The organism is Bacillus sp. CPT56D-587-MTF (assembly GCF_058792335.1).
Genome location: NZ_JBYTEF010000001.1, coordinates 1 through 57,671 on the forward strand (window position 1 = coordinate 1; position 57,671 = coordinate 57,671).

Sequence of the window (57,671 nt, forward strand, 5' to 3'; positions counted from 1 at the left end):
ATGATCAGACAATGGATGTTGGACTACTGTGATGATGTACTGAACGATGAAGTTGTTGCTTGTCAGAAGCATAAACAGGCTTGTAAACGATTTTTAAGAGATATTGAACGTGAAGGATCTGAAGATTTTCCCTATGTTTTTAAGGAAGAAAAGGCACTTCGTTTCTTAAAATGGATGTCTCTTTTTAAACATACAAAAGGAAAATTAGCAGGTCAGAGAATTGAACCCCATTCGATACAAATTTTTGTATTTAGCAATATTTACGGATGGGTTCATCGTAATACAGGATTAAGGCGGTTTAAAAAGGCGTATTGGCAAGTCGGACGTAAAAACGCAAAGTCTCAATCTTTAGCTTGTGTAGGTTCTTATGAAGCGATGGCATTTGGTGAAAATATGTCAGAAGTATACATTGGCGCTACGAAAACGGAACAAAGTAAAATTGTTTGGAATGAAATCAAAGCACAAATGAATGGGTGTGACGATTTAAAAGAAAAGTTCAATATTGCGTATGGGAAAATTGAGCATCTTAAAACCGATTCTTTTATTTCAGCGCTATCAAAAGATGCTGGGAAATCGGGTGATGGACTGAATGTCCAGTGCGGAATTATCGATGAATATCATGCACATCCTACTTCTGAAATTTATGATGTTCTGGTGTCAGGTTCGGGCGCCCGTCCGAATCCAATCATGATGATTATAACGACAGCTGGTTTCAATTTGAGCCATCCTTGCTATCGTGTGGAATATCAATACGTTTCTAAGATTTTGGACTCTAATATTGATATTGAAAACGAAGAATACTTTGTCATGGTTAATGAGTTAGATAAAGATGATGAGATTACGAATCCAGAAGTGTGGGAGAAAGCAAATCCAATCCTATGTAGTTATGAAGAAGGGCGTTCTTTTTTAAAAGGAGAACTTCAATCAGCTCTTGATGTACCTGAGAAAATGCGTAATTATCTCACGAAAAACATGAATAGATGGGTGGATATGAAAGAAAATGGATACATGGATATGCAAAAATGGAAGGATTGCAAGGAAACGGTGGAATTATCCGAATTAAAAGGGTTGGAATGTACAGTAGGTGTCGATTTATCAGCCAAAATTGATTTAACCAGTATCTCATTTGAGTTTAAAAAGGATGATATATACATCGTCTTGAGTCATAGTTTTATGCCAGAAGATACATTAGCTGAAAAACGAAAAACGGATAAAGTCCCTTATGATCTATGGGTACAACAAAAATGGATTACAACAATACCTGGTGCAGTAGTGGATTACGAATATATTAAAACACATATTAGAAATATGGAAAAAGATCATAAATTTAAGATTAAAGAAATATGTGCGGATCCATGGAACGCAACGCAATTTATGCAAGACATGGAGACGGAAGGGTATACCATGGTAGAAATACGCCAAGGTATGGCAACTTTATCAGGCCCTACAAAAGATTTTCGTGAGCAAGTGTATTTAAAGAAAGTCATCCACAATAACAATCCTGTATTAAATTGGGCAACGAGTAATGCCATAACAAAACAGGATGCGAACGAAAACATCATGTTGGACAAGTCAAAAGCAACAGAAAGAATCGATCCGATTGCGGCTGTCATTAACTCACATGTTCGTTGTATGCTGGGTTCTGGTGAGGTGGATTTAAATTCCTATATTTTAAGTCAAGATTTCTCATTCTAGGAGGAATGACATGCGGTTTTTATTATTTTTCATCAGTATTTTAGAAGATATTCTATTGATTTCGGGGTTGGCCATTATTGTTGGGACGACTTTTTTTGTTAATCCAATTTACGGTTGGTATCTGTTAGGGGTTATTCTCACAATGTTGGGGGTGGTAATGATAAGAAGATACAAGGGAGGTGAGGACGATTAAAGACGTATTTACTATTAAAAATCAAACAGAATCGTCAGCGGATCTATTTATCTATGGTGATATTGTAAATAATACTGGCTGGAAGTGGGATGATTCGGATGTTATGCCGGATGATGTGAAAACTATCTTAGGGCAATTGGATGATAAAAGTAACCTTAATATCTATGTAAATAGTGGTGGTGGTTCTGTATTTGCTGGTTTAGCTATTTATAATATGTTAAAGCGCAATAAGGCCCAAAAAACTGTTTATGTAGATGGTGTTGCAGCTTCAATTGCTTCCGTAATCGCCCTAGCTGGGGATCGCGTTGTTGTTCCTTCTAATGCATTTTTAATGATTCATAAACCATGGACTGTTAGTAGAGGGAATGCAAATGTCCTTCGTAAAATGGCAGAGGACTTGGATAACCTTGAGTCTGGAATTATGAATGTATACAAGGAAAACTTGAAAGAAGGCATTGAAATTGAAGAGATCCAGCAATTAGTAGATGCTGAGACTTGGTTAAGTGGTGAAGAAGCCGAGAAATACTTTAATATTGAAGTTGTGGAAGCAAAAGAAGTCGCAGCTTGTAGTAGTGATTACTTTGATAAGTACCAAAAAACCCCTAACAAAGTAGTAGCAAAAGTTCCTTCTATTCCAAAGAAGGATAATAACGAACAATTAAAAATACAAAATGCACTAGACCTGTTAGAGCTATAGGTCTATTTTTTGTGCCAAAACAAGGAGGAAATATCGAATGGATAAACGTGAACAAGAATTAAGACAAAAAGTTGCTGATTTAAAAGCGAAAGCAGAAGAATTTAACAATAGCGGTAAATATGAGGATGCAAAGGCAAAAATTGAGGAAGCGAAAAATGCGAAAAATGAATTGGATAACTATCTAGCAATGATGCAAATTCAAGTTTCTGACCCTGTAAATTCACAAGCAAAAGTCTTGCCTCCATTATCAGTTAAAAATGAAGATCCATCGTACAAAGAAGTATTTATGAAAGCTATTCGTGGTCAAAAGTTAAGTCATGAAGAAGCAAGCGTTATGCAGGAATATAAAGCGGCCTTATCAGAGAATTCAGGTAAAGATGGCGGTTATATTGTTCCGGAAGATATTACGACAACTATCAATCAATTAAAACAAACGGTTGATAGTTTAGAACAATACGTAAATGTACAACCTGTTTCAACAAATAAGGGAGCTCGTACACTAGAAAAACGTGCAGCATCTACACCTTTTGCGCCATTATCTGAGTACGGTAAACCAAATGCAATGCAAGAAATTGCTTCTCCTGAATTCGATCGTTTATCTTATGCAATTGAGGATTATGCAGGTTTTTTACCAGTACCAAATGATTTATTAGATGATACAGATCAAGCTTTAGAAAGTTATTTACGTCAATGGATTGCGAAAAAATCTATTGCAACTCGTAATTATTTAATTTTACAAGAAATCAACAAATTAACAAAAATTGATTTAAAAGATTATAAAGGCATTAAAACAGCATTACATGTTACATTAGATCCAGCTTTCTCGGCTGTAGCAAACATTATTACAAACCAAGATGGATTCAATTACTTAGATCAGTTAGAAGATAAAAATGGACGCCCACTACTTCAACCAGATCCAACAAATCCAACTCGTAAGCTGTTCGCTGGTAAACCCGTTATTGTGTTGTCTAATAAAACAATTGCGACAGATAAAGACGGAAAAGCACCTTTCATTGTTGGTGACTTAAAAGAGGCAGTTATTCTTTGGGATAGAAAACAATTATCTATTGATATGACGAAAGAAGGCGGAAATGCCTGGAGAACAAACACTTCTGAGTTCCGTGCAATTGAACGTGAAGACGTGACATTATGGGATGCAGAAGCGGTTGTATATGGACAGATTGTGGTTACACCGAAAGCAGGGGCGTAATCCGGTAGGAGGTGTCCTTCTTGGTACTAACATTGGAGGAAGTGAAAAAGTATCTTCGTGTGGATGGTGATGAAGAGGACGATCTCATTACATCTTTCGTAATCGCAGCTGAAATGTATATTAAAAATGCTACAAGTAAAAATGTAGATTTGAAGAGCGAGCGTGCTAAATTAGCAGCTCGTATTTTAATCTCTCATTGGCATGAAAACCGTGAAGCGGTTGGGAAGGCTGAACAATTGGCATTTAGTTTGCAATCGATATTAGTTCAGTTGCAATATTGTGGTGGTGATTCAAGTGAATCCAGGTAAATTAGATAAACGTCTTACCTTTCAAGTGAAAGACGATGAAGCAAAAAGCCCAGATGGTGATCCAATAGAAAGTTATAAGGATTCTTTTACTGTATGGGGCTCTTTTATTTTTTTAAAAGGAAGAAAATACTTTGAAGCAGCCGCAGCTAATAGCGAAATCCAAGGTGAAACAGAAATCCGATATCGTGCTGATGTGAATGCTGATATGAAGATTAAGTATAAGAACGTAATGTATGACATTGTTTCAGTTATTCCAACTGAAAAACATACCTTATCAATCATGTGGAAGCGTGGTGGAACGAATGGGTGATGGTGTTGATTTTTTAGGTTTTGATCGCTTGATATCTGAATTAGAACAAATGGGTTTACGTGGAGAAAAGATGGAAGATAAAGTCCTTGCAGCTGGTGGTGAGCAAATTCGAAAAGCCATTGCAGAAAGAAGTGAACCAAGAAGTTCAAGTCCTAAGAAACCATCAAAAAGTGAACCTTGGCGTACAGGTCAACACTTGCTTGATAATATACGAGTTACAAAGGCACGAATGGAAGATGGTGTGAAAACGATCAAGATTGGAATAGATAAAGCGGATCGTTCTCCATATTTCTATGGAAAGTTTTTAGAGTGGGGTACTTCTAAAATGCCAGCACATCGATTTATAGAACCAGGTTTTAATGCTTCTAAAGCGGATGCGGTACGTGCTATGACAGATATTTTGAAGAATGAAATGAGGTTGAATCTATGATAAATTTACGACCCGAAATTGTACAAGCTCTTGAAAATAATCAGGGGCTTGTTTCTTTATTAGGTGGAAAACGTGTTTATTATCGTAAAGCCAAAAACGCTGAAGAGTTTCCGCGTATTACGTTTTTTGAATTAGACAATAGGCCAGATAGTTTTGCAGATAACGAGGAAAGTGAAAGTGAAATTACATTCCAAATCGATATTTGGTCGAAAGGCAGTACAACAGCAATCCATAAAAAAGTGAATGAAATCATGAAAAGTATTGGTTTTTCACGCTATGCGGTTGCTGATTTATATGAAGATGATACACAAATTTTTCATTACGCGATGCGATTCGCAAAAGGAGTGGAGTTATAGATGGCCGGAGAAGTGATTAAAATTAGTTCAACTGTCGGTGTAGATAGCCTTGTTTACGCAAAGTTATTAAAAGATGATGCAACAGGTGTTGATTATAGTGCGGTGAAAGAAATGGAAGGCGCTGTAAAGATTAAAACATCTAAAAAGGTAGCTTCGGAGATTATGTGGAGCGATAACAAAAAATCGGAAATTGCTGAGTCTGAAGTAGAAGTAGAGATTGAACTTCGTAGTATTTCATTATCAACAAAAGCAGATATTGAAGGGTATCCTGAAGTGAAAGACGGTGTGCTAGATGAGAGACGCGAAGGTGAAAAGCCTTATTTAGCAATCGGCTGGCGTTTCTTAAAGGCTAATGGGAAATATCGATATGTTTGGTTATTAAAAGGGAAGCTTTCACAAGAGGAAGAAGAAGGCGAAACGAAGAAGGATAAGCCTAACTTCCAAACAACGAAACTCAAAGGTTCATTTATTGAGCGTGATTTTGACGATAGGCCTAAATTTACAGCGGATGCTGATGAACCTACCTTTACAAAAGCTGTGGGAGATAACTGGTTTAAAAAGGTGTATGAAAAAGCGGTAACGCCATCACCAAAATAAATGAAATAGAGGGGGAATCCCTCTATTTTTTAACAGGAGGACGAAACGATGAAATTATCTTTACGAATTGATGGAGAACAACACATTTTTAATATGCCAACATTCATTCCAGCGCGTTTGATTCGTCAAGCGCCTGAGCTTGCGGATATTCCAAATAACCCTGGTCCGGAGGACATGGATAAAATGGTTCAATATGTAGTAAAAGTGTACGGTGAACAATTTACATTGGATCAATATTGGGATGGTGTAGATGCTCGTAAATTTTTATCAACAACTTCAGATGTAATTAATGCGATTATCAATGAAACTGTGGGAGCGGCTGGTGGCACACCAGGAACTGGAGAAGAAACAAACCCAAACGCGTAGAGGGAGGAGGGCTCACGTTCACTGAGTTTATGGACGAGCTCTACCTCTCTTTATTACGTCAGGGGTATAAACATCATCATATCGATAACGAAATGGATATCTGGCATTATTTAAGGCTAAATCAAAAATATCGTGAACAAGATCAATCAAATAGAGAAAATTATAACTCAAATGAAATGGAAGTTCCGGCCGAAAACATTATTTAATGAGGGGTGAGACTGTGGCGAATGAAATGAATAATTTAGTCGTTAGGTTATCCCTTGATAACGTAAACTTTCGGCAAGGTATCGCAAACTCAGGCCGTGCGGTTAGGACATTACAGAATGAGCTGAAATCTGTAAGTACAGGAATGGGTGGCTTCGCCAATGCTAGTCAACAAACGCAAGCGAAAATGAATACACTCAGCAGGCTTATTGAAGCGCAAAAAGAAAAAGTTAGAGCTTTGCGACAAGCCTACGATCAAAATAAAGCTACATTAGGTGAAAATGATGCAGCAACCCAGCGATACGCTTCACAGGTTAATAAGGCGGTCGCTGATTTAAATAGATTCGAAAATGAATTAAAACAAGTAAACCGTCAAGCGGAACAAAAAGGAATGGATAAGTTAAACAACGCTTTAAAAGCCTTACAGGCTGAATTTCAGTCTATTACAACAGGCATGGGCGGTTTTTCTCATGCAACGGAGCAAATGCAAGCGAAAGTAGACCTTCTGTCTCGTATAGTAGATAAGCAAAAAGAGAAGGTTAGGGAACTTCAACAAGCCTATAATCGTGCAAAAGCAGAAGAAGGTGAAGCGAGCCAATCCGCACAGCGATATGCCGAGCAAATTCATCGGGCAACCGCTGAACTGAATCGGTTTGAAACAGAATTACAGCAGTCGAATCGTGAACTAGAACAACAAGGAAATAGACTTCTCAATTTTGGAAACCGAATGGAGTCATTGGGTAATCATTTACAAAACGCCGGCATGCAAATTGGCATGGTGTTTGGTGGAATGACGTATGCAATTGGTCGAGGTCTAAAATCAGCTGTGGAAGAATCCATGAATTTTGAGCAACAGATGGCAAACATAAAGGCTGTATCGGGTGCGACTGGACAAGAAATGAGTAAACTCTCCGAATTAGCGGTTAAGTATGGGGAAGATACAAAATATTCTTCTGTTGAAGCCGGAAAAGGGATTGAAGAATTAATAAAAGCCGGCGTTAGTTTAACGGACATTATCAATGGTGGATTAGAAGGAGCATTAAACTTAGCGGCAGCAGGAGAATTAGAGCTAGGTGAAGCGGCTGAAATTGCTTCTACCGCATTGAATGCATTTAAAAAGGATGGTTTAAGTGTTACAGATGCTGCTAATTTACTTGCAGGAGCCGCTAACGCTTCAGCCACTGATGTACATGAATTGAAGTATGGTTTGTCAGCTTCCGCAGCAGTTGCGGCTGGTGCGGGTATGACATTTAAAGATACAGCAACAGCTTTAGCCGTATTCGCTCAGAATGGGTTAAAAGGATCAGATGCAGGTACGTCTTTAAAAACGATGCTGATGAGGTTGAACCCATCTACGAAAGAAGCATATAACAAGATGGCGGATTTAGGTCTTATCACATATAACGCGCAGGCTGGATTTGATTTCCTCGTGAAAAATGGTGTTACGCCAGCATCTAGAAGTGTAGGGGACATCGAGGTTGCACTAGAAAAATATGTCATGCAAACGGAAGGGGTAACGAAATGGAATGATAAGTGTGATACGACATTCCGAGAGTTAGCGACCAGTTCCGCTTTCTTATCGTCGAAATTCTATGATCAACAAGGGAAAATTCAAAGTTTAGAAAATATATCTGGTATTCTGAAAGAATCCATGAAAGATTTAACAGATCAGCAAAGAAGTATGGCGTTAGAAACGTTATTCGGATCAGATGCAGTTCGTGGCGCAACGATTTTATTTAACGAAGGTTCACAGGGTGTAAACAAAATGTATACGGAAATGTCTAAAGTAACCGCTTTGGAGACAGCTAACACGAAAATGAACACGTTGAAAGGCCGCATCGAACAATTAAGTGGAGCGTTTGACACAATGAAAAAAACAATTGGTGATGCGCTAGCTCCTGTGGTTAGTGTTTTTGTTGCTGGATTGCAGAAGCTTGTGGATGGATTTAACTCATTACCAGGGCCAGTACAAAAGGCCGTTGCAATTACAGGTGGTATTGTGCTTGCTTTAACGGCTATTGCAACGGTTATTGGAGTCGTTCTAGCAGCTGTTGGAATGGTGGTTTCAGGGATTGGTGCTTTAGGGGTTGCATTAGGAACGTTAGCAACATCTTTAGGAATAGCAGGTGGAGTCGCAGGTTTGTTGGCCGCAGCATTGGGACCTGTAGCAATTGCTTTAGGTGTGGTAGCGGCCGCTGTTGGTGTTGGGGTATTAGCATATAAAGGGTATCAAAAAGCAACAGAGGACAGTATTGCTTCAGTAGATCGCTTTGCTACGAATACAGAGGGGAAAGTAAGTTCTTCCACAAAGAAAGTTCTTGGTGAGTATTTCAAGCTGTCTGATGGCATTAGAAAAAAGTTGACTGAAATTAGATTGAACCATGAAGTGATAACAGAAGAACAGTCGCAGAAGTTAATTGGCCAATATGACAAGTTAGGTAACACGATTATAGAAAAAACAAATGCAAGACAACAAAAAGAAGTTGAGGGACTTAAAAAATTCTTTGCGGATTCTTATGTGTTAACCGCGGAAGAAGAAAATAAGCGGATTGAACAAATGAATCAACATTACGAACAAGAAAAGTTAAAAACACAAGAAAAAGAAAATAAAATCAAAGAAATCATTCAAACAGCAGCAAATGAAAAGCGTGACTTTACTACATCTGAAAGAATTTCTTTACAGGCTTTACAAGATGAAATGGATCGGACAGCTATCCAACATATGTCTAAAAATCAAATAGAACAAAAAGTTATTTATGAGAATATGCGTGTACAAGCTAGTGAAATTACAGCTAGACAAGCAGCAGAAGTTGTTGAAAATAGTGCCAAAGCAAGAGATAAAGTGATTGAAGATGCGAAAAAGACTCGTGATGATAAAATTGCCTATGCGATACGTTTGCGAGATGAATCAGGAACACTGAACAAAGAAGAAGCTGATGCAGCTATTGCGGAAGCGAATCGTCAATATAATAGCACAGTTTCTACAGCGCGAGATAAGCATAAGGAAATTGTGAGTGAAGCAAAAGCACAGGCTGGTGAACATGCAAATCAAGTGGATTGGGAAACGGGTCAGATAAAATCCAAATACCAGGTCATGAAAGATGATGTGGTTCGAAAAATGCAAGAAACCTGGTCAGGTATAACAAAATGGTGGGAAGAAACAAAAACTTCCGCAAGCAACAAGGTAGAAGAGATAAAAAATACAGTTTCAAGGAAATTTGAAGAAAAGAAAAAAGCTGTCGTTGATAAAATGAAAGAAATAAAGAGCGATATTGAAGATAAGTGGAATACAGTTGAAAAATTCTTCAGTACTATAAATCTACGTTCCATTGGTAAATCCATTATAGAAGGTCTCGAAAGAGGGTTGGATGATGCGACAGGTGGTTTATATAGTAAGGCGAAAAGCATTGCTGGAGAGATTAAAAAGACTATTTCTGGAGCGCTAGAAATTAATAGTCCATCTAAAGTGATGATTCCAGTTGGTAGTGCCGTACCAGAAGGTGTTGGGGTTGGTATGGATAAAGGGAAACGTTTTGTTGTGGATGCAGCAAAAAATGTAGTTGGAACTGTAAAAAAACAAATGAATAATATGCCATCTGTTTTTGATTTTGGATTCCAAACTTCGCATTATAGTATCCCGCATAATGCACTGGGTGATTTCAATGGATATACGCAACCACAATCACCTTATAACAACGCACCTACAGCAAGAACTATGTTCTCGGATAGATCAGGTAGAGAACAAGAATTAAATTTAACTGTAAATATGACCAACGTTTTAGATGGAAAAGAATTAGCGAACGGAAGTTACGCATATACTACCAAGCTTCAAGATCGTGAACAAAAAAGAAAAGCGGAATTTTAAAGGTGGTGAGCACGTTGGGGAAACTCAGTTTTACTTTTAATAAGGTCAGAAAAGATTATATTCAAATGCTAGTTGGAAGAAAACGCCCTTCCTGGGCTCCAGTTAAAAGAAAATTAGTAAGAGTCCCTCATCGCGCAGGGGCTCTTTTTCTTAATACAGAAACAGAGGAACGTCGTATTGATGTTCCTCTTGTAATTAAAGCGAAAAAAGATATGGCTGATTTACAAAAGGTAAAAGAAGATTTAGCGGATTGGCTATATACAGAGCAACCAGCCGAACTTATTTTTGATGATGAATTAGACAGGATATATCTAGCTTTAATTGATGGTTCTGTAGACTTGGATGAGGTAGTCAATAGAGGAAAAGGTGTCATTACTTTTGTTTGTCCGATGCCATATAAATTAGGAAAACAAAATACTCATACGTTCTCTCAAAATGGTTCTACTAAAGTGGTAACTTCTTTTACCAATCAAGGGAATATAGAAGCACCTCCAATTATTGAAGTGGAGGCCCAAAAACCAAGTACATTTTTAGATGTGTGGTTTGGTGAGCAGCCGTATAATCGTGATTACTTCAGAATCGGTTATCCTTTGAAAACAGAGCAATTACCCGTAGAAAGAAATCAAAGACTTATATGGGACGAAATGGCTACCACTGTTGGGTGGAGTAAAGTTAGTTCAATGGAGGATGGCAATCCAATTGGTGAAATGAAGTCAGATAAATACCAATTCTTTTGTTCTGATTTTGGTGCCAGTACAGGGAAAGGATGGCATGGAGCAGCTGTTAAAAAGAATATACCTGGGGGTCCAGTACAAGATTTTATTATGCAAGCCTATGTTACATGTAAGAGTAAAAAGATTAATGAAATGGGTAGAGTTGAGATAGCAATACTTCATGAAAATAGCAAGGTGCTTTCAAAAATTGCTATGTCTGATGTGTTTTGGCAAGCTGAACAAAATTTTGGAACAATGGTAATTGGATATGATAATAAGCCGGGAAAAATAGGTTTGATTTATGAGAGTGGTGATTATCCGAATACATGGAATCAATATTACGGAAGATTATGGATAGCTAGAACGGGAAATGTATGGGAGGCTTATATTTCGAAATTCCTTCCGGGGACAGAAAAGGATGATTCAGAACGATTTGCAAGGTGGACTGATGAAAATAACTATCACATGGAAAAAGCAGCACAAATTCAGATCAGTATTATGCAATGGCAGGATGTACCGCCAGTAGAAGCAATGACCGTTTCAGATTTAAAATTCTGGAAAGTGAATTTAAATACTCAAAATAATCCGCCTTACATTTTTGATACGGGAGACAAGGTTATAATCGATACAGAAAAAAGTCTTGTAACCATTAACGGTAAAAACGCGATTAATTTAAAAGACATTTTTAGTAATTTTCCAACTGTAATACGTGGTGAGAATCGTATCGATATCATGCCACCAGATGTTAAAGCAACTGTTAGTTATAGGGAGCGATACAGATGAGAACACCAAGCGGGATTTTGCATGTTGTGGATTTCAAAACAGATCAAATCGTTGCAGCTATTCAGCCAAATGACTATTGGGATGACAAAAGGCATTGGGAACTGAAAAACAATGTTGATATGTTGGATTTTGCTGTCTTTGATGGAACAACTCATTCGGCTACGTTACAACAACAAAACCTTGTTCTAAAAGAAGTTCGCGATGGAAGAGTTGTACCATATGTCATTACAGAAACAGAGAAGAATTCAGACAAACGATCCATTACCACATATGCTTCAGGAGCTTGGGTTCAAATTGCTAAATCAGGCATTATAAAACCACAAAGGATAGAAGGTAAAACAGTAAACGAATTTATCGATATGGCTCTTGTAGGCATGAAATGGAAACGTGGAAAAACAGATTATGCAGGTTTTCATACTATGACCATTGATGAATTTATGGATCCGTTAACCTTTTTGAAGAAAATAGCTTCTTTGTTCAAATTAGAAATTCAGTATCGTGTTGAGGTTCAAGGGTCACAAATAGTTGGATGGTATGTCGATATGATTCAAAGGCGCGGCCGAGACACTGGTAAAGAAATAGAGTTAGGTAAAGATTTGATAGGTGTTACACGTATTGAACATTCAAGAGATATTTGTACAGCACTAGTCGGATTTGTAAAAGGTGAAGGCGATAATGTAATTACCATTGAAGGTATTAACAGGGGACTTCCGTATATTGTTGATAATGATGCATTTCAACGATGGAACGAACGTGGTAAGCATAAGTTTGGTTTTTATACGCCAGAAACAGAAGAGTTACATATGACGCCACAACGTTTAATGACATTAATGGAAATAGAACTGAAAAAACGTATTAATTCTTCCGTTTCGTATGAAGTAGAGGCACAATCGATTGGTCGCATTTTCGGACTAGCACATGAACTAATCAATGAAGGCGATACAATCCGAATCAAAGATACAGGCTTCATACCTAAGCTATATCTTGAAGCTCGTGTTATTGCTGGTGACGAATCATTCACTGATCCTGCACAAGATAAATACGAATTTGGGGATTATCGAGAGATAGTAGACCCAAACGAGGAACTACGAAAGATTTACAATCGAATCCTTAGTAAATTCGGTGAGAAACAAGAAATGTTGGATCAGCTAGATAAATTAGTGAAAGAAGCCAATGAAACAGCAAGTAACGCTAAGAAAGAATCAGAAGCAGCGAAAACACTTGCCGAAAAGGTACAAGAGAATATTAAAAATAATACTGTTGAGATTATAGAAGCTAAGAATCCACCGACAACAGGTCTTAAACCTAATAAAACGCTTTGGCGTGATATTAGTAACGGAAAGCCCGGCATTTTAAAAATATGGACAGGTACAGCTTGGGAATCGGTTGTACCAGATGTTGAATCTGTTAAGAAAGCAACACTTGAGCAGGTTAATAAAGATATTGAGGCCACAAAAACAGAATTAAACCAAAAAGTCCAAGAAGCACAGAATCAAGCTACAGGACAATTCAATAAAGTACAGGAAGGTTTACAAGGTGTCAGTCGTACCATTTCTAATATCGAAAATAAACAAGGTGAAATCGATAAAAAAGTAACTAAGTTTGAACAGGATTCTAATAGCTTTAAAACTTCTATTGAATCGTTAACGAAAAAAGATACTGACATTAGCAATAAATTAAATACAGTTGAATCTACTGTAGAAGGTACAAAGAAGACTATTTCTGATGTGCAGCAAACAACAAGTGAGCTTAAGAAAACAACAACTGAAATGAAAGAAGAAGCAGGAAAAGTCACCGAGAAGTTAAGTAGTGTGGAGAAAAAGTTTGATGATATGAAGATTGGCGGACGTAACATTCTGTTAAGTACAGGTGGCACACTTAAATCTGACACAGGAACAATAGTGTCTAATATAGTAAATAAGTCATTTAAAATTGTGCCGGATGGTTTATCGATGCTACAAGGGCAGCAGTTTACTATTAGTTTTAAAGCTAGAACTATTGGATATGAAAAGGGAACGCCGAATCCATGGGCTGGGGTAGAAGTGTGGATAAAGTATAAAGATGGTGAACAATTATGGCCTGGTGTTCGTTGCGAAAGTGATGTTAACGCAAATCAAGAATGGAAAACATATTCCTTTACTTATAATCTTAAAGATAAAGCAATTGAGGTTTTCAATCCACAAACGCTATTACGTAATGTTAAAGGCATGATCGAATTAAAAGAATGGCAAATTGAAATTGGAAATAAAGCAACAGACTATAAACCAGCGGCAGAAGATCAAGTAACAACCGATGAATTCACCAAGAAAACCACTGAAATTACAAAAAGTGTAGATGGTATCAAAGAAACAATAACAAAAGTGGAAAATAATCAAAGTGGATTTGATAAGCGTGTTGCGACTGTAGAAAAAGATGCAACTACTATTAAACAAAATGTCTCTTTCATACAAAATACGCAGACAGAACAAGGAAGACAATTACAAGAGGCGAAAGCTGGTTGGGAAAATACTGCGAAAGCAATTGAAGGTAAAGTTGAGCTGAAACAAGTAGAGAATTATGTTGCTGGGTTTAAAATCCCTGAGTTGAAGCAAACAGTTGATAAAAATAAACAAGACTTGTTGGGCGAATTAGCTAACAAGCTTGCAACGGAACAATTTAATCAGAAAATGACTATGATCGACAACCGTTTCACTATAAATGAAGAGGGTATCAATGCCGCAGCAAAAAAGAAAGAAGTATACACAATAGAGCAAGCAAATGGACAATTTGCAAAAGATTCTTATGTAAGAGATATGGAAACCCGTCTTCAGTTAACTGAAAAGGGTGTTAGCATATCTGTAAAAGAAAATGATGTAATCGCAGCATTTAATATGAGTAAAGAAAACATTACTTTGAATGCGAACAGGATTAACTTAAAAGGTTTTATTACAGCGAGTCATATTAAAGGACAAGTGTTAGAAGGAGTAACACTTAAAACGAGTGGAAATAGATTTGTTGAAATAAATAAGCAAGACATGAAGATTTTCGATTCGGATAAGCCACGTGGCTATATAGGATTTATGGAAACAGATGATGGAAGTATTCAACCTTCATTAGTCCTTGGTTCTGATAATAGAAAATACGCTGGTACAGGATCATTTTATATTTATCAAGTCATGCCACGAATGAATGGAGTTGATCAACCTTCTAAAGCATATGCGAAATTTGGGATTTCTAAAGGAGAAAATGCAGAAGGAACTAATATTTGGTCAAACTATATTCAAATGCATAATGACGGTGGACATCTGAGCGTATATTCAGATGGACAATTTCGTTTTCAAAACTTGAATAATATTATTTTTGAATCTGAAGGATGGGCTCCAGGATATGGTTACTTCTCTGTAACGACAACTGAACCACATATTTTTACAAATAACGCTGGGCAGTTTACTTTCAAAAGAAAAGGCAGTGACTATAAAATACATTTCGTAAACGGCACCACCGATCATGATTTAATTATGGGTAATGCAATGATAAGGTCAAGTTTTGTACAAGGTTATAACAATGGCTTGCAGATTAAAGATATGATGGGTAAGGGATGGAAAGATATAGAATTAAGAACATTACGAGCGCAAGAGAATATTAGCGCTACAGGGCGTATGTGGGCGCAAGAATTTATCCCTAATTCTTCTCGTAAGCTTAAAACGGATATAAAAGACCTTCCATTCTCTGCCTTAGATAAAATCAACTCTGTAAACATCAAACAGTATCACTTTATAAGAGATGTTGAACGCTTCGAGTCAGGGGAGTCTATTATACTTCCAATTAATTACGGTATGATTGCGGAGGACCCTGACGATGTATTCACCACACCACAGAAAGACGCTGTAACACTTTATAGCTCGGTTTCAATTTCTATTCAAGCAATACAAGAAGTTGACTTTGAAGTTAAAAATCTTCAATTTGACCACGGTATGTTGAAGCAGGAAGTTGACACTCTTAAAGAACAACTTGAAGCAGAAAAACTTGAGAAAGTTTCAATGAAAGCTGAAATTGATGAATTAAAGGTATTAGTACAACAATTAATAAATGAGGAACCAAAGCAGCCATAAGCTGTTTTTATTTTGTACAAAATAGGGCTTTGCTAACAAAAGGGAGGCAATTCTTGTCTCTCTTTTTTGATATAGATGAGGAGTATGGATAGAGGGAGGGAAAACGGATGACAATCGAACTTGGTGTGCTGATTGCGTTATTATCACTCGCCATCAGCTATTTTGGTTATGCACTGAATAAATCTAAATCCATCAAAGCAGATGGGCAACAAAGTGCAGAGGTCAAAGCAGAACTGGGATATATCCGAAAAGGTGTGGATGATATCCGGATTGATTTAAAGGCAAGTGAAAAACAAATGGTAGCACTTGGAGAACGAGTCACGAGGGTAGAGGAAAGTACCAAACAAGCGCATAAACGCTTGGATACAATCGAAAAGGAGACGGATTAGACATGACAAGAGAGAACATGCAAAAACGATTACGTAACTGGAAAACATGGGTGGCACTTGCCTCCCTCTTAGGATTCATTTGTGCAAAGGCTGGATTACTAGAAACGAAGAGCTTTATCGACGAAGTGTTACCGTATCTTTTCACACTTGGTGTTTCGATAGGAGTATGGACCGACCACGAAGGGACAGCACAAACAGACAAATAAAAAACAACGAGAACGCATCGCCAATCGGTGGTGCGTTTTTCTATTGGAGGAGAAACAAAAATGAAACGATTACTGGGAATGTTGTTCACATTATGTCTTGTATTTTCACTTTCTACGAGTGTTTTGGCCGATAGAATACTTCTGATACCTGATGTGCCGAAAACACCATACAGGGGCGGTGTAGGGGCATATGAAGGAGTGGTTGCCCATAGTACCGCAACACCAGAAGCACCAGCCATTAACATTCAACGTTATGAAACTCGTACCTGGAGAAATGCATTCGTTCATTACGCGGTCGATTGGAATGAAACCATTCAGATTGCGGATACAAAATACATGGCGTACGGTGCAGGACCAGGAGCCAATAAACGATTTGTTCATGTGGAATTGTGCGAGACGGCTGATTACAGCAAGTTTAAGTGTAGTTATGAAAAGTATGTGAGATTACTGGCCAGAATCTTAAAAGATAACAATCTATCTGTAGATAAAGGATTATGGACGCATAATGATGTGAGAAAGTACCTGGGCGGTACAGATCATGAAGGTCCAATTGATTATTTACGTAGCCATGGTGTTTCAGAAGTTCAATTTAGAAGTGATGTGCAGCAGGCATATAATAACTCTAGTGTGGATGTTTCTGTTCCGTCTAAACCAGAAGAAGTACCAACAGCAGTAACAGATAGTATCGCTTATATTGAAGGTTACAACGTGAATTTACGTAAAGGACCAGGAACAAATTATGGTGTGATTCGTCAGCTAAACAAACCAGAAGCGTATCAAGTGTGGGAAGAGAAAGACGGATGGTTAAACCTTGGTGGAGAGCAGTGGGTGAAATATAATCTAGCGTACATCAGGTTTGAAAAGCAAGAATCAGTAAATCCAGTTGTAGGGAAACGCGTAGTTTCAAAAGTAGATAACCTTCGGTTTTATGATACACCTTCATGGCAGGATGACGATGTAGCGGGTACGTTGGACGCAGGGGAAGGATTTACAATCGATGAGAAGGTAAGTGTGGATGGCTCTCCACAATTTAAAGTGCACAATAGTAAAGGGCGCACATACTATATGACATCCAGCGAAGCCTTTGTGTATGTGAAGTAGGGAAGAGAAAACAAGGAGGTTTTCGCCTCCTTGTTTTAAAAATGAAACATTGTTTCTGGTACATCCTCTTTTATAATCCACTCTAACATATCAGGTAATAGCATGATGATGACACCAAAAATAACTCCGAAACCTAATCCTAATAGTAGTGAAGTTTTTAAGTAATATCCGATGAATAACCAAATGCCAGCTAACAGTAATAATAAAAGTGCAATGGATAATTTGAAAATCAATTCGTTCTCCCCCCCAATACAGGAAATCTTACATTTAATTATAATAATTGAAGAAGATAAAGTGAATTGGAAATTGAATAACAAAGAATTGGAAGATGCAACGAAGTTTGGTGAGGGAAATAAACATGGTACATATAAAATTCTTGAATAGTAGCAAGATATAAAGGATTAAATAGAAAAAAAGCAAGTCCTTTTTGATGTAAGGATACTTGCTTTTTCATAGGATGATTGTCATACGAATAGAACGTGTTGACTTATTCTATGTAAGGTCCACATAGAAATATGTTATAAAATAAAAAGGTTCTTCTATTTGAAGAACCCAGTTTGTAGAACAGTATAAGATATATTATCCCCGTAGTTGTGTTCTATATTATTTTTATGTTAGGCCAAGGAAGAACATGATAATGAAACACAGAATATACTTGACCAAAGTGTACTCTGTTTCAGTGGTTTCTCTTGAACCACTTTATATATGTGCAGAAAATTATGTTGTATAACTTAAAAAATAGAAAAGGCAATCCAGGGTGGTGAGTCTGGATTGCCTTTTCGTATAGAAAGAATCGTGTATAACATAACAGGAGCAGTTTAATATATGTAAAGATTTTTGAAAATATGTTTAAAATATGAGAGTCGCCTTCCCCAGTTGAAGGCGACTCTCATGTGGTGATTCTCTAGATGTCATTTACAGTATATCCAATATGATTGAAAGATAGAACTTTTTATTGACTGATAATTCTATATGATTTATATTTTAAATATGTTCTCTGATCTATTGCACAATGAAGAATCCGTCTCCTATTTGGAGGCGGATTTTTTGTTTACATCCAGAAGTCATCATAATGTACATCTTTATTAGTTAGTCTTCGCAACGCTTTTATAATTTTATTTCCATTTTTCAATGAAGGTTGAAATGCATTGCCCTGACAAATTCTACTGATTGTTCCTCTATTTACCCCGCTTTCTCGTACTACATCTTGCTGAGAAATCCCGTTTTTATCCAAGAATTTTCCGAAACGTGAACGTGGTTTACCTAAGCCGAACATTCTTTCTCGCCCCTTTATTTTCATAGTTGGTAACCATTCTGTCCAAGAATCAAATTTTTTAGACTTCAAAAAAATTTGAATATTGTCCAAGCCCTCCCCGATATGATGTACCAAGGTAAGAAAAGTTTCACCTATCAAAGTAGTTATCAAGGTAGGAGCAGGTGACTTTACCAAGGTAGGTATCATGGTAAGTTTTCGCTTTCTGCCGTGGTAGCTGCCATGGTTCCTATCAAGGTAACGCTACCATGGTAATGGGTGCGTAAAGCGTTATTTTGCGTGAATTTTATATTCTGTTTATAAAGGAGCGAAGGAAATGAACAGCAAGATGGCATCATACGAAGAAACTTGTGAGTATTGTAAATGTTTGTTATCCGATTGGTTGTTTTGGAGGTGGAATGGAAAGAAGTATTGTTCAGAATCTTGTGCGGAATACGATAAGAAATAAATGAGGGAGATGAGCGTATGTGGGGGACAAAACAAATCATTCCCTTTCGGGATTTTATGAGTGGGTCGTACAAAAAGAAAGAGAGACAAATACAAAAATATCATGCAGGGAGTCCGTTGGCTTTTCTTCATATGTCCGATTCCATGATACATACGTATCTTGCGTTAGGAGTAGTGGGAACCGTTTTAATCGGGGCAGTTCTGCTAGAAAAATATCTTGTACAAAATGATCATGTATTAGCAGCTAAATTATTATCTGATGGCATTCATTATGGGGTGAGAATGGGAGGAGTCGGATTCATCGGCTATGCATTTATTCGAATTGTAATCATGTTCTAGGGGGCTTATCATGGAGAAACTAAAGGAATGGATGTACAAGAGGTCTTTAAAGCAGCAATTAATGGAAGTGTTTCGTAAGGCAGGTTTATATAGAGAACATCAAACGCGTGGAGGGAAAGTGCCAATTTACCCTAAAATTCATGCAGTTACTTCTTCGAACCAGTGTGTACAATATGTGTTTACCATTCCGAATGGATTGGATCCAAAGACGATTGAAAAGAAATGGTTTTGCTTTCAACAGATTTTAGGAAGGAATGTAGCAATTGAAGGGGATATTAAAAAGTTTGTACTCCATGTATTTCATTCTGATGGCGGTTTAAAACCATACAACTATAGTTACAAGCAATGGCAGCCGTTATTAAAAGAATACCGTCTTCCTATTGTAGTAGGACGTGACCAGTTCGGAAAAATGATTACTTACGATATGGTGGATGCAAATACACCGCATCTTCTCATTGCGGGAGAAACAGGTTCAGGAAAAAGTAGTATGGTGCGAGTTATCTTGTCTACATTGATTCAAGCCATGTCGCCCGATACCTTGCATTTGTACCTAGGCGATTTGAAAAATTCTGAATTTCATTTCTTGCGTAGAGTAAAACATGTAAAAGAAGTGTGTATGGAGGAAATCGAAATGAAAATCATGCTTCAAAAGGTATGGAATGAAATCAGGGAACGCAGAAAGCTCATGGCAACATATGAAGTAGATCATATTGACGAATACAACAAATTACATCCTGACAAACGGAAACCCTACATTCTCCTAGCAATTGATGAAGTAGCGATGCTACAGGATGAAAAAGAGTGTATGACGACAATAGAAAAAATATCTGCGGTTGGTCGAGCATTAGGCGTTTTTCTTATGCTATCGATGCAACGTCCAGATGCAAAAGTGTTAGATGGTAAATTGAAATTAAACATGACAGTCAGAATGGGTTTCAGATGTGCTGATAGCATTAATAGCAATATCATGGGTACACCCGGAGCGGAACAGTTAGCACAATCTGGTCAGATGATTCTAAAATTACATGGGCTCAAGAAAGTGCAAGCGCCTTATTTAGAATTAAACAAAGCGAAACAAATGATTGAACCGTACCGTGTACCGAAAGATACAGTTGAGCTTCCGAGTCCTGAGCAAGAAAAACTACCTTTGTTTGGAGTGTTGAATCATGAAGAATAGAGATAAGGCAATCGTAAAGGATTTACAGCGATTTCGATGTATGTCCCGTGATGATATTATCGATTTGCATTTTCAAGGACGCAAGAAAGCTGTGACTTGTTGTAATACGGTGATGAAGCGGTTAAGAAGAGATGGAAGTGTGGATGCAAATGTATTACAGCAGCCATACATCTATTTCCCGCAACCGAGTACAATTCGAAAAACAAGTCAAAAGATTCCGCATTTCCTTGCTATTGTAGACGTATATAAGCAACTTCTTCAGTACGAAAAGCCGAAAGTATTCAAAGTTGAGCCAAAATACGGTAAAGCGTATATGGAACCTGATATATTTACCATATGGCGACAATCCCCGTTTTTCATAGAAGTACAGAATTCGGTTTACAGCAAGAAAGTTATGCAAGAAAAAGTAAATCGTTACGAATTCTACTTTCATAGTTTGGAATGGCAGCAAGAACCATGGCAACCGAAGAAATCCAAATATTTTCCCTCACTACTCATCGTTACGGATACACAATATGATATTTACTCTCCCAATTTTCGCATATTCCAAACAAAGTCTATTCATGATTTTATGAATCAAATGGTTGTGAAGGCATAGTAGCTCTTTAATATAGTCCCATTTCATCAGATTCTTCTTTTGATATTTTGTAATATACACCTGGAACAAGAGAGCTGTCTATTGTCTTTGTGGCTGGCTCTTTTGAGCCAGTATCTTCTAACCAATTGTAAAAAACGAATGGCTTGTCATTGTTAGGTACGTCAGAAGAGCTTGTATGCGCTTTTTTAGGTGCTTTAAGTAGTTTGATGTTGTCCGAATAGACACGAGAAAATAAGGCTTGTACACTGTCTGTAAGAATACCGTTGTTTTTTAAGAATCTATCAATTTTTCCTAGCGCATTAAATGCAAGACGAAATAGACTTTCATCACAATTGCTACCTACACGCAGACCAATAATCGATGCGGTAGTTTTTAGAATAGGATGATACGTTCCGGCTTTGATTGTATGGTACATCATTTCTTGGTATTCGTTCACAAAATACGTATGGACTCTTTCGAACTCTTTGTGTATATCGTTTTGCGCTTCATTTAGCTCAATTTCAATTGATTCCATTAAGGATACTCTATCATTATTTTTTTCTTGTTTTAAAGTAGTTAAAGAGTTAATAGAGTTATTATAGTTAGAACTCGTGTTTTCATCTTTCAGGCTTACAGCCTCAACGGTTTCAGGGTTTTTCTGTTCGGCAACCTGCTCGGCATTTTGTTCGGCAATTTGGTAGGCATCTATGTAAAATACTTCTTTCATGATTGTTGTGAAATTAGGGTGCGTTTTTAATACAAATACATATTTATTCTTACCATCAGCTAATCCAGCGACTAGGATTTCACCTGTTTGTTTTAATGCACGAACAGTATCGGTCACAGTTCTTACAGAACAGTCAGCCTTATCTGCTAGTGTTTCAGCAGAAATCTTGCATATGCCATTTCCTGAGAGCATGTAAATAATATGATCCATTACAACTTTCCGCTTAGAGCGAGAAGGAAATAGACATTCAAAACTTTGATTCGCATCATCGACACGTTTTCTCATAGCAGCTATAATTTCATATTTCTTTTGCGTGCTTAATCGATTTTGTTGTATATATTTTTGAACATCAGCATTATAGGCAGTCAATTTTTTCATAAGGGCTCGTCTCCTTTGGAAATAAAAAAGCAACAGTATGCCACAAAATGTAAGCAAACTGTTGCGGAGGAACCCTTATGTACGATAAAATAAGGTACATAAAGAGTTACAGCAGGTGTTTGCCTAGTTACGTTAGGCGAACGGTTAATAAAGTGTCTCACCACTTTATTAACACGCTGTGCTCTTTTATTTTTTTAGTTTTTATTTCGATTTTTTCGGTAACGGATTTGGTCACAAATAACCAGAAAAGTGTTGCCATTTATAATTTTCGATATAGTACAAAATTGCGTAATGTTGCGGTTCATTACGCTTTTAGGCAGTTTAAGTTTTATAAATAATAGACTTTGGAGATGTAAAACAATTTGAAAATATAAATGTCCAAGGAACTAGCCGTATGCTAACATTAGCGGAGAAAGGTGCTACATTCCATTTTATTTCTACAATTGGTATCCCGTTAGAATTAGCGGTAGATCAATGGGATACATACATGAAAACTGGTGATTTTAATTACAGTGTAGACTTAGAGAATGTATATTCAAATAGTAAACTACAAGCGGAAAACATTGTTCGTGAAGCAATGAAAAATGGTTTGCGTGGAAATATTTATCGTGCAGGTAATTTAGCATGTCATTCAGAAACAGGTTCGTTCCAACAAAATATTGAAGGAAACGCATTTTATCGTCCTATTAAAACAATGCTATTAATTGGGAAAGCACCAAATGTGAAGTGGAAAGTTGATTTCACACCAATTGATTTTGCTAGTAAATCAATTGTATCGTATTTGCAAGATGCGCAAATTATAGGAGAGACGTTACATATTTGTCATCCACATCAAATTGAGTTTGAACAATTTATACAGCTAATTGGAGAGTGTGGATACAATCTTGAAATGGTTCCACTTTCAGAATATGTAAATACCGGACTTGCATTAGCGAAGGGAAATGAAGTAATAGCAGAGTTAATTGCTTCTCAAGTTGCAGGAGATGGAGCGCAGCAATCTGAAATTGTAATGGGTACGCGTAGAACGAATAAATGGATTAAGAAAAAAGAATTGATAGTACCAGCAATTAATAAAGAATTTATTCAGCAGTTATTAGCTCATGGTGAAAAAGTTGGTTATTTTCCAAAAATAATGAAATGATTATGCATGCTTTTGTTTGTTCAATAAAATAAATCATGCTACAATGAAAACGAATTAAGGACCGGGGAGCCAATTGGCTGAGAGGATGTAAGTAAACATCGACCCTCAACCTGATCTGGATAATGCCAGCGTAGGGAGTTACTTAAAGTGATGTAGCATATGTTATTCTGTAATAACTTGCATAAAAGGCTTTCCTACGCAGTAGGAAAGCCTTTTCTTATTTTTGAAATTTATTTTTATAAGGGGGATTTTATTATGTCACAACAAGTTACAATGTCATTTTCAGTAGTACCACAAGCAAAAACGAAAGATGTATATTCTGTTGTCGATAAAGCAATTGAAGTTGTGCAACAATCGGGAGTTCGTTATGAAGTAGGGGCAATGGAAACAACTTTGGAAGGAGAATTAGATGTACTTCTTGATGTCGTTAAACGTGCGCAACAAGCTTGCGTCGATGCTGGAGCAGAAGAAGTGATTACTTCTATTAAAATCCATTATCGTCCAAGCACTGGTGTAACGATAGATGAAAAGGTTTGGAAGTACCGTGATGAATATGCAAAACCAGAAGCAATCTAAACTTATTACAACTATTTGGCTTATCCTTCTCATTGCGATATGGGAAGGATCTGTTTCATTATTTAAAATCGAACCGTGGATTTTACCAAAGCCTTCTGCCATTGTTCAAGAATTAATTGGGATGAAAGATTTACTATTACCAAATACGATGCAAACACTGCAGGAAGTTATAATTGGACTATTCTTTGCAATTTTATTGGGGACGAGCATCGCAATTATTATGGACGTTATACCGTTATTTCGTATTTTAATAAATCCATTGCTCGTTATTTCGCAAACAATTCCAATTGTTGTACTTGCACCGCTATTTATTATTTGGTTTGGATATGGGATGTTGCCGAAAGTAATGGTCGTAATACTCGTTTGTTTCTTCCCAATTGCGCTTAGTATTTTAGAAGGTTTTCAAACAGTAGATAAAAACATGTTGAAACTGTTACAAACAATGAAGGCGACAAAATGGCAAGTTTACCAGAAAGTAAAATTTCCAGCAGTGCTTCCATACTTTTTCTCAGGTTTAAAAATTGCAGTTACATATAGCGTAATGGGGGCAATTATCGGAGAATGGCTCGGTGCAAGTGAAGGATTAGGCGTTATGCTTACGAGGGCTACAAAATCCTTTTTGACTGCCCGAGTATTTGGTGTTGCAGCAATCATCGTTATGGTGACATTATGCCTGTATTTTATCGTAGAGTTTATGGCAAGAATAACAGCACCATGGATATATAGAAAGGACGGCAGAAAATGAAAAAAGGTTTGAAAGTTATGTTAGCTGCCTTAGTAGCGGTAGGTGTGGCTGGATGTAATCCGGCGAAGAAAGAAGAAAGTGCAAGTAAAGATCAAAAAGTAAAAGTAGTATTAGATTGGTTTCCAAATACGAATCATACTGGCTTGTATGTAGCGCAAACGAAAGATTATTACAAAAAGCAAGGATTAGATGTAGAAATTATTCAACCAGGTGACAATGTAACAGCAGAGCAAATGATAGCATCAGGAAAAGCAGACTTCGCAATAAGCGCACAAGAAAATGTAACGTTAGCTCGTGTGGAAGGAATTCCTGTTGTATCTGTAGGAGCGATTATTCAGCATAACACTTCAGCGTTTGCATCGCTTAAGAAAGATAATATGACGTCACCGAAAGATTTTGAAGGTAAACGTTACGGCGGCTGGGGAGGACCAGCGGAAGAAGCGACATTAAAGACGATTATGGATAAACATCAAGCTGATTTTAATAAAGTTGAAAAAATCATCTTAGGACAAACAGATTTCTTTAAATCAATCGGTCGTGATGCAGATTTCGAATGGATTTATTACGGTTGGGATGGTATTGAAGCGAAGCGCCAAGGAAAAGAGTTAAATACGATTATGGTGAAGGACTTAGATCCAGCGCTTGATTTCTATAGTCCTGTTATTATTACGAGTGAAAAACATACGAAGCAAGATAAAGACTTTGTGAAAAAGTTTATGAGTGCAACGACAGAAGGTTATAATTTTGCAATTAAGGAACCGAAAGAGGCTGCTGATATTTTAATTAAAGCTGTTCCAGATGTAAATAAAGATTTAGTTCAAGAAAGCCAAAAATGGTTAAGTACGAAGTATCAAGATGATGCTAAAGCATGGGGAGTACAGAAGGAAGAAATTTGGACGAATTACATGAATTTCTTATATGACAACAAAGTTATTAAAAAGAAAATCGATGTAAAAGATGCTTTTACAAATGAATTCCTTCCAAGTGAAAAATGAGCGGATTACAAATAAAAAATATAGTGAAATCTTTTGACGGAAAGAATGTATTAGAGAATATTAGTGCCTCTATACAAGAGGGAGAGTTTGTTTCCTTTGTAGGACCAAGTGGTTGCGGGAAAAGCACATTATTAAACATGATTGCAAATGTTGAAAAACCAACAAGCGGGAACGTAACGTATAACGATAAGCAAGTACAAGAGCAAGATGTTGTTAGTTATATGCCACAACAAGATTTATTACTACCGTGGCGATCAGCTTTGCAAAATATCGTTCTTCCGTTAGAAATTGAAGGAAAGCCGAAAAAACAAAGGCTGACAGAAGGAATGGAAGCATTAAAGCAGTTCCAACTAGATGAATATGCAGACCATTATCCAGATGAATTATCTGGTGGTATGCGTCAAAGAATTAGTTTTCTGCGCACATATTTATGTGAAAAGCCAATTATGCTGCTGGATGAGCCTTTTGGTAAATTAGATGCATTTACAAAAATGGAAGTACATAGCTGGCTTTTAAACTCTTGGCATCAAGAAAAGCAAACAATCGTTATGGTGACACATGACTTAGATGAGGCAATCTTGCTTTCAGATCGCGTATTTATTTTATCTCAAAGACCAGCGTCAATAGTTGGCGAGGTACAAGTGAAATTACCTAGGCCGAGAACGATGGATATGTTAACATCACTCGAATTAAAAAAGGATAAAGAAGAGATTTTAAGTGTGTTAGCTCCTTATATGAAAAAATAGAAAAAGCTGATGTTTTAATTTTAGACGAACCGACTAATCATTTGGATGTAGAAACTAAGATGGCTTTACAGGAAGCGTTACAACAATACAAAGGAACGGTTTTAATTGTCTCACATGAACCTTCTTTCTATGAATCGTGGATAACAAAAGTATGGAATATAGAAGATTGGAATACTGAACAATATGAATAAAGAAAAGGCATTAGCTTTTAGGAGCTAATGCCTTTTCTTTGTGATTAACATGATTTTCGAGAACTCTTACATGAGAATTGTATGAAGAAGCACTCTTATGGTGCGCTTATAAGCGTGCTTTTTCTTTTGTTATATTTATAATACGAAAGCCTTTCCCTAACAGGTGACTATCTTTCTTTATATATATAGATAGTTCAAAATGGAATGAAAATAATTCCTTTATGTAAAGGATAATATGGATATTATAGGAAGACAATAGAAATTAAAGGAAATTCATGTAAAATTCAAATGAACTTCATATAAACTTCATATTAGAAATTAAATATAATTATAATAGGTTATTATGATATTTTTGATTTTTCGTAAAATTAAAAGTTTGAATTTAGGAGGTATTGCTCAAACCTAAATTCAAACTTTAGTGAATTAATTAATGGATATTACGTCTAGTTTTCGCTAATGACGGTATTTAAAAGTTCGGCAGGATTACCTGTTCCTGCACCGCCAATTGTAATAGATCCACCAGGAGGAATTTCACCATTCCATCCTGCGTTCGTAATTACATAATGATTATTTGTTTTACTACTAATTTTAGAATCCCAAACTTGTGTTAAATTACCGCTATAATCAAATTCTAATTTCCAATTTTTAATAGGAGTCGTTCCATTATTTTTGATTATAATCGAGAAGTTATAACCGCTGCCCCAATTCGAAGTGACTGAAAATGTAGCAGTACCATTTCCATCAGGAGGTGTCGTATTAGCTTCATCCGTTTTGACAGTAAGAGCGGTAGGTTGTGATTTATTTCCAGCAGCATCTTTGGCAATTATTGAAAATGTGTATTCCGTATTAGGTTTTAAGTTTTTAATTGTAATGCTATTTGTTGTTGTACTCCATTTCTCTTCTCCAGCAGTAATTTCATATTCCATAACTCCTACGTTATCAGTAGATGCAGTCCAGTTTAATTGAACTGAGTTTGAATTTTTATTCGTAACTACAACGTTTTTAACATTCGTTGGTGGCTCAGTATCTTTTTGACTAATAGGTCCACCAAGTAATTCTTTTACTAGCGTATCAAGTAATTTTGGACCACTGCAACTATATTTTGGACTTGTACGGCAATCTCCGCTTAGTTCCCAAAACATTGCTCCACTTAAACCTTTCGTCTTTATATAGTCTGTTTTGTATTTCATAGATTCATTGTCATCGTAGCTAATAAATGTGCCTGTAGTTGCATTATATAAATAAGGTACTTTAGCTGTGTCATTCCAGTAGCGTACAAAACCATTTTTATTAACGTAATTGGCTGCTAAATCACCGTAATCATACACACCTGTGTCACCGGTAGAATAATCATCCCAAGTACCTTTAGAAGCAAGTTTCCCATCACTACCTGGTTTGCAAGGTTGATATTGTCCGTTATTTTCTTTGCCACAACTTTTCCAGCCACGTCCGTAAAAGGGTACGCCTAATACTAGTTTATCGACTGGAACACCTTCATTTGTATAAACATTTATAGCACCATCTACGTAAAAATTCGTATTTGCTGCTGGGTCATTTGGATCCTTATATAGAGCTGCATTATGATTAGAAGTAGCTTCCCATCCGCCGTGGAAATCATATGTCATAATATTAATCCAATCGAGTATTTGAGAAATTTTCTTTAGCTCTGTATGATCAGCGTAGCGTTGGCTTGCGCCTGAAGCGATTGTTAGTAAATATTGTTTGCCATCTTCAGCACCTGCTTTATTCAAAGCATTTCGGACATCTTGAAGAAGGAGAGTGAAATTTTGTTTATCTTCAGGACGATAACTACCACCAGGAATCGTTTCAACGCCCGGATATTCCCAGTCTAAATCTACGCCATCAAACCCATATGCGCGAAGAAAAGCTACTGTAGATTCAGCAAATACTTTTCTTGTTTTTTCATCAGCGGCCATATCAGAAAAGCGGTTAGACCAAGTCCAGCCACCAACGGAAATAATTGTTTTTAAGTGAGGATATTTAGCTTTTAATCGTTTTAGTTCCCCGAAATTTCCGCAACGGGCATATTTATCGCAATCTTCCCAAGTTGTCCCTGAGCCAGGATACGATTTGGTAACATCAGCCCATGGTTCACCGAGTACGAGAGTACCATTAGGAACCTCTTTATTTTGCAATGGTACACCAGATTCTTTACAGTTCCACGTTTGTTTATTTGGATTATCAGGATGAGTAGAAGGGTTTCCATGTTTTCCATTCCAACAAATATCCGCGAAAGCATAGTTAAGGTGAGTAAGCTTTGATGCATCAATGTCAGCAACTTGATAATTACGTCCGTAAACGCCCCACGAAGGAAAGTACCCAACAATTTTTTGACTTTGCTTTGGTGAATCTGCTAATGCGAGATTTGGAGTAATAAAATTTGTGAGAAAAAGAGGTAAGAAAAGTAGTAGAGATAGTAATAGCAGTGTGAATTTTTGAGACCTCATAGCCATTTCTCCTTTCAAAATAAAAGATATATTTAAAGGCATACGCCAATAAACCAAAATGAATCTAGACGTATGAAACATCTAGATAAAATGATCAGACATCACGAAGTCTATACAAGGGAGCTGGGGGTGATTAAATCGTAACAAATGTAAGATTTAGTGTAAACGCTTTATTAAGTTGAAAAAGACTTTCTCAATACAAAAAGGCTTGAATACAAACTATATATGAAAACTAAAGATTGGTATGGGAAGAAAAAGCTCATTATAAATAAATTTGAGAAAAAATTGTATGGAGCCAATTATTAAAGACGTAGAAAGATCAGGAAATATCATGTAAAATAATAGTAAAAATATGTAAAGGAGGGAATAGTGTGGATGTGTTTTTGAACATTGCTGAAGAAAAAATTCGACAAGCAATACGGAATGGTGATCTTGATTATCTTCCGGGAAAAGGAAAACCACTACAATTAGAAGATCTTTCAATGGTACCTCCAGAACTTAGAATGAGTTATAAAATTTAAAAAAATGCGGGAATGATTCCACCAGAAATGGAACTACAAAAAGATATATTAAAAATAGAGGATTTAATTGCTTGCTGTTATGATGAAGAAGAGAGAAAGAAATTACGAGAAGAGTTTACAGCAAAAACTCTTCGTTTTCAGCAGGTAATGGAAAAGAGAAAGATTAAAGATAGTTCAGCTTTTCGTATGTATCAAGGCAAATTATTTCGTAAATTACGCTAAGAGGGATAAGATGACTACATTTAAAACGATAGAAGAATTAGCGACCTATATCGAAGAACAACAATTGGTACTTCTGTTTATTAAAACGGAAAATTGTGGTGTTTGTGATGTTATGCTAAGAAAAGTAAATTGCGTATTAGAGAATTATGATTACGTAGAGAAAATAGAGATATTACTACAAGACATGCAAGAGATTGCGGGGCGATATGGAGTATTTACAGGGCCAACAATTTTATTATTTCATAATGGAAAAGAAATTCTTCGTGAATCACGCTTCATTTCACTTGAAAATCTAGAGAGAATCATTCAATTATTCGAGGAATAGGGGAGGCTTTTATATGGGATTTATTATTGTCATACTATTATTTGTTGTAGTTGGAATAATCGTAACAGCAGTTCGATCGAACAAAAAGAAGGTGAACTTGGCGAAACAAAATAACATACATAATTCATCTAACAGCTCATCACCATTATTTTTCTTTGCTGGATCGGATAATGATAGCTCGCATGATGGCGGTTCACATGATTGTGGAGGCTCTTTTGGGGGAGATAGCGGAGGAAGCTGCGGTGGCGGTGGGGATTGATGAAAATGCGCCTTATATAGGCGTATTTCTTTTTAAACAAACGTTTGATTAGTCGGCTTACATATACATAAACACAGTTAAACAAACGTTTGATTAATATTTTTAACATACTAAGGTGAATGGAAATGAAAAGGGAACCGAAAGTGAAAAATAAGGGGAAAGTAGTGTTATTTTTATTAGCTGCGGGAGGCGTATTTCTTGTTAAATTAGCATTTAAATTTGGAACAATACATATGATTCGAACTTGGTTTGAAAGTACGTTTTCTTAAATAAGGAATATAGCCTCTTGCGATAGAGGTTTTTGATTTGTTATTATTAGACTGAACGGTCGGTTTAAAGAGGTGTGAATATGAGAAGAAGCGCAGAAGAGATAAAGAAAGAAATTGCATACAAAGCAGAAAGTCTATTTTCACAGAAGGGCTACGCAGCTACATCTATGGAAGAGATTTGTGAAATTACAGAGCGAAGTAAAGGAAGTATTTATTATCACTTTAAAAGTAAAGAAGAATTATTTTTATTTGTAGTGAAACAGCATACGTATGATTGGCTTGAAAAATGGAATGAAAAAGAGAAGTTGTATAGCACTAGTACTGAAAAACTATATGGTCTCGCGGAATATCATGTAGAGGACATACAGCAACCAATTTCAAATGCCATAGAGGAATTCTCTATGAGTCAAGTTGTAAGTAAAGAGATTTTGGAGGAACTATTAGCTTTAACTAGAGAATCATATGTTATGTTTGAGAAATTAATTGAAGCAGGTATACAGTCTGGAGAGTTCCGTGAAGATAATACTCGTGATCTTATGTATATTGTGAATGGATTATTATCAGGGCTTGGAGTACTTTACTACGAGCTAGATTATAAAGAGTTGAAGCGTATTTATAAAAAGGCAATAGATGTATTGTTAAAAGGAATGGCAGCTGAATAATAGGTCAGTTGCTTTTCTTACAAAATAAATTAGACTGAACGGTCGGTTTGTGAAAGGGGAATGAAAATGAACGCTTTATTTAAAAACCGAGCATTTATGCTCGTTATGGCGTCTGATATTTTACAACAATTTGCAATTTGGATCAGAAATATGGCTCTTTTGTATTTTATAATGGAGCGAACGAATAATGATCCGGTTTCTGTTTCTTTGTTATCAGTTATGGAATATGCACCTATTTTTATTTTCTCGTTTATCGGTGGTGCGCTAGCTGATCGCTGGAATCCGAAAAGAACAATGGTCACTGGAGATGTGTTGAGTGTACTGTCTATTATAGGAATTGTCCTGTTGTTAAAGCTGGATTATTGGCAGGCTATATTTTTTGCAACACTCATTTCCGCGATTGTAGGTCAGTTTTCTCAGCCCTCATCTTCGCGTATATTTAAGCGCTATGTAAAAGAAGAACAGGTAGCAAATGCGATTGCATTTAACCAAACATTACAGTCATTATTTCTAATTTTTGGACCAGTGGTAGGATCGCTTGTGTATACACAACTTGGTTTATTTACGTCACTATATAGCTTAATCATTTTATTTTTGTTATCTGCTATCGCCCTTTCATTTTTACCAAAATGGGTTGAAAAAGAGCAAGTGGCGAGAGATTCATTAAAAAATGATATAAAAGAAGGTTGGAAGTATGTTCTTCATACGAAAAATTTACGTATGATTACGATCACTTTCACCATTATAGGCTTAGCTGTTGGATTAACAACTCCATTAGAGGTGTTTCTTGTAATAGAACGCCTTGGAATGGAAAAGGAAGCAGTTCAATATTTAGCTGCAGCTGATGGAATAGGTATGTTAATTGGTGGTATTGTTGCTTCAATTTTCGCTTCAAAAGTGAATCCGAAAAAAATGTTTGTATTCGGTATGGGCATATTAGCAATGTCATTTTTAGTAGAAGGGCTATCTACATCATTTTGGATTACTAGTTTCATGAGGTTTGGAACAGGTATTTGTTTAGCTTGTGTTAATATTGTTGTCGGTACGCTTATGATTCAACTTGTACCAGAAAATATGGTTGGAAGAGTAAATGGGACGATTTTACCACTGTTTATGGGGGCAATGCTAATTGGAACTTCACTAGCTGGAGGATTAAAGGAACTAACTTCACTAGTTACTGTGTTTTGTATAGCAATGGCACTTATTTTATTAGCGATAGGGCCAGTTCTACGTATGCAAATAAAAAAAGAAGATGTTGCTAATAAAGAGGCACTAACAAATTCGTTAGCTTCGAAATAACTATTGTAAGGGAGCAATATTGCTCCCTTTTTCTTTGAGGAACTTTTGACAACTATATGAGCCAATTATATACTGATGTTGTAAAAACGATTTTACAGGTTAGGAGCAATGGTGTGAAAAATCAAATCTATGAATTACGCACTGAAAATAATATTTCACAAGGCGCATTAGCTGATAAATGTAAGGTTTCTAGACAAACGATAAATGCAATTGAGAATAATAAATATGATCCAAGTTTAGCGTTAGCATTCCGTTTAGCTGAAGTATTAGGAACAACTGTTGATAAATTATTTTTGTACAAGCAGTAGAGTCGTTCATTATAAGTCGCACCTTTAAAAATAAAAAAGATCCTCTTCTTATGAGAAGAGGATCTTTTCTTATAGCGTTTTAGTCTTTGGACTAGGTGGTGTAACGGATGTATTATTTTCTGGAACTCTAGTTAGTAAGAATCCTCCGATAATAAACAGAACAATAATACTAAGAACACCAGCGTTTGTTTTTCCTGTTAATTGGGTTGTAACACCGACTAATACCGGACCCATAATTGCGGCAAACTTGCCAAATATATTATAAAATCCGAAGAATTCATTAGCAGATTCTTTAGGTACTAGTTTTGCAAAGTATGAACGACTTAGTGCTTGAATACCACCTTGAGATGTAGCAACTAACATTGCTAAAATCCAAAAATCAAGTGTCGTTTTTAAAAAATAAGCATATGTGCAAATAATGATATAAATAATGATACCGACATATAACATTTTTTTACCAGTAAATGTTTCAGATAATTTTCCGTATAGTAAAGCAAATGGACAAGCGACAATTTGTGTTACAAATAATATGATTAATAGATTCGTTGCACTAATACCGAGATCGGTTCCGTAAGCGGTAGACATAGTAATAATTGTGTCGACTCCGTCAATATAGAAAAAGTAAGCGATTAGAAACATAAATACAGTTTTATATTCTTTAATATTTTTAAAAGTATCAGCAAGACGTTTGAAGCTCATTCTAATAGGTCTTGGATGACGCTCAATATAGTGTGTTTGCTCTACGTTTTTTAGCATTGGAATTGTAAATAATCCCCACCAAAGAGCTGTTATTGCAAAGGAAATTTGACTAGCAATGCCGACCGATAAGGGAATAGTTCCTTTTTGGGAAAGAATAATAAGAGCGATACAACCGATAAAAGGAATTGTACTCCCGATATAACCTAATGCAAATCCTCTTGTAGAAATTCGGTCCATTCTATCTTCAGAAGTGACGTCTACTAAAAATGCATCATAGAAAATATTTGCTCCAGCAAAGCCGATTAAGGCGAGCATATAGCACCCTAGCAATAAGTACCACTGAGAGATTGGAACGACTGCTAACATACTTGTAAATACGATACCGAGTCCAAAGAAGAATGTGAAAAAACGTTTTTTAAATCCTTTATAATCAGCAACTGTGCCAAGAATAGGAGCAAGTATAGAAATTAAAAGTGTTGCGAATGAGTTTGCATATCCCCAATATGCTGTTGAAGTTGCCCCAGATAGTCCAGCTTCTTTTGCAGCTGCTTTAAAGTAAATTGGAAATAATGCAGTTGTAATGACGAGCGAGTATACGGAGTTCGCCCAATCGTATAATATCCAGCTTTTTTCTTGTCTGGACATTTTTTTCATATAATGTTCCCCCTTAAATTTGTTTTACTAACAGTGTACAAAAATAAAAATTATAAAAAGAGAAACAGTGATGAAATTTACATAACTTTTACATATATACACTGTTCTTTACAATTGGAGTAAATCCTCTACAATTGCTCCGTCTGTTTCACCTAAGTGTAAACCGAGTAGTCTAGCGATAGTTGGGCCCTCATCAATAAGTCTCATATACGGTATGGTAATGCCGCTTTTTATCCCTTTCCCAGCAGCTATAAAAATTGTTTCATAGTTAGGTTTTGTTGGAGAGTATCCATGCGTACCAAATGTATATTTTTTACTAGGCGTAACATCTTTTTCGGTAATTTCTTTTATAAAATCTCCTGTATAGTTTTCAGTGAAATAATACCCTTCTCGTGCTTCTAACATGAATAAACAATTACCGTCTGCACCGCAGTCTTTCGCAGCTTCATCATGAAGTATAAATTCAATTCCGTTTTGTTTATTTTGAAGTAGCTCTTCAAGGAGTAGTTGTACCTCCCGAATTGTATCCGTATCATTTTTGTCCTTTACATATACATAGGCAGAGCCGTCGCAACTTTGGCAATAGGCTTTCCAGTCTACTAATTTTCTTTTTTTATTAAGAGATATAAGTCCTCTTTGATGGAATAGCACATTTAATTGTATGGATTTGTTTTCACTTAAAGCGCTATGATCACCAAGGGCAATAATTGTACTTTCTTCGTATAAGTCACTTTCTTTTAGTGCTTGAATAATTTTCCCTAGACGTTCGTCGTGTCTCTGGATAGCAGCTATTGTTTCGTTAGATTCAAAGCCGTGATAGTGTCTTTGTGTGTCTAGATCGGTGAAATGTACGAACATGATATTAGGCTTTTTCGTCTGGATTGTATGCACAGCAGAGGCGAGGACGAAATCATCCAGCTCTGGTTGTGATAAACCATTTCTTATATGGCCGAAACGACGATTTAAATCTAATTGGTATAGTGGGCTACCGCTAAATAAGGAAACTAACACTTGATTTTGCCAAGGTCTATTTGGAAAAATTTCTGGTAAATTGTAATCGATGTTCGCTCTTCCAGTAACAGGCCATAGAAGGGCAGCTGTCGTTAAATTTGCTTTGCGCGCTTCATCATACAATGTTGTTCCTTTTATTGATTTTCGGTACCAATGCCAATCAGGTGATTCACGCCCTGGTTGAAGTAACGTATTGCTAACAACACCGTGCTTGTTAGGGTAATTACCGGTTACGATTGTTGAGTGGCTTGGATATGTTACAGAAGGATAAATTGGTTCTACTTTTTCGACAACCGTGCCCTTTTTTATTAGAGATTCGAAATGAGGTAGTTTTTGTAGTATAGGAAAATCTAAAGCTGATAAACAGTCGAATGATAAAATAATGACATGGTTTGTTAATGCTTTATCCATAAAGTTCCCTCCTGATTATATAAAACCTATTCTTATATATTACTATTAATACCTAGTAATAAAAATATATTTTTACGTGAAAATTTATTATTTATTTTCAGAAAAATTAAACATATAATTAAGTATAAGGGAATCTATGGAAGGAGGAAACACTATGGATTGGTTAGATGGATTTGGTATCTTTTACATCATTGGCGGAATCACGATTATCCTTGTATTTGCTATTTCATATTTACTAAAGAAACGGTTTCCAGACAAACAGTTCGATATTATATTTGCACTTAGTTTAATACTTCTTTGCTTAGCGTCCTTTCCCGTTACAATGATTGTTATTGGTGGGTGGGAAGGAATGGGATATGGATTTATTGGTTTCTTCGTTCTACTTGGTACACTTATCGGTATGATTGCACATCAACTTGTGAAAATTACGCGGAAAAGCTACGTATAAAACTGCAAAAAATGAAAAGAATATATAAAAATAAGAAAATTAGCTATTGTTTTAAAAAAGAATTTGTATTATGATAATCAACAAATTTATTTCGTAACTACTCAGCCACCTTTCGGTGTCTTTTTTAAATTTTACTAGTTTCATATGCCTCCCATTTGTAAATACTGAGTATATCAAACAGGGGAGGTGAATCTTATGGTCGATCGAAAAATTATTTTAGATACATATAAAAAAGGACCTGAAGCTGTTATTTCTTTATTTGAAGAAACATTTTCTAAGTTAGAAAAACGTATACAAGAACTAGAAAATGCTTCAAAAAAAAACTCCAAAAATAGTCATAAGCCACCTTCTACAGATGGTTTGGGTAAGCCCGTTACAAAAAGTTTGCGCAAACCGTCTCATCGTCAAACGGGTGGCCAGTTGGGCCACAAGGGACATACTCTTGGTTTGACAGCGACTCCAGATCATACGATTACACATTCTCCTACATATTGTACTTGTTGTCATACTTCCTTGAACCACGAGCCTGTAAAAGGGTATCGCATTCGCCAAGTGTATGACTTACCACCTATTCAGATCGAAGTGACAGAACATAAAGTAGAACAGAAAGAATGCCCACATTGCCATTCTATCCAAGAAGCCCAATTTCCTTCGACAGTATCTCGTCCTGTTCAATATGGTCCAAATATAAAAAGACTGATTCCCTATTTAACGCATTATCAATGCATTTCTTTGAAGCGAACAAAAGAATTCTTTCAGGATTGTTTTGGACATTCTATAAGCGAAGGAACCCTGGTAAATCATACACAGGCTTTCGCTTCTCAATTGCAGCCATTCATAAAAGAAGTAAAGGAAAAGATTCTGCAGTCTCCTGTTGTCCATTTTGATGAAACTGGTATGCGTGTAGAAAACAAAACACAATGGTTACATACTGCCAGTACACCGGAGGTGACATTGCAACATATTCATCAAAAACGTGGAAAAGAAGCAATGGATGCTGGAGAAATCTTGCCATCTTTTTCTGGAATTGCGATGCATGATGGTTGGAAATCGTATGATGCGTATACAGATTGTCGTCACGTTTTATGTAATGCCCATCTCTTACGAGATTTACAAGGAATTATAGATAGTACTGGAGAACAATGGGCACAACAGATGCAGAAATTTCTAACGCAAGCGTTGACGATGAAAAAGCAATCCGAAGGTACCATGCCAAAAGCGACGCAAAAGAATCTGTTTATTATGTATCAATCCATATTGAAAGAACAACAGATTCTTTCCACGAAACAAAAGAAGAAAGGAAAGCAGACGCCTTCTCAAAATTTATGGAATCGCTTCGTCAAGTATTCTGACAGAATTCTAGCGTTTTTAGAACATCCAGCCATTCCATTTGATAACAATCAAGCAGAACGGGATATTCGGATGACGAAAGTAAAACAGAAAGTGTCTGGGACTTTCCGAAGTAAGAAAGGCGCAGAATCTTTTTGTCAGATACGAAGCTTTATGAGTACCATGAAAAAACAAAAACAATCGGTCTTACAAGCGATAAACCAAGTCATAGAAACTAGAACGGTTCCTTGGAATAACACGACTTCATAAGAGAATTTCTCTATTTGGCATAGATTCTTTCTCTGATTGGAGTATTTTCTTTTCATGTTTTCGAATCGGAAACATGTATTTGGCCTGTTTTTTTATTTGAAGAAGCTGAGTAGTTACTTTATTTCGTTATAACGATGAAAAAGGACTAGTACATGTTCAACCTTTTTAGCAGAGAGAGAATCCGTCAGGCTGAAAGATTCTTAAAAAGGCAATATGGAACCTGCCTTTGAGTTCTGCATATGCAGCGGGAATTTCCCGTTATCAAAAAGAGAGCATGCGCAATTTTTGTGCATGAATCAGGGTGGTAACGCCGACAAAGCTCGGTCCCTATTTAGGGACGCGGGCTTTTTTGTATTTTCTAGAAGGAGGAAGACTGACTATGGCAAAAGAACAAGTGCAAGCCATTACGAAGATGGAAGAGGACTTTGCGCAGTGGTATACCGATATTGTAAAAAAAGCCGAACTTGTTGATTATTCAAGTGTAAAAGGATGCATGATTTTACGTCCGTATGGTTATGCCTTATGGGAGAATATGCAGAAGGTGATGGATGAGAAGTTAAAAGAAACTGGCCATGAAAATGTATATATGCCAATGTTTATCCCAGAGAGTTTATTGCAAAAAGAGAAGGATCATGTTGAAGGATTTGCTCCTGAAGTAGCATGGGTTACGCATGGTGGAGATGAAAAGTTAGCGGAAAGACTTTGTGTACGTCCTACATCTGAAACTTTATTCTGTGAGCACTTTTCAAAAATTGTGCAATCCTATAATGATTTGCCAAAGTTATATAATCAGTGGTGTTCAGTAGTTCGTTGGGAGAAGACAACTAGGCCGTTCCTTCGTACGACTGAATTTTTATGGCAAGAGGGTCATACAATCCATGAAACGGCAGAAGAATCGCAGGCTGAAACATTAAATATTTTAAACTTATATGCTTCTTTCTGTGAGGATTATTTAGCAATACCAGTTATTAAAGGACAAAAAACAGAAAAAGAGAAGTTTGCTGGAGCAAAGGCAACTTATACAATTGAAAGTTTAATGCATGATGGAAAAGCACTTCAAACAGGAACCTCTCATAACTTTGGGACGAATTTCTCAGAAGCATTTGATATTAAGTTTTTAGATCGTAACGGTAAGTGGCAATATGTGCACCAAACATCTTGGGGTGTATCAACAAGAATGATAGGCGGGCTAATAATGGTTCATAGTGATAATAATGGACTTGTAATGCCACCAAAAGTCGCTCCAGTGCAAGTTGTTATTGTACCAATTGCTCAGCATAAAGAAGGAGTTTTAGCAAAAGCAACAGAGTTACAAGCACATATTCAAAAGGTTGCACGAGTAAAAATAGATGCTAGTAATAAAACACCAGGCTGGAAATTTAATGAGTATGAAATGAAGGGGATTCCAATTCGATTAGAAGTTGGCCCTAAAGATATTGAAAAGAATCAAGTTGTACTTGTAAGAAGAGATACGAAGGAAAAAGAGTTTGTACCAATGGATCAATTAGAAGAACGTATTCCAGCATTACTTGAAGAAATTCATATTGCTTTATTTAATAAAGCAAAAGCATTTCGCGATGAGAATACGTATGTTGCGACAAATTTCGAAGAGATGAAAAAAATAGCTGATGAAAAGCAAGGCTTTATTAAGGCAATGTGGTGCGGGGAATTAGCTTGTGAAGAAAAACTAAAAGAAGAAGTTGGCGTATCTTCACGTTGTATGCCTTTTGAGCAAGAGCATTTAGCTGAAGAATGTATTTGTTGTGGTAAAGAAGCTAAACAAATGGTGTATTGGGGAAAAGCGTATTAATACTTTTTCTGATAGGTGATAAAAGGACTTTGGGCTGCATAATAAAATGTAATCCAAAGTCCTTTTTAGTTTTATACAGTATTTCATGTACTTTTTAGATGGAAGGATGTTGTTCTTATTTTACGTTTTTACGACGAATAAACAGTAACATACCAATTAGGAATGTTGAAAGCCCCATTAAAATAGATATAGGGTAATGCGTTGCAGTATTAGGTAATTTATCACCTTGTTTTTTCGTATTATCTTTTACATTACCCCCTTGAGAACTGCTATCACCTTTAACACGATTGCCGCCTTGAGAGCCATTGCCGCCAGAACCGTTACCACCAGAACCGTTACCGCCAGAACCATTGCCACTAGAGCCATTGCCGCCAGAACCGTTACCGCCAGAACCATTGCCACTAGAGCCATTGCCGCCAGAACCGTTACCGCCAGAACCATTACCGCCAGAACCGTTGTCACCAGAGCCACTGCCGCCAGAACCGTTGCCACCAGAACCATTGCCACTAGAGCCATTGCCGCCAGAACCATTGCCACCAGAACCATTGCCACTAGAGCCATTGCCGCCAGGACCGTTGTCACCGGAACCATTGCCACCAGAGCCATTGCCGCCAGAACCGTTGTCACCGGAACCATTGCCACCAGAGCCATTGCCGCCAGAACCATTACCGCCAGAACCGTTGTCACCAGAACCGTTACCGCCAAAGCCGTTGCCACCAGAACCATTGCCACCGGAACCGCTGCCGTCAGAGCCACTACCACCAGAACCGTTACCGCCGGAACCATTGCCACCAGAGCCACTGCCACCAGAACCGTTACCGCCAGAACCATTGTCACCAGAACCAGTATCGTCCTGAGAACCGTTATTTCCTGGAGGTATATTATTATCCTTTGAGTTTCCTTCTGCAAAATGATCGCTATTTTGTACAATAGCGTTTGTTAATGGTTGGAAGTTTTCAGTTGCAGCATTACCGATATTTAAACCGCTAAAAAAAGATAAAGAGAGTGTTGATGCTAAAATGAAGATTTTCGTCATGGTTTTCCTCCTAAGAGATTAATGTTCCATCTAAAATACATCCCTTTGTAATATTTCTTAGGAAAAAGAGTTTTATGCAAAAAAAACTATATATAGAAAAAGGTGGTGTATTTGTCAAAGCAGAAAAGAGTTAATGTAGATTTCCTACAAATAGTAGAGGGGGAGAATTTACATTCATAACGGTAGAGGAAGTGGCAGCAGATGAAAGAGTATATAGCGTTTGATATTGGCGGTACGCAAATTAAGTATGGTATTGTTTCAGAAATAGGGAGAGTATTAAAGCGTCAAACAGTTGCAACAGAAATTCATTTAGGCGGAGAACAAATTATTCAAAAACTTATATATGTATCCAAAAAAATAATGAATGAACATACTATTGCCGGAATCGGTATTAGCACTGCGGGAATTGTTGATATTAATAAAGGAATTGTGACGGGAGGTGCGGATCATATTCCGGGATATAGTACTATTCCTATTATTGATAGATTGCAAGAGATATTAAAAGTTCCAGTATCGATTGACAATGATGTGAATTGTGCAGCGTTTGGAGAAAAGTGGAATGGTAGTGGAAGAGAGAAAGATAACTTTATTATGCTCACCCTTGGAACAGGGATTGGGGGAGCAATTTTTATAGATGGAAAATTGTACCGAGGACATTCATTTAGTGCTGGTGAATGGGGGAATATGTTAATAGAAGAAAAAACGTTTGAAGAGGTTGCTTCGATTTCAGGATTAATTCGACTTGTAAGCAAATATAAAGGCAAAGGCAAGTGGAATGGGAAAAGAATTTTCGAGTTGTATGATAAAGGAGATCGGGAAGTTGCTCAAGCAGTTGGGATTTTCTTTAAACATTTGGCAATCGGAATTAGTAATCTTGCTTATATTTTTAATCCAGAAACGATTATTATTGGTGGAGGAATTACCGATAGAGGAAATGAGTTTTTAAAAGAAGTAAAAGAAGAGGTCAGTAAATACTTAAATCAAGAGATTTATAATAATTGTGAGATTGAACTTGCGCAAAACGGTAATTGTGCAGGAATGATTGGTGCTATTTACCACTTCTTACATCATCATAAGTAAATTATATGAATGTTTTCATATAACTGAGAATTTATCCTTTTTATCGCTAGGTAAATAATGCTACAATATAAGAGAAGAATACAATATTTTCCGATTCGGAAAATGCTTTGTAGAAAGGGAGAAACTTCATGCCTATTATTTTAGAAAAAGGTCAAAAGATCGATTTAACGAAAGGACAACCAAAAGTAGCAAAACTACAGGTTGGCTTAGGCTGGGATCCAATTGGGCAATCAGGTGGATTTCTGTCTTCATTATTTGGAAGTAAACCAAATGTAGATTGTGATGCATCTGTTGTTATGTTAGAAGGAGATCGTTTTTTAAACAAAAATGATTTAGTTTACTTCGGAAATAAACTTTCTACTTGTGGTAGTATTATTCATTCAGGAGATAATTTAACAGGTGAAGGCGCTGGTGATGACGAAACAATTTTCGTAGAATTACATAAAGTTCCAAGCCGTATTAATCGTTTAGTATTCGTTGTAAATATTTATGACTGTGTAAATCGTCGTCAAGATTTCGGGATGATTCGTAATGCATATATTCGTATTCAAAACCCGCAAACTGGTGAAGAATTAGCACGCTATAATTTATCGGATAATTATGCTGGCAAAACAACTCTAATTGCAGGTGAAATGTATCGTCACGGAAGTGAATGGAAGTTTTCAGCAGTTGGAGAAGGCACGCAAGATAAAAACTTAAGTGAGATTGTATCACGTTATCAATAAAATAACCGAGGAGGAATTGTATATGGCATCAATTTCATTGAAAAAGGGACAAAAGGTAGACTTAACAAAAACGAATCCAGGTCTTTCGAAAGTTCTTGTAGGACTTGGTTGGGACACGAATCGTTATGACGGACAAAACGATTTCGACTTAGATGTTAGTATTTTCTTAGTAGGCGCGAATGGTAAAGTTTCAGGAGCAGAAGATTTCGTTTTCTATAATAATCCAAAAGGTGCGAATGGTGCTGTAGAGCATTTAGGAGATAACCGCACTGGTGAAGGTGAAGGCGATGACGAAGCGATTAAAGTAGATTTGAAAAATGTTCCTGCTCACATCGAACGTATTTGTTTCACAATTACAATTTATGATGGAGAAGGCCGTAGCCAAAACTTCGGACAAGTTTCTAATTCTTTCGTACGTATTCTTGATGAAGAAAAGAATGCAGAATTAATTCGTTACGATTTAGGAGAAGATTTCTCTATTGAAACAGCCGTAGTAGTAGGTGAATTATATCGTCATGCAGGTGATTGGAAATTCAATGCAATCGGAAGTGGATTCCAAGGTGGATTAGCGTCTCTATGTAATAACTTTGGTTTAGATGTAGAGTAATAGATTTGATTTATATATCCATCGGTGAAATGTATGTTTACTGATGGATATATTTTTAAAGATAAAAATATAGAGGTGAATATAGATGGTTATTCAATTACAAAAAGGCCAGAAAATCGATTTAGGTAAGACAAGCCCTGGTTTAACAAAAGCAGTAATTGGTCTTGGATGGGATATTAAATCTTATGACGGCGGAGCCGATTTCGATTTAGATGCATCTGCCTTTTTATTAGATGCAAACGGAAAATGTACGAAGGAAACTGATTTTATCTTCTATAATAATTTACAGTCTCCTTGTGGATCTGTTTTACATACAGGAGATAACCGTACAGGTGAAGGTGAAGGTGACGATGAGCAACTTGTTGTGGATTTGAAGAAAGTTCCAGCAGATGTGCACAGAATTGCTATTACAGTTACGATTTATGATGCAGAAGGCCGTAGTCAAAACTTTGGGCAAGTAGGAAATGCGTTTGTTCGTTTAGCGAATGAAGAAACGAGTGAAGAAGTTCTTCGTTTTGATTTAGGGGAAGATTTCTCCATCGAAACAGCAGTTGTCTTTTGTGAATTATACCGTCATAATGGACAGTGGAAGTTTAATGCAGTAGGAAGTGGATTCCAAGGTGGTTTAGGTGCGCTTGTAAGAGCGTATGGCTTGGATGCATAGAAAGGAAACGATATTCGTTTCCTTTTTTTGACCTTTCTATAAATCTAGCAAAGAATAGGGGATAAAGGTAAGATGAGTATTTTGCAAGGAATCCTTGATACGTATGCTCAGTTTTTCGACTTGGACATGTGGATTAAAGTGTTGCAGGATCCAGTATCTTGGGGATTAATTGGTACACTTGTTGTACTTGAAGGATTATTATCTGCTGATAACGCACTTGTGTTAGCGGTAATGGTAAAACATCTTCCGGAAGAAAAACGTAAAAAAGCATTATTCTATGGACTTATTGGAGCTTATGTGTTCCGCTTTATTGCGATTGGAATCGGAATGTTCTTAATTAAATTATGGTGGGTAAAAGTGTTAGGTGCACTTTACTTAGCGTGGCTTTCAGTTAAATACTTCATTGATAAAAGAAAAGGTAATGCAGAAGAAGAGGAAGCTCATGGTATGAACCAAAACAGTATTCTCTTCAGAATGTTTGGTGTCTTCTGGGGAACAGTTGCGATGGTTGAATTAATGGATATCGCATTCTCTGTAGATAGCGTACTTGCTGCATTTGGTGTATCAAATGAAGTTTGGATTCTATTATTAGGTGGAATGCTCGGTATTTTAATGATGCGCGGTATCGCTGGTGTATTCTTAAAATTATTAGAGCGTATTCCAGAACTTGAAACGACAGCATATATTTTAATTTTAATTATTGCAGCAAAAATGTTACTGTCTGTTATTCATATTGAAGTAAGTCATACATTGTTCTTCATTATTTTAGTTGTAGCATTTGGAGCAACATTTATACTTCACTACATGAAGAATTCTGGACAAGCTAGAGAAGAAGTTGCAGCTACTAAAGAAGACAATAAATAATTGAAATGGGTTTGCTCGTTTTGCGAGCGCCCATTTTTTATAACCAAAAATAGTTTATAATAGAAGAAGGACTTAGAAAAAACGTAAATGTTTTTGGAGGTGAACTGTTGTGTTTTCACGTTTTACACTTCAACCATATGCATTAAAAGATGAATCAGATTTAAAGCAATTTGAAACGCTTTTAGAAAAACGCCCACAATATGAGCTGACAGAGAATGAGATGAAATTTAGTTATATAGCATGTCGAATCCTTGGTGTTCCTAATGATGTAGATGAATATTTTAATGAACTGTTTGATTATAGTGAAGCGAAAGGAATCGAAGTTTTACACGAACAAAATTTAAACAAAGTGATTGATTCGGAAAAGCTTCGTCATATTCAAGAAGTGTTCGGATTACATCAAGAAGCACCAAATGGTCTGACAGTAAATAGGCTAGTTGCACACTTATCTGGGAAACAACTTTTACCGAAAGTAGACAATCCTGATTTACAGCATTACATACATACGACGTTTATTGCAGTATTGAAATTATATGAGAAACAACATAATCAGTCGTTAAAGACAGAAGGCTTCCGTCGTTTCTTAATCGACATAATTAAACTAAGCGAAAATTACGTAGCGAAGTGGTTCTCTACGATTAATTATAAGAAACAGATGCCACGTATCGTTTGGTATGGTGAGGCACAGGAAAGCCGTATATATTTCTTATATTTTCTTATTATGCTCGGTTGTGATGTGCTTTATTATCACCCCGAAGGAAAAGATGGATTTGAAAATATTGATGAAGAGGGAAGAACTTTTATTGTGTCCCATCCGGGTCGCATTTCTCTTGAACCATTCCCTGATCGCCGCCGCGAGCGTGTTGCAACAGTAGCGTATCAAGCTTCGAAAGAAATTGAACAAGTACTTCACCACGATAATTCACTATTATATAAACCGTGGCAATTCCGTTCGTATACACCTGTAGCACGTACGTTAAAAACGACATATGATGAACTCTTTTTAATTACGAAAGAAAAGGCATTTGTACGTCCAACATTCTTTGTTGAAAATAAACATATTTATATTCCTTCTTTATTTGCGAAAATATCAGGCGTTTCAAAGAATGATAAAGAATATTTTCAACGATTAAAGGCTGTTACATCATTTGATAACAGTTTATTAATTAATACATTCCCGTTTACGAAAGAGCAAAAAGCAAACTTCCAATATCATTATCGAGATGCATTGGACCGAGCTGGAAAATTACATCCTGATCTAATTATGAATAGCCATTGGTGGCCGCATAAGCGTTTACCGGAAGGTTTACAACATGGGATTGCAGAGGCGATTATCCATACGTGCGAAAGTGAAATGTGCAAACCAATTGCGAAAGAGACGAAACAAGATGTAGCGCTATATGTTTTCGCACAACTTTCTCAAATACCACCCAATATTTTAGAACAGCTTGAGAAATTTGATTATTCACAAGATGTACCGAAAATTGTTATATTTAATAATGAGAAGAGCGGAGAATTAACTCGTTCTGACGCTGTTTTATTACTATTTTTAAATCAAATTGGAGTAGATGTATTCCATTTCAATCCCACGGGCAGAAACGATATTGAACCATATGTTGAAGCGGGAGCATTTGATTCCCATTGGCTTGAAGAAGTTAATTTCGATCTTGAGTTTCATGGTTCATCAGCCTATAAAAATTTATCACAAACAATAAAAGGACTATTTCGTCCATTTTTATAAGGAAAGGGAGAATACCATATGAATAACCCAGTCGTACTAGATTCGAAAACTGAATTGAATGAGCAAACCGCACAAGATGTTCGCTTGCAACTTAGACAAGATGCAGATGTGCAACGTATTTATAACGCAGTAGATATTAAAGATCAATTGGAATTAATTGAACTTGGAAAAGAACCTTCTATGGAAATTTCACGTTTTGCTGATCAAATTTTACATACAATGTCATTATCAAAGATAGAAGATTCTGGTGAATTGTTAAAGCAACTTGGTAAAATTATGGACAGATTTGATAGTAAAGACTTTGCAGAAGAAAAAAGTGGTTTCTTCTCGCGCATGTTCAAAAAAGCGGATAAAATGATAGAACAAATCTTTAGTAAATATCAAACGATGGGCCGCGAAATTGATAAGGTTTATGTGGAAATTACGAAGTACCAAGATGAGATGAAAAAATCAATTGGAACGTTAGATGGCTTGTATGAGCAAAACTTAAAATATTATTTAGACTTAGAGAAGTACGTAGTAGCAGGAGAAATGCTATTAGAGCGTTTAAATACAGAATTAGTTCCGATGTATGAAGAGCGCGTGCGTAATAATGATCAATTAGCAGGTATTGAATTAGAGTCGCTTAAAAACTCGGTTGAAATTTTAGAGCAACGTATTGATGATTTAGAAAAAGCGCGTATGGTTGCGCTACTTACAGCGCCGCAAATTCGCATGATTCAACGTGGTAATAATAAATTAATTGGTAAAATCAATACAGCATTTATTACAACGATTCCTATCTTTAAAAATGGTATCATTCAAGCAGTAAATGCGAAACGTCAAAAGCTTGTTGCAGATTCTATGGCTGAACTTGATCGCCGTACAAATGAATTACTTAAGAAAAATGCACAAAATATCGCAACGCAAAGTGTAGAAGTAGCGAGATTATCAGGTTCTTCTAGTATTAAGATGGAAACGCTTGAGGAAACTTGGAACATTATTTCAAGAGGTATGCAAGAAACACAACAAATTGAAGAACAAAATAAACGTGAGCGTGAAGAAAGCCGCAAGCGTATGGCTACATTAACAGAGAATATCAAAAAAGAATTACAAGGATAAAGTGAAACTTTAATCAGTGGGGTTTTGTTCATCCCCACCGATTATTAGCCTTCACCAATTGGACATTTATGGGCAGTTAATCCATCACCTAACTTCTTTGCTCAAACTGAATTTTGAGGTGGGAGTTTTACTGCACGGAAAATAGTAGGATAAATGAAAAGGCAATGAGGACTATTCCTCATTGCCTTTTAGTTTCTCTTCACTAATTTAATAATCTCATTCAGAATAAGTGGAATGATACTTAATAAGAGAACAAATCCCCAATCTCGCATCGTTAATGCATGTACACCGAATATATTTGCAAGGGGCGGGATGGAGATGATACAAACTTGCATAAGAACACCGATAAGAAGGGAGAAAACTAAATATTTATTTGTAAAGATCCCAATTGAAAAAATTGATTTCGTTATTGAACGCAAGTTAAATGAATGAACGAGCTGAGAAAAACTAAGAACGACAAATGCCATCGTTTGAGCGTGTAATAGAGCATCGTCATCAATTCGCTTTGGGAAAAGAGGAAATAAATTTGTATCTCCAGTATAGAATTTTGCTCCGACGATAAAAGCTATTAGAGTTAAAAGTCCAATGATAACTCCATTGAAAATCAGGAAAGGAACGCTGCCACTAAATAAGCTTTCTTTCGCATGTCGTGGTTTTTCCTTCATCACATCTGGATCTTCAGGATCAACCCCAAGTGATAATGCAGGCAGTGTATCTGTAATTAAATTCACCCACAAAATATGAATAGGTCGTAGTGGTGTTGCCCAGCCGAGTAAAATCGCTAAAAATAAAGCGATAATTTCTCCGAAGTTACAAGAGAGTAGGAAGAGAATTGATTTTTTTATGTTACGATAAATATTTCTACCTTCTTCAACGGCTTTCACAATAGATGAGAAATTATCATCTGTTAACACGACGTCTGCTGCCCCTTTTGCAACGTCTGTTCCTGTAATGCCCATCGCAACGCCAACATCAGCTTGCTTTAAAGATGGTGCATCATTGACACCATCACCAGTCATAGAAACGATATTTCCTTTCGCGCGTAATGCCTTTACAATTTTCACTTTATGCTCTGGAGAGACTCTAGCGAATACATTTAAATGATTAATTTTGCTAGCTAGTTCTGTATCAGAAATGTTATCTAATTCAGTTCCAATCATAATTTCCGATATTTCTTCAGCAATGCCAAGTTCTTTGGCAATTGCAAAGGCGGTATCTTTATGGTCACCAGTAATCATAACTGTGCGAATACCGGCTTTTTTACATTCTTTAATTGAATCTTTCACTTCAGTTCGTGGTGGATCAATCATACCGACAAGACCAATAAAGATAAGATTTTTTTCAAGATGATTTATATCCACATCGTTTGAATCGTATTGTTTAAATGCGAATGAAAGTACTCTTAAAGCTTCTTGAGACATTGACCCAGCGGCTTCTAATATTTGATCTTTATCAGCATCTGTTAGAACCTCGATTTTACCGTTTTTAAATATGTGGGTACATCGAGGTAAGAGTTTATCGATAGCACCTTTCGTCATGCTATAGTAGCTTTCATCATATGTATGCACGGTTGACATCATTTTACGATCTGAATCGAAAGGCAGCTCATTTACACGTTCATGTATTTTTTCTAAATGATCTTTTTGCATATTAAAGGTGGTTCCGGCAACGAGAAGAGCAATTTCAGTCGGGTCTCCCGTTTGTGATTCGTTATTGTAAGACGCATCATTACATAGCACCATATTTTCTAACAATAGACGTTGCGCATCATTATTTACATTTAAACTTTCTAAGCGATCGTATGTGTTATCACTATAAAAGTGAGTAACGGTCATTTTATTTTGCGTTAACGTACCTGTTTTATCTGAACAAATAATTGTGACAGAACCGAGGGCTTCAACAGCTGGTAGTTTCCGAATGATAACGTTTTGTTTAATCATACGTTGCACACCAATTGCAAGAACGATGGAAACGATAGCTGGCAAACCTTCTGGAATAGCTGCAACGGCTAAACTAATTGCAGTCATAAACATTTCTAGTGTATCTCGTCCTTGTAAAAAGCCTATGAGAAACATCACGATACAAATAGCTACAGCAACAAAGCCTAAATACTTTCCGACTTGTGCTAAGCTTTTTTGAAGTGGTGTCATATCATCGTCAGCTTCATGTAACAAGGTAGCAATCTTACCAATTTGTGAGTTCATTCCAGTTTCAACAGCAACACCGACGCCTCGTCCATATGTAACAAGAGTAGACATAAAGGCCATGTTTTTTTGATCGCCGAGTGGTACTTGCTCATCACGTTGCATGGAAGGGTGGTAGATTGCATCCTTATCAACAGGGACAGATTCACCAGTTAGAGCAGATTCTTCAACTTTTAAATTTGCGGTTTCAATAAGGCGTAAATCGCATGGGATATATCGTCCGGCGTCGAGCATAACGATATCCCCTGGAACGACGTGCTCAGATGGAATTTCTTTTAGTTCACCATTTCTCTTGACGATAGCTTTAGGTGTTGCCATCTTTTTCAATGCCTCTAAAGCTTGTTCTGCTTTCGATTCTTGGACAACACCGATAACAGCATTTAAAACTACAACAAGCGCGATAATACTGGCATCCGCCCATTCACCTACAAAGGCAGAAATAAGGGCAGCAATAATAAGGACATATACGAGGACGTCATTAATTTGGGCGAAAATACGCTGCCATAAAGTGCGTTTTTGTTTTGTAGCTAATTCATTAGAACCGTATTGCTTTAAACGTTCACTTACAATCTCATCTGTTAAACCATTTTGTTCGTTTGTTTCTAGGTCAATCAATGTTTGATCTTTCGTCTTACTGTACCAATTGCTCATAAGTAAGCACCTCCAGTAAAAACAGTTAGCAATGGTAGTGTTGCTATTATTTGTGAGTAGTATGTATGGAGAAAAAATCTAAGGTGAGGTTCTACTTCTATTGTACAATATTTTACAGTTGGTTGAGGGAAAGAGAAGAGTTGTCATGAATTTGTTGGAAATAAAAAAGAGCCTCATAATAAGAGAGGCTTTTTTACTTTTTAATTAATGTACCTAATTCTTCTGTAATAGCTTGCATTTCACTAATGCTGAATGTTTCACGTTTCATAACATGATCATAAATGTCACGTAAATCTTCGTACATTTCTTCGTTAAAACTAGCAGCTCTCATCGCTCCAGCATTAACCATACGTAATTTTTCTTTAATAGCTTCGACCATGTATTCAACGTTTTCTTCTGACTTTACGGATAAATCCACCGAAGTGTCCCCCTTTAAAATAACATAAGGCTATCTTAACATTTTTTATCATTTTCGTTAATGGATCTTTTCAATCCTATTAAATTAGTAGGGATTTCCTTTATATTTCATAATTGGTTGTTTATACTATAAGTATATATGAAGAAATGCACCAAGAAGGGAAGAAACAAAAACATGGTTCAAGTATTGTTTGTTTGTCTTGGGAACATTTGCCGTTCTCCGATGGCAGAAGCGATTTTTCGAAATCTTGTCGTAAAAGAGGGACTTGAAGAGAAAATTGTCATTGATTCTGCAGGAACTGGAGATTGGCATGTTGGTCATCCGCCACATAAAGGAACACAAAAAATTTTAAAAGAAAATGCAGTCACTTTTGAAGGAATTAAAGCAAGGCAAGTAGAAAAAGAAGACTTAACAAAGTTTGATTATATTATTGCCATGGACAACAAGAATATAGCAGATTTAAAAAGTTTAGGTAAAACTGGAGGCTATATTGGTAGGCTGTCCGACTTTGTTCCAGACGGTGGCTGGACAGACGTTCCTGACCCTTACTATACAGGGAATTTCCAAGAAGTATATGACCTTGTAACAGAAGGGTGTGCAAAGCTATTAGCTTTCATTCGAAATGAACAAGGAATATGAGGAAGCTTAGAAAGAAATACTTTCTAACATAAGAAATGAAAGGGTGAAGGAATATGGCAAAGAAAAATAATATTGCTCGAAACATTGCGATTGGTGTAGCTGCAGGTGTAGCTGTATCCATGTTAAAGAAAGAAAACCGCGAAAAAGTAAAAAATACAGCAGAAAAAGCAAAAACAAAGATGATTGAAATTGGTGAAAATGCAAAGATCAAAGAAAAAGTGCAAACTGTTACAGATAAAGGACGCGAACTTGCAGATTTCAATGTGGTAAAAGCGAAAGTAGCAGAAATTAAAAAATTAACGCCATCTGTTGTAGAGACGTTAAAAGAAACGAAAGAAATTTTTAGTAAGAAAAAAGTTGAGCCAGAAGAAAAGCCAGAAACGATTGAAATTCAAGCTGTATCTCCAAAGGTAGATGAGTTGAAAGTAGAAGAAGAGCCAATAGTTGCTGAAGATGGTGGTATGAAAGAAGCGCGTGAATTATTTATGAAAGACTCAAATGCAGTGGAAAAAAAAACTGAAGCGTACATTGAGTTAAAGCAAGATAAAGAAGAGAAGAAAAGCGTTTAAACATATATGAGAAAAATTTTAGAAAAGGTGAGAAGAAATCGTACTTATTCGTTTGGTAAAGATTTATATGACCGGACGATGCGCGATGATGTAGCGGGCTTGGCAGCACAGCTCGCTTATTTCTTCTTGCTTGCAATTTTTCCTGGGCTCGTTTTCTTAATTACGCTTCTTGGATTTATTCCCATTCAAACAGAGGATGTGCTTAGTTTATTAGAGGTTTATGTACCAGATGATGCAATGAACTTAATTGAGGTAAATGTAGATAAAGTTGTAAACCAGCAAAATGGTGGTTTATTATCATTTGGTTTATTATCCATGTTATGGTTTGCCTCAAATGGTGTTAATGCGGTTATGAATGCTTTTAACCGTGCTTATGACGTGAAGGAAACACGTTCTTTTATTACAACAAGAGCGTTATCAATTGTGTTTACATTAGCTATTATTTTTATGATTGTCTTTGCGTTAATTGTTCCGGTATTCGGACAAGTTATTGGAGCAGCAGTGTTTAAAGCACTCGGTTTATCAGATAGTTTTTCTTTCGTATGGAGCATTACACGATTAGTAGCGAGTTTCTTCGTGCTATTTGCTTTGTTTAGTTTCTTATATACATTTGCACCAGATCGAAAGTTAAAAAGAAGAGAAGTTATTTCAGGGGCGTTATTTGCTACTGTAGGATGGATTGTGGTATCGTACTCATTTGCTTATTATGTAGATAAGTTTGCAAATTACGCCAATACATATGGTGGTCTTGGTGGTATCATTATTTTAATGTTATGGTTTTATTTAACTGGATGGGTAATTTTACTTGGCGGTGAAATTAATGGTTTACTCCACCATTATAGAACCGGTGACAATAATTCCCGTAATGAATAATGAGTTCTTGTTCCATAATAAAAAGGAACAGGGGGGATATTTCATGAGTAATAATAAAAAGAACCATAATAATAAAAGTAATAATAAACAAAAGAGCAGTTCGCATCCAAAGCATAAAACGAGTAGCAGTGCGAACGGTCATAATAGCTATCACTAAAAAAAACGGGTCCTCTATGAGGGACCCGTTTTATTTGCTTCCTTTTAGTAATCGTAAGCCATTCAAAATGACAAGAATCGTACTTCCTTCATGACCAATAACACCGAATGGAAGAGCTAAAAATTGCAAGAAGTTTGAACAAATTAGCATGGCAATAACGGCTAGCGAAAAGATTACGTTTTGCTTCACAATACGGTTCATTCGTTTTGATAAACGAATTGCTTGGGAAAGGCGAGATAGTTCGTTCTTCATCAGTACAACATCTGCAGTTTCTAAAGCTACATCTGTTCCTTCTCCCATTGCGACACCAATGCTAGAAGTAGCTAGGGCAGGTGCATCATTTATACCGTCTCCAACCATTGCTACTGTACCGTATTTTTCTTTTAACTTTTTAATCGTTTCAACTTTTGTTTCTGGTAAGCATGATGCGTAATATTCCTTTATATTACTTTCAGAGGCAATTGCTTTTGCCGTTTCTTCATTATCTCCAGTAATCATAATTGCTTCGACACCAATGCTTTGTAAATCACGAATAGCAGCTATTGTTTCTTGGCGAAGCGTATCTTTTAAAGCGATAAGTCCAAGAATGCCTCCCTCATCACTAATATAAACGACAGTTTTACCTTCCTTTTCAAGTGAGGCAGAAATACCATTATGAAATGTTTTTGTTTCTTCACCGATAAAATCAGCTTTACCTATTTTATAAGCGTTGTTTTCGAATATTCCTTTTAGCCCAAAACCAGTTACATCTTCAACCTTTTCTGGTTTTTTTAATGTAATGTCGTACGCATGTTGTGCATATTTAACAATAGATTCAGCCAAAGGATGTGTAGAGTGACTTTCAATTGATGCTGTAATAGAAAGTACTTCTTTTTCTGTCATATTTTCTCGAACATATATATCTGTTACGGTAGGTTTTCCTTCTGTTAATGTTCCTGTTTTATCAAAGGCGATTGCTTTTACTGAAGCGAGACGTTCTAAATGTATGCCACCTTTAAAGAGAATCCCATTTCTTGCTCCGTTAGAAATGGCTGATAACGTTGCTGGTGTAATGGCAGCAACGAGTGCACAAGGAGATGCGACTACAAGTAAGATTATAGCGCGATAAAACGTTTCATTCCAGCTCCAGTCAAGTAAGAAATGAGGAACGAACATCATAAGCGCAACAACGAGTAGTACACCTTTTACGTATGTTCCTTCAAACTTTTCGATGAATAGTTGTGATGGTGATTTTTCACTTTGTGCACTTTGTACGAGACGGATAATCTTTTGGAATAATGTTTGATCGCTCGGCTTCGTAATTTTAACTTCGATAGCACCACGTAAATTTACAGTACCTGCAAATACTTCATCGCCATATCTTTTCTCATTTGGAATAGGTTCTCCCGTGATTGCTGCTTCATCGATATTTGTTTCACCGTTATGAATCGTACCGTCAGCAGGAACACGTTCACCTGGTTTAATTAAAATAATGTCGTTAATTTGTAACTCTCCAACAGGAATACGTTCCTCTGTTCCGTTGGAAATGCGTAATGCTTCTTCGGGTTGTAAGTCAAGAAGAGCGGAAATTTCTTTTTGGCTCTTACTTAATGTATAAGATTCCATAGCACCGCTGAGCGCAAAGATGAAGATTAAAATAGCCCCTTCTGCCCAGTAGCCAATAATTGCAGCACCGATAGCTGCAAAGAGCATTAGCATTTCAACATTTAGCTCTTTTTCTTCAATCGTATCTTCAATGCCTTCTTTAGCTTTTGCATATCCACCAACTATATAAGCAAGGATATAGCAAGTAATACCTATATTCATTGCATCGTTCTTTGTGAATAGCCAGCCAGCTAAAATAAAAATACCAGATGCCACTGCAAATACAAGTTCATAATGTTTTTTTAATGTGTCCCATAAAGAGGGATGAGAAATTGTTTCTTTTGCGTGTAACGTTTTTACTTCTGAGTTCATTACTACTCGCTCCTTCCGAATTCTTATTGAGAAAAATAATCAAAATCGAAACCCCTATAAAACGACGAAAGCTGCCATCCATAATGGATAGCAGCATTTCTGTTGAATCTGTTTTTAATCGTTCTTATGTTGTAATTATTCTATAGTATATCATATGTTTTTATGAGATGGTACGGTTTTGTTTCAAGTATAAACGGAAAACTTGTGTTTTCGCAATTCCTTTGGTATATATGAATATTGTTCATAAAAAGGTCGGAAAGGAAGACAACAAGTGAAGACAGAGAAATTTTTTACCCATCCGATTGGCGTATTTATTGCTGCAATAGTAGCAACTTTTTTATGGGGAAGCGCATTTCCTTTTATTAAATTAAGTTATGTTGAACTTGGAATTCAACCACAAGAAGTTGGAGAGCAAATATTATTTGCCGGTTATCGTTTCTTGTTATCTGGAGTCATGCTCTTATTATTCTTTAAAGTGTTAGGAAAAGATATGAGCTTCAAAAAAGGAACGGGGAAACAGTTAATACAAATTGGTTTATTCCAAACGTTTCTTCAATATATCTGTTTTTACATTGGAATGAGTTATAGTTCAGGAATTGAAGGAGCTATCATTTCAGGGACATCATCATTCTTTCAAATTTTACTCGCCCATTTTTTATATAAAGATGATGCTCTCAATATGAGAAAAATAATTGGGGTATCGATTGGTTTTTGTGGCGTCATTTTAGTAAATGTGCCGAGTGATGGTAGCTTATCATTTCATTTTGGAATTGGAAGCTTATTACTTCTTAGTGCAGCAATGCTGTATTCATATGGAAACATATTAGCGAAAGAAGGTAGTAAAACGTTAGATGTTGGCTATATGACAGCATACCAAATGATGTTTGGTTCTATAGGATTATTATGTATAGAGGCTTTACAAGTTGGAGTAATGCCATTTACATTTAGTCTACATGCACTACTTATGCTGATTTATTTATCTTTCTTATCTGCAGCTGGTTTTTGCATTTGGAATACAATTATGAAGTACAATAAGGTTGGAAAAGTATCTATGTATATGTTCTTTATACCCGTATTTGGTGTGTTATTATCGAGCATGATTTTAGGTGAAGCAATTCATTCATTTGTGTTACTCGGTTTAGCATGTGTAGCCGCGGGAATTATTGTGGTAAATCGGACGCCAGCTAAGCAAAAAATAGAGAAAGAAAAACAAGTAGCATAGAAAGCAGAAAAGCGATTACAATGGAAGAACAGTACTGTTCTTCTTTTTTTATAGAAAAAGGATAATAGACTAAGTGTAACGAAAAAAGATACAAAAAGCATTTATTGAGGAGAACATATTATGAATCTACTTTACGTGGTGTTAATTGGGCAAATACTTCTTTTTTTAATTGGTGCAATTTATGCAATGCGGCAGACAAAAAGAACGAAAGATAATATGCCGTTACCTTTAGCAATCCGTCTTATTCTTAGTTTTTCTTTAACAGGTAGTGCAATTTGGGTATGGTTACAAGATCCATCTGTAGAGTATAGTACGTGGGTTGCACTTGGTATGACTTTATCGACTGTGGGAGATTTGTTTATGGCTGGGCTGATTCCAATTGGTCACAGGTTAATTGGTGGGATGGTTACTTTCGCTCTTGCTCATTGTTTTTATGTAAAAGCATTTTTGCAAACAGGAATTTCGTGGAATGGTTTTTGGATTGGCTTACTCGTATATGGGCTCTTTCTAATTGTAGGATGGTTCTTCTTTATCCGAAATGATAAACAGGATAAATTGTTTACGATAGGAGCTCTAATTTACGGATTGTGGGTTGGAGGAATGGCTTGCTTTGCATTCGCCTTATATTATGAAAATACAGGAATATGGTGGATACCAGCGTTTGGTGGTTTACTGTTTGTGATTTCTGATTTTATTATTGGCGTGACAGATATCGGAGGACGTAAATTGAAGTATGAGCCACTTTGGATTTGGTTTACATATGTAGCTGCTCAAATGTGTATTGTATATGTGGGATTATAAAAAGATACTCTCAAAATAGTGAATAGACTATTTTGAGAGTATCTTTTTTGCTTGTTTAATTTGATCAGTATTACCATTTTGAAATTTCTAATATTATAATTTTATAATTCAGAATTTTGTAGAAAATCATCGGTCGTATTATTTATAATGAAAGTAAAAAGATGATGAGTTGGTGAAATGATGCAAAAGAAAAAACGTTGGCGTGAATTCTTTGGAGCTATTGCAATTGCATGTTTATTGGTGTTTTTGGCGAAAATTTTTGTGTTTTTTCCGACGAATGTAAAAGGAGCATCCATGAGGCCGACGTTGCAAGATGGAGATAAGGTGATTGTTAATAAGCTAGCAAAACAATTTGAAAGCTATGGGAGAGAAGATATTATTGTTATGAAAACAGATAATTTTTATGTCAAAAGAGTGATTGGATTACCTGGAGATATAATTGAGATGAGAAATGATCAATTATATGTAAATTCTGAAGTGAAAGATGAAGAGTATTTGGATAGTAATAAAAAACAAGCAGAAAAAAAACTTATGAATTTAACAGAGGACTTTGGACCAATTACAGTTCCCGA

At 36.4% G+C, this 57,671-nt stretch carries 55 protein-coding genes, 3 pseudogenes, 1 riboswitch and 1 other annotated feature (1 of these 60 running past the window's edge); of the genes and pseudogenes, 48 read left to right on the forward strand and 10 right to left on the reverse strand.

Annotation, left to right across the window (positions count from 1 at the left end):
* The 16 genes from AC3WVZ_RS00005 to AC3WVZ_RS00080 form a co-directional block, all read left to right on the forward strand.
* The coding region (locus AC3WVZ_RS00005; protein ID WP_233935827.1) for a terminase large subunit at positions 1-1,695 on the forward strand (1,695 nt) is incomplete at its 5' end.
* Between the two features lie 10 nt (positions 1,696-1,705).
* On the forward strand, positions 1,706-1,888 hold the full coding sequence (locus tag AC3WVZ_RS00010) for a hypothetical protein (protein WP_233935828.1): 183 nt from the start codon (positions 1,706-1,708) through the stop codon (positions 1,886-1,888).
* Complete coding sequence (locus AC3WVZ_RS00015; protein ID WP_233935829.1) at positions 1,875-2,585, forward strand: head maturation protease, ClpP-related; 711 nt, start codon at positions 1,875-1,877, stop codon at positions 2,583-2,585. The genes AC3WVZ_RS00010 and AC3WVZ_RS00015 overlap by 14 nt, the downstream gene beginning before the upstream one ends.
* 37 nt (positions 2,586-2,622) lie before the next feature.
* Positions 2,623-3,795 carry a phage major capsid protein gene (locus AC3WVZ_RS00020; protein ID WP_233935830.1) on the forward strand — a complete coding sequence of 391 codons (1,173 nt, stop codon included), beginning with the start codon at positions 2,623-2,625 and terminating at the stop codon, positions 3,793-3,795.
* Positions 3,796-3,815: 20 nt separating this feature from the next.
* Entirely contained in the window at positions 3,816-4,103 is a 288-nt protein-coding gene (locus AC3WVZ_RS00025) for a head-tail connector protein (RefSeq protein ID WP_233935831.1), read from the forward strand.
* Positions 4,090-4,413: a phage head closure protein gene (locus AC3WVZ_RS00030; protein ID WP_233935833.1), complete on the forward strand. Its 324-nt coding sequence runs from the start codon at positions 4,090-4,092 to the stop codon at positions 4,411-4,413. Before AC3WVZ_RS00025 ends, AC3WVZ_RS00030 begins: the two co-directional genes overlap by 14 nt.
* Positions 4,406-4,843, forward strand: a complete 438-nt coding sequence (locus AC3WVZ_RS00035) for an HK97-gp10 family putative phage morphogenesis protein (protein WP_233936613.1) — start codon at positions 4,406-4,408, stop codon at positions 4,841-4,843. The genes AC3WVZ_RS00030 and AC3WVZ_RS00035 overlap by 8 nt, the downstream gene beginning before the upstream one ends.
* A complete protein-coding gene (gp17, locus tag AC3WVZ_RS00040) occupies positions 4,840-5,199 on the forward strand; it encodes a tail completion protein gp17 (RefSeq protein WP_233935834.1) in 360 nt (119 codons plus the stop codon). The genes AC3WVZ_RS00035 and gp17 overlap by 4 nt, the downstream gene beginning before the upstream one ends.
* Positions 5,200-5,796, forward strand: a complete 597-nt coding sequence (locus AC3WVZ_RS00045; RefSeq protein ID WP_233935836.1) for a major tail protein — start codon at positions 5,200-5,202, stop codon at positions 5,794-5,796.
* A gap of 48 nt (positions 5,797-5,844) precedes the next feature.
* Positions 5,845-6,162 carry a phage tail assembly chaperone G gene (gpG, locus tag AC3WVZ_RS00050; protein WP_233935837.1) on the forward strand — a complete coding sequence of 106 codons (318 nt, stop codon included), beginning with the start codon at positions 5,845-5,847 and terminating at the stop codon, positions 6,160-6,162.
* 220 nt (positions 6,163-6,382) lie between these two features.
* Positions 6,383-10,231: a phage tail tape measure protein gene (locus AC3WVZ_RS00055; protein ID WP_233935838.1), complete on the forward strand. Its 3,849-nt coding sequence runs from the start codon at positions 6,383-6,385 to the stop codon at positions 10,229-10,231.
* Between the two features lie 14 nt (positions 10,232-10,245).
* Entirely contained in the window at positions 10,246-11,727 is a 1,482-nt protein-coding gene (locus AC3WVZ_RS00060) for a distal tail protein Dit (RefSeq protein ID WP_233935839.1), read from the forward strand.
* The gene (locus AC3WVZ_RS00065) at positions 11,724-15,818 is read left to right on the forward strand and encodes a phage tail spike protein (protein ID WP_233935840.1); all 4,095 of its coding nucleotides are present in this window, start codon (positions 11,724-11,726) and stop codon (positions 15,816-15,818) included. The genes AC3WVZ_RS00060 and AC3WVZ_RS00065 overlap by 4 nt, the downstream gene beginning before the upstream one ends.
* Before the next feature lie 107 nt (positions 15,819-15,925).
* Positions 15,926-16,207, forward strand: a complete 282-nt coding sequence (locus AC3WVZ_RS00070) for a hypothetical protein (protein WP_000151299.1) — start codon at positions 15,926-15,928, stop codon at positions 16,205-16,207.
* Between the two features lie 2 nt (positions 16,208-16,209).
* Complete coding sequence (locus AC3WVZ_RS00075; RefSeq protein ID WP_098679758.1) at positions 16,210-16,413, forward strand: hypothetical protein; 204 nt, start codon at positions 16,210-16,212, stop codon at positions 16,411-16,413.
* Between the two features lie 60 nt (positions 16,414-16,473).
* Positions 16,474-17,514: an N-acetylmuramoyl-L-alanine amidase gene (locus AC3WVZ_RS00080; protein WP_233935841.1), complete on the forward strand. Its 1,041-nt coding sequence runs from the start codon at positions 16,474-16,476 to the stop codon at positions 17,512-17,514.
* A gap of 35 nt (positions 17,515-17,549) precedes the next feature.
* Here AC3WVZ_RS00080 and AC3WVZ_RS00085 read toward each other — a convergent pair whose 3' ends face one another.
* Together AC3WVZ_RS00085 and AC3WVZ_RS00090 are read right to left on the reverse strand one after the other, a co-directional pair.
* On the reverse strand, positions 17,550-17,747 hold the full coding sequence (locus AC3WVZ_RS00085) for a hypothetical protein (RefSeq protein WP_233935843.1): 198 nt from the start codon (positions 17,745-17,747) through the stop codon (positions 17,550-17,552).
* Between the two features lie 818 nt (positions 17,748-18,565).
* On the reverse strand, positions 18,566-18,790 hold the full coding sequence (locus AC3WVZ_RS00090) for a helix-turn-helix transcriptional regulator (RefSeq protein ID WP_144519261.1): 225 nt from the start codon (positions 18,788-18,790) through the stop codon (positions 18,566-18,568).
* Positions 18,791-19,252: 462 nt separating this feature from the next.
* Between AC3WVZ_RS00090 and AC3WVZ_RS00095 the strand changes: the two genes are divergently transcribed.
* The 3 genes from AC3WVZ_RS00095 to AC3WVZ_RS00105 are packed head-to-tail and all read left to right on the forward strand — an operon-like array spanning position 19,253 to position 21,348.
* Complete coding sequence (locus AC3WVZ_RS00095; protein ID WP_233935845.1) at positions 19,253-19,573, forward strand: hypothetical protein; 321 nt, start codon at positions 19,253-19,255, stop codon at positions 19,571-19,573.
* Positions 19,574-19,583: 10 nt separating this feature from the next.
* Positions 19,584-20,750, forward strand: a complete 1,167-nt coding sequence (locus AC3WVZ_RS00100) for an FtsK/SpoIIIE domain-containing protein (protein ID WP_233935846.1) — start codon at positions 19,584-19,586, stop codon at positions 20,748-20,750.
* Positions 20,740-21,348: a replication-relaxation family protein gene (locus AC3WVZ_RS00105; protein WP_233935848.1), complete on the forward strand. Its 609-nt coding sequence runs from the start codon at positions 20,740-20,742 to the stop codon at positions 21,346-21,348. Before AC3WVZ_RS00100 ends, AC3WVZ_RS00105 begins: the two co-directional genes overlap by 11 nt.
* 7 nt (positions 21,349-21,355) lie before the next feature.
* Here AC3WVZ_RS00105 and AC3WVZ_RS00110 read toward each other — a convergent pair whose 3' ends face one another.
* Entirely contained in the window at positions 21,356-22,432 is a 1,077-nt protein-coding gene (locus tag AC3WVZ_RS00110; RefSeq protein WP_233935850.1) for a cytosolic protein, read from the reverse strand.
* A 343-nt stretch (positions 22,433-22,775) separates the two neighbouring features.
* Between AC3WVZ_RS00110 and AC3WVZ_RS00115 the strand changes: the two are divergent.
* The 6 genes and pseudogenes from AC3WVZ_RS00115 to AC3WVZ_RS00140 all read left to right on the forward strand — a co-directional run.
* Positions 22,776-23,573: pseudogene (locus AC3WVZ_RS00115) on the forward strand (SDR family oxidoreductase); the annotation flags it as partial.
* 52 nt (positions 23,574-23,625) lie between these two features.
* A riboswitch (TPP riboswitch) is annotated at positions 23,626-23,727 on the forward strand.
* A 101-nt stretch (positions 23,728-23,828) separates the two neighbouring features.
* Positions 23,829-24,149: an MTH1187 family thiamine-binding protein gene (locus tag AC3WVZ_RS00120; protein ID WP_000082906.1), complete on the forward strand. Its 321-nt coding sequence runs from the start codon at positions 23,829-23,831 to the stop codon at positions 24,147-24,149.
* On the forward strand, positions 24,121-24,894 hold the full coding sequence (locus AC3WVZ_RS00125; RefSeq protein WP_001057166.1) for an ABC transporter permease: 774 nt from the start codon (positions 24,121-24,123) through the stop codon (positions 24,892-24,894). The genes AC3WVZ_RS00120 and AC3WVZ_RS00125 overlap by 29 nt, the downstream gene beginning before the upstream one ends.
* The gene (locus AC3WVZ_RS00130; RefSeq protein ID WP_000715573.1) at positions 24,891-25,889 is read left to right on the forward strand and encodes an ABC transporter substrate-binding protein; all 999 of its coding nucleotides are present in this window, start codon (positions 24,891-24,893) and stop codon (positions 25,887-25,889) included. Before AC3WVZ_RS00125 ends, AC3WVZ_RS00130 begins: the two co-directional genes overlap by 4 nt.
* Complete coding sequence (locus AC3WVZ_RS00135; RefSeq protein ID WP_000016088.1) at positions 25,886-26,635, forward strand: ABC transporter ATP-binding protein; 750 nt, start codon at positions 25,886-25,888, stop codon at positions 26,633-26,635. The genes AC3WVZ_RS00130 and AC3WVZ_RS00135 overlap by 4 nt, the downstream gene beginning before the upstream one ends.
* Positions 26,632-26,826, forward strand: a pseudogene (locus AC3WVZ_RS00140) (P-loop NTPase family protein); the annotation flags it as partial. The gene AC3WVZ_RS00135 and the pseudogene AC3WVZ_RS00140, both read left to right, overlap by 4 nt.
* A 443-nt stretch (positions 26,827-27,269) precedes the next feature.
* On the opposite strand, the gene AC3WVZ_RS00145 reads toward AC3WVZ_RS00140, so the two are convergent.
* On the reverse strand, positions 27,270-29,294 hold the full coding sequence (locus tag AC3WVZ_RS00145; RefSeq protein ID WP_001257487.1) for a glycosyl hydrolase family 18 protein: 2,025 nt from the start codon (positions 29,292-29,294) through the stop codon (positions 27,270-27,272).
* A gap of 371 nt (positions 29,295-29,665) precedes the next feature.
* On the opposite strand from AC3WVZ_RS00145, the pseudogene AC3WVZ_RS00150 reads away from it, so the two are divergent.
* The 7 genes and pseudogenes from AC3WVZ_RS00150 (at position 29,666) to AC3WVZ_RS00180 (ending at position 33,159) form a co-directional block, all read left to right on the forward strand.
* Positions 29,666-30,037, forward strand: a pseudogene (locus AC3WVZ_RS00150) (DnaJ family domain-containing protein).
* A 10-nt stretch (positions 30,038-30,047) separates the two neighbouring features.
* On the forward strand, positions 30,048-30,362 hold the full coding sequence (locus tag AC3WVZ_RS00155) for a thioredoxin family protein (protein ID WP_000206515.1): 315 nt from the start codon (positions 30,048-30,050) through the stop codon (positions 30,360-30,362).
* 13 nt (positions 30,363-30,375) lie between these two features.
* Positions 30,376-30,621: a hypothetical protein gene (locus AC3WVZ_RS00160; protein WP_000505774.1), complete on the forward strand. Its 246-nt coding sequence runs from the start codon at positions 30,376-30,378 to the stop codon at positions 30,619-30,621.
* Positions 30,622-30,746: 125 nt separating this feature from the next.
* Positions 30,747-30,890, forward strand: a complete 144-nt coding sequence (locus tag AC3WVZ_RS00165; protein WP_000817981.1) for a hypothetical protein — start codon at positions 30,747-30,749, stop codon at positions 30,888-30,890.
* 80 nt (positions 30,891-30,970) lie between these two features.
* On the forward strand, positions 30,971-31,552 hold the full coding sequence (locus AC3WVZ_RS00170) for a TetR/AcrR family transcriptional regulator (RefSeq protein ID WP_001254439.1): 582 nt from the start codon (positions 30,971-30,973) through the stop codon (positions 31,550-31,552).
* Between the two features lie 66 nt (positions 31,553-31,618).
* Complete coding sequence (locus AC3WVZ_RS00175) at positions 31,619-32,851, forward strand: MFS transporter (protein ID WP_233935851.1); 1,233 nt, start codon at positions 31,619-31,621, stop codon at positions 32,849-32,851.
* A gap of 56 nt (positions 32,852-32,907) precedes the next feature.
* Positions 32,908-33,159 (forward strand): helix-turn-helix transcriptional regulator, encoded by a 252-nt coding sequence (locus tag AC3WVZ_RS00180; protein WP_002023181.1) that lies wholly within the window; start codon positions 32,908-32,910, stop codon positions 33,157-33,159.
* 69 nt (positions 33,160-33,228) lie between these two features.
* On the opposite strand, the gene AC3WVZ_RS00185 is transcribed toward AC3WVZ_RS00180, so the two are convergent.
* Both AC3WVZ_RS00185 and AC3WVZ_RS00190 read right to left on the reverse strand, forming a co-directional pair.
* Positions 33,229-34,512, reverse strand: coding sequence for an MFS transporter (locus AC3WVZ_RS00185; RefSeq protein WP_211477905.1), 1,284 nt, complete (start codon positions 34,510-34,512; stop codon positions 33,229-33,231).
* A 108-nt stretch (positions 34,513-34,620) separates the two neighbouring features.
* Positions 34,621-35,934 carry an alkaline phosphatase family protein gene (locus tag AC3WVZ_RS00190; protein WP_211477906.1) on the reverse strand — a complete coding sequence of 438 codons (1,314 nt, stop codon included), beginning with the start codon at positions 35,932-35,934 and terminating at the stop codon, positions 34,621-34,623.
* Positions 35,935-36,088: 154 nt separating this feature from the next.
* Here AC3WVZ_RS00190 and AC3WVZ_RS00195 point away from each other — a divergent pair, with 154 nt between their 5' ends.
* The 3 genes from AC3WVZ_RS00195 (at position 36,089) to proS (ending at position 39,791) form a co-directional block, all read left to right on the forward strand.
* The gene (locus AC3WVZ_RS00195) at positions 36,089-36,382 is read left to right on the forward strand and encodes a YesK-like family protein (protein WP_000383850.1); all 294 of its coding nucleotides are present in this window, start codon (positions 36,089-36,091) and stop codon (positions 36,380-36,382) included.
* Positions 36,383-36,577: 195 nt separating this feature from the next.
* Positions 36,578-37,981: an IS66 family transposase gene (tnpC, locus tag AC3WVZ_RS00200; RefSeq protein ID WP_100910632.1), complete on the forward strand. Its 1,404-nt coding sequence runs from the start codon at positions 36,578-36,580 to the stop codon at positions 37,979-37,981.
* A gap of 125 nt (positions 37,982-38,106) precedes the next feature.
* Positions 38,107-38,313, forward strand: a binding site (T-box leader).
* A gap of 47 nt (positions 38,314-38,360) precedes the next feature.
* Positions 38,361-39,791, forward strand: coding sequence for a proline--tRNA ligase (gene proS, locus AC3WVZ_RS00205; protein WP_001040977.1), 1,431 nt, complete (start codon positions 38,361-38,363; stop codon positions 39,789-39,791).
* A 115-nt stretch (positions 39,792-39,906) separates the two neighbouring features.
* On the opposite strand, the gene AC3WVZ_RS00210 is transcribed toward proS, so the two are convergent.
* Positions 39,907-40,827 carry an LPXTG cell wall anchor domain-containing protein gene (locus AC3WVZ_RS00210; RefSeq protein ID WP_233935852.1) on the reverse strand — a complete coding sequence of 307 codons (921 nt, stop codon included), beginning with the start codon at positions 40,825-40,827 and terminating at the stop codon, positions 39,907-39,909.
* A 201-nt stretch (positions 40,828-41,028) separates the two neighbouring features.
* Between AC3WVZ_RS00210 and AC3WVZ_RS00215 the strand changes: the two genes are divergently transcribed.
* The 7 genes from AC3WVZ_RS00215 (at position 41,029) to AC3WVZ_RS00245 (ending at position 47,609) form a co-directional block, all read left to right on the forward strand.
* Positions 41,029-41,907 (forward strand): ROK family protein, encoded by an 879-nt coding sequence (locus AC3WVZ_RS00215; protein ID WP_000666116.1) that lies wholly within the window; start codon positions 41,029-41,031, stop codon positions 41,905-41,907.
* A 128-nt stretch (positions 41,908-42,035) separates the two neighbouring features.
* Positions 42,036-42,632 carry a TerD family protein gene (locus AC3WVZ_RS00220; protein WP_001121586.1) on the forward strand — a complete coding sequence of 199 codons (597 nt, stop codon included), beginning with the start codon at positions 42,036-42,038 and terminating at the stop codon, positions 42,630-42,632.
* A 22-nt stretch (positions 42,633-42,654) separates the two neighbouring features.
* Entirely contained in the window at positions 42,655-43,239 is a 585-nt protein-coding gene (locus AC3WVZ_RS00225; RefSeq protein WP_000146726.1) for a TerD family protein, read from the forward strand.
* A gap of 85 nt (positions 43,240-43,324) precedes the next feature.
* Complete coding sequence (locus AC3WVZ_RS00230; protein WP_000236643.1) at positions 43,325-43,903, forward strand: TerD family protein; 579 nt, start codon at positions 43,325-43,327, stop codon at positions 43,901-43,903.
* A 72-nt stretch (positions 43,904-43,975) separates the two neighbouring features.
* Positions 43,976-44,767: a TerC family protein gene (locus AC3WVZ_RS00235; RefSeq protein ID WP_139847043.1), complete on the forward strand. Its 792-nt coding sequence runs from the start codon at positions 43,976-43,978 to the stop codon at positions 44,765-44,767.
* A 109-nt stretch (positions 44,768-44,876) separates the two neighbouring features.
* A complete protein-coding gene (locus tag AC3WVZ_RS00240) occupies positions 44,877-46,508 on the forward strand; it encodes a YceG family protein (RefSeq protein WP_088053927.1) in 1,632 nt (543 codons plus the stop codon).
* Positions 46,509-46,526: 18 nt separating this feature from the next.
* Positions 46,527-47,609 (forward strand): toxic anion resistance protein, encoded by a 1,083-nt coding sequence (locus tag AC3WVZ_RS00245; protein WP_001064413.1) that lies wholly within the window; start codon positions 46,527-46,529, stop codon positions 47,607-47,609.
* A 188-nt stretch (positions 47,610-47,797) separates the two neighbouring features.
* Here the strand turns inward: AC3WVZ_RS00245 and AC3WVZ_RS00250 are convergent, their stop codons facing one another.
* Together AC3WVZ_RS00250 and AC3WVZ_RS00255 are read right to left on the reverse strand one after the other, a co-directional pair.
* Positions 47,798-50,464 (reverse strand): cation-translocating P-type ATPase, encoded by a 2,667-nt coding sequence (locus tag AC3WVZ_RS00250; RefSeq protein WP_074047958.1) that lies wholly within the window; start codon positions 50,462-50,464, stop codon positions 47,798-47,800.
* Between the two features lie 193 nt (positions 50,465-50,657).
* The gene (locus AC3WVZ_RS00255) at positions 50,658-50,882 is read right to left on the reverse strand and encodes a DUF1128 domain-containing protein (RefSeq protein ID WP_000366196.1); all 225 of its coding nucleotides are present in this window, start codon (positions 50,880-50,882) and stop codon (positions 50,658-50,660) included.
* A gap of 174 nt (positions 50,883-51,056) precedes the next feature.
* Here AC3WVZ_RS00255 and AC3WVZ_RS00260 point away from each other — a divergent pair, with 174 nt between their 5' ends.
* The 3 genes from AC3WVZ_RS00260 to AC3WVZ_RS00270 are packed head-to-tail and all read left to right on the forward strand — an operon-like array spanning position 51,057 to position 52,963.
* Positions 51,057-51,521 carry a low molecular weight protein-tyrosine-phosphatase gene (locus AC3WVZ_RS00260; protein WP_000250916.1) on the forward strand — a complete coding sequence of 155 codons (465 nt, stop codon included), beginning with the start codon at positions 51,057-51,059 and terminating at the stop codon, positions 51,519-51,521.
* A gap of 53 nt (positions 51,522-51,574) precedes the next feature.
* Positions 51,575-52,090, forward strand: a complete 516-nt coding sequence (locus tag AC3WVZ_RS00265) for a DUF4075 domain-containing protein (RefSeq protein ID WP_001085389.1) — start codon at positions 51,575-51,577, stop codon at positions 52,088-52,090.
* 6 nt (positions 52,091-52,096) lie between these two features.
* Positions 52,097-52,963: a YihY/virulence factor BrkB family protein gene (locus AC3WVZ_RS00270; protein WP_001226536.1), complete on the forward strand. Its 867-nt coding sequence runs from the start codon at positions 52,097-52,099 to the stop codon at positions 52,961-52,963.
* A gap of 187 nt (positions 52,964-53,150) precedes the next feature.
* Here AC3WVZ_RS00270 and AC3WVZ_RS00275 read toward each other — a convergent pair whose 3' ends face one another.
* On the reverse strand, positions 53,151-55,076 hold the full coding sequence (locus tag AC3WVZ_RS00275; RefSeq protein ID WP_233935853.1) for a heavy metal translocating P-type ATPase: 1,926 nt from the start codon (positions 55,074-55,076) through the stop codon (positions 53,151-53,153).
* 271 nt (positions 55,077-55,347) lie between these two features.
* Between AC3WVZ_RS00275 and AC3WVZ_RS00280 the strand changes: the two genes are divergently transcribed.
* From AC3WVZ_RS00280 to lepB, 3 genes are all read left to right on the forward strand, one after another.
* Positions 55,348-56,298, forward strand: a complete 951-nt coding sequence (locus AC3WVZ_RS00280; protein WP_233935854.1) for a DMT family transporter — start codon at positions 55,348-55,350, stop codon at positions 56,296-56,298.
* Positions 56,299-56,418: 120 nt separating this feature from the next.
* A complete protein-coding gene (locus tag AC3WVZ_RS00285) occupies positions 56,419-57,099 on the forward strand; it encodes a lysoplasmalogenase (protein ID WP_233935856.1) in 681 nt (226 codons plus the stop codon).
* A 177-nt stretch (positions 57,100-57,276) separates the two neighbouring features.
* A protein-coding gene (gene lepB, locus AC3WVZ_RS00290; RefSeq protein ID WP_233935857.1) for a signal peptidase I crosses the window boundary here: on the forward strand, positions 57,277-57,671 show its 5' portion. 142 nt of this gene lie beyond the right edge of the window; the window shows 395 of its 537 coding nt (coding positions 1-395); it begins with the start codon at positions 57,277-57,279; the stop codon falls past the right edge of the window.

What these genes read in the sequence shown, in the direction of transcription:
- AC3WVZ_RS00010 (WP_233935828.1), top strand. Translation starts at nt 1,706, where the DNA reads ATGCGGTTTTTATTATTTTTCATCAGTATTTTAGAAGATATTCTATTG.
- AC3WVZ_RS00020 (WP_233935830.1), top strand. Translation starts at nt 2,623, where the DNA reads ATGGATAAACGTGAACAAGAATTAAGACAAAAAGTTGCTGATTTAAAA.
- AC3WVZ_RS00035 (WP_233936613.1), top strand. Translation starts at nt 4,406, where the DNA reads ATGGGTGATGGTGTTGATTTTTTAGGTTTTGATCGCTTGATATCTGAA.
- gp17 (WP_233935834.1), top strand. Translation starts at nt 4,840, where the DNA reads ATGATAAATTTACGACCCGAAATTGTACAAGCTCTTGAAAATAATCAG.
- AC3WVZ_RS00045 (WP_233935836.1), top strand. Translation starts at nt 5,200, where the DNA reads ATGGCCGGAGAAGTGATTAAAATTAGTTCAACTGTCGGTGTAGATAGC.
- gpG (WP_233935837.1), top strand. Translation starts at nt 5,845, where the DNA reads ATGAAATTATCTTTACGAATTGATGGAGAACAACACATTTTTAATATG.
- AC3WVZ_RS00065 (WP_233935840.1), top strand. Translation starts at nt 11,724, where the DNA reads ATGAGAACACCAAGCGGGATTTTGCATGTTGTGGATTTCAAAACAGAT.
- AC3WVZ_RS00070 (WP_000151299.1), top strand. Translation starts at nt 15,926, where the DNA reads ATGACAATCGAACTTGGTGTGCTGATTGCGTTATTATCACTCGCCATC.
- AC3WVZ_RS00075 (WP_098679758.1), top strand. Translation starts at nt 16,210, where the DNA reads ATGACAAGAGAGAACATGCAAAAACGATTACGTAACTGGAAAACATGG.
- AC3WVZ_RS00080 (WP_233935841.1), top strand. Translation starts at nt 16,474, where the DNA reads ATGAAACGATTACTGGGAATGTTGTTCACATTATGTCTTGTATTTTCA.
- AC3WVZ_RS00090 (WP_144519261.1), bottom strand. Translation starts at nt 18,790, where the DNA reads ATGTTCGGCTTAGGTAAACCACGTTCACGTTTCGGAAAATTCTTGGAT.
- AC3WVZ_RS00095 (WP_233935845.1), top strand. Translation starts at nt 19,253, where the DNA reads ATGTGGGGGACAAAACAAATCATTCCCTTTCGGGATTTTATGAGTGGG.
- AC3WVZ_RS00100 (WP_233935846.1), top strand. Translation starts at nt 19,584, where the DNA reads ATGGAGAAACTAAAGGAATGGATGTACAAGAGGTCTTTAAAGCAGCAA.
- AC3WVZ_RS00105 (WP_233935848.1), top strand. Translation starts at nt 20,740, where the DNA reads ATGAAGAATAGAGATAAGGCAATCGTAAAGGATTTACAGCGATTTCGA.
- AC3WVZ_RS00110 (WP_233935850.1), bottom strand. Translation starts at nt 22,432, where the DNA reads ATGAAAAAATTGACTGCCTATAATGCTGATGTTCAAAAATATATACAA.
- AC3WVZ_RS00120 (WP_000082906.1), top strand. Translation starts at nt 23,829, where the DNA reads ATGTCACAACAAGTTACAATGTCATTTTCAGTAGTACCACAAGCAAAA.
- AC3WVZ_RS00125 (WP_001057166.1), top strand. Translation starts at nt 24,121, where the DNA reads ATGAATATGCAAAACCAGAAGCAATCTAAACTTATTACAACTATTTGG.
- AC3WVZ_RS00130 (WP_000715573.1), top strand. Translation starts at nt 24,891, where the DNA reads ATGAAAAAAGGTTTGAAAGTTATGTTAGCTGCCTTAGTAGCGGTAGGT.
- AC3WVZ_RS00135 (WP_000016088.1), top strand. Translation starts at nt 25,886, where the DNA reads ATGAGCGGATTACAAATAAAAAATATAGTGAAATCTTTTGACGGAAAG.
- AC3WVZ_RS00145 (WP_001257487.1), bottom strand. Translation starts at nt 29,294, where the DNA reads ATGAGGTCTCAAAAATTCACACTGCTATTACTATCTCTACTACTTTTC.
- AC3WVZ_RS00155 (WP_000206515.1), top strand. Translation starts at nt 30,048, where the DNA reads ATGACTACATTTAAAACGATAGAAGAATTAGCGACCTATATCGAAGAA.
- AC3WVZ_RS00160 (WP_000505774.1), top strand. Translation starts at nt 30,376, where the DNA reads ATGGGATTTATTATTGTCATACTATTATTTGTTGTAGTTGGAATAATC.
- AC3WVZ_RS00165 (WP_000817981.1), top strand. Translation starts at nt 30,747, where the DNA reads ATGAAAAGGGAACCGAAAGTGAAAAATAAGGGGAAAGTAGTGTTATTT.
- AC3WVZ_RS00170 (WP_001254439.1), top strand. Translation starts at nt 30,971, where the DNA reads ATGAGAAGAAGCGCAGAAGAGATAAAGAAAGAAATTGCATACAAAGCA.
- AC3WVZ_RS00175 (WP_233935851.1), top strand. Translation starts at nt 31,619, where the DNA reads ATGAACGCTTTATTTAAAAACCGAGCATTTATGCTCGTTATGGCGTCT.
- AC3WVZ_RS00180 (WP_002023181.1), top strand. Translation starts at nt 32,908, where the DNA reads ATGAGCCAATTATATACTGATGTTGTAAAAACGATTTTACAGGTTAGG.
- AC3WVZ_RS00185 (WP_211477905.1), bottom strand. Translation starts at nt 34,512, where the DNA reads ATGAAAAAAATGTCCAGACAAGAAAAAAGCTGGATATTATACGATTGG.
- AC3WVZ_RS00190 (WP_211477906.1), bottom strand. Translation starts at nt 35,934, where the DNA reads ATGGATAAAGCATTAACAAACCATGTCATTATTTTATCATTCGACTGT.
- AC3WVZ_RS00195 (WP_000383850.1), top strand. Translation starts at nt 36,089, where the DNA reads ATGGATTGGTTAGATGGATTTGGTATCTTTTACATCATTGGCGGAATC.
- tnpC (WP_100910632.1), top strand. Translation starts at nt 36,578, where the DNA reads ATGGTCGATCGAAAAATTATTTTAGATACATATAAAAAAGGACCTGAA.
- proS (WP_001040977.1), top strand. Translation starts at nt 38,361, where the DNA reads ATGGCAAAAGAACAAGTGCAAGCCATTACGAAGATGGAAGAGGACTTT.
- AC3WVZ_RS00210 (WP_233935852.1), bottom strand. Translation starts at nt 40,827, where the DNA reads ATGACGAAAATCTTCATTTTAGCATCAACACTCTCTTTATCTTTTTTT.
- AC3WVZ_RS00215 (WP_000666116.1), top strand. Translation starts at nt 41,029, where the DNA reads ATGAAAGAGTATATAGCGTTTGATATTGGCGGTACGCAAATTAAGTAT.
- AC3WVZ_RS00220 (WP_001121586.1), top strand. Translation starts at nt 42,036, where the DNA reads ATGCCTATTATTTTAGAAAAAGGTCAAAAGATCGATTTAACGAAAGGA.
- AC3WVZ_RS00225 (WP_000146726.1), top strand. Translation starts at nt 42,655, where the DNA reads ATGGCATCAATTTCATTGAAAAAGGGACAAAAGGTAGACTTAACAAAA.
- AC3WVZ_RS00230 (WP_000236643.1), top strand. Translation starts at nt 43,325, where the DNA reads ATGGTTATTCAATTACAAAAAGGCCAGAAAATCGATTTAGGTAAGACA.
- AC3WVZ_RS00235 (WP_139847043.1), top strand. Translation starts at nt 43,976, where the DNA reads ATGAGTATTTTGCAAGGAATCCTTGATACGTATGCTCAGTTTTTCGAC.
- AC3WVZ_RS00245 (WP_001064413.1), top strand. Translation starts at nt 46,527, where the DNA reads ATGAATAACCCAGTCGTACTAGATTCGAAAACTGAATTGAATGAGCAA.
- AC3WVZ_RS00250 (WP_074047958.1), bottom strand. Translation starts at nt 50,464, where the DNA reads ATGAGCAATTGGTACAGTAAGACGAAAGATCAAACATTGATTGACCTA.
- AC3WVZ_RS00260 (WP_000250916.1), top strand. Translation starts at nt 51,057, where the DNA reads ATGGTTCAAGTATTGTTTGTTTGTCTTGGGAACATTTGCCGTTCTCCG.
- AC3WVZ_RS00265 (WP_001085389.1), top strand. Translation starts at nt 51,575, where the DNA reads ATGGCAAAGAAAAATAATATTGCTCGAAACATTGCGATTGGTGTAGCT.
- AC3WVZ_RS00270 (WP_001226536.1), top strand. Translation starts at nt 52,097, where the DNA reads ATGAGAAAAATTTTAGAAAAGGTGAGAAGAAATCGTACTTATTCGTTT.
- AC3WVZ_RS00275 (WP_233935853.1), bottom strand. Translation starts at nt 55,076, where the DNA reads ATGAACTCAGAAGTAAAAACGTTACACGCAAAAGAAACAATTTCTCAT.
- AC3WVZ_RS00285 (WP_233935856.1), top strand. Translation starts at nt 56,419, where the DNA reads ATGAATCTACTTTACGTGGTGTTAATTGGGCAAATACTTCTTTTTTTA.